The organism is Belliella aquatica, from assembly GCF_014637795.1.
Lineage (GTDB): Bacteria > Bacteroidota > Bacteroidia > Cytophagales > Cyclobacteriaceae > Belliella > Belliella aquatica.
The window spans coordinates 57,672-115,342 of record NZ_BMFD01000010.1; the positions used below are offsets into that span (position 1 = coordinate 57,672).

At 37.7% G+C, this 57,671-nt stretch carries 49 protein-coding genes and 1 pseudogene (1 of these 50 only partly in view); 17 read left to right on the plus strand and 33 right to left on the minus strand.

Going from position 1 to position 57,671, the window contains the following annotated elements; all coding sequences use genetic code 11:
• Positions 1–203 precede the first annotated feature (203 nt).
• Positions 204–1,304: a trans-sulfuration enzyme family protein gene (locus IEV57_RS13610; RefSeq protein WP_188443592.1), complete on the plus strand. Its 1,101-nt coding sequence runs from the start codon at positions 204–206 to the stop codon at positions 1,302–1,304.
• 217 nt (positions 1,305–1,521) lie between these two features.
• Here the strand turns inward: IEV57_RS13610 and IEV57_RS13615 are convergent, their stop codons facing one another.
• The 12 genes from IEV57_RS13615 to IEV57_RS13670 form a co-directional block, all read right to left on the minus strand.
• Positions 1,522–1,941, minus strand: a complete 420-nt coding sequence (locus tag IEV57_RS13615) for a 6-pyruvoyl trahydropterin synthase family protein (RefSeq protein ID WP_188443593.1) — start codon at positions 1,939–1,941, stop codon at positions 1,522–1,524.
• An 88-nt stretch (positions 1,942–2,029) separates the two neighbouring features.
• Complete coding sequence (locus IEV57_RS13620; protein ID WP_188443594.1) at positions 2,030–2,716, minus strand: hypothetical protein; 687 nt, start codon at positions 2,714–2,716, stop codon at positions 2,030–2,032.
• 57 nt (positions 2,717–2,773) lie between these two features.
• Complete coding sequence (locus IEV57_RS13625) at positions 2,774–4,132, minus strand: RagB/SusD family nutrient uptake outer membrane protein (RefSeq protein WP_188443595.1); 1,359 nt, start codon at positions 4,130–4,132, stop codon at positions 2,774–2,776.
• 8 nt (positions 4,133–4,140) lie between these two features.
• Complete coding sequence (locus IEV57_RS13630; RefSeq protein ID WP_188443596.1) at positions 4,141–7,119, minus strand: SusC/RagA family TonB-linked outer membrane protein; 2,979 nt, start codon at positions 7,117–7,119, stop codon at positions 4,141–4,143.
• A 344-nt stretch (positions 7,120–7,463) separates the two neighbouring features.
• On the minus strand, positions 7,464–8,966 hold the full coding sequence (locus tag IEV57_RS13635) for a hypothetical protein (RefSeq protein ID WP_188443597.1): 1,503 nt from the start codon (positions 8,964–8,966) through the stop codon (positions 7,464–7,466).
• A gap of 15 nt (positions 8,967–8,981) precedes the next feature.
• Positions 8,982–12,035, minus strand: coding sequence for a SusC/RagA family TonB-linked outer membrane protein (locus tag IEV57_RS13640; RefSeq protein WP_188443598.1), 3,054 nt, complete (start codon positions 12,033–12,035; stop codon positions 8,982–8,984).
• 527 nt (positions 12,036–12,562) lie between these two features.
• Complete coding sequence (locus IEV57_RS13645; RefSeq protein WP_188443599.1) at positions 12,563–14,482, minus strand: OmpA family protein; 1,920 nt, start codon at positions 14,480–14,482, stop codon at positions 12,563–12,565.
• Positions 14,483–14,486: 4 nt separating this feature from the next.
• Positions 14,487–15,113 (minus strand): 7-carboxy-7-deazaguanine synthase QueE, encoded by a 627-nt coding sequence (locus IEV57_RS13650; RefSeq protein WP_188443652.1) that lies wholly within the window; start codon positions 15,111–15,113, stop codon positions 14,487–14,489.
• Positions 15,114–15,225: 112 nt separating this feature from the next.
• Positions 15,226–15,660, minus strand: a complete 435-nt coding sequence (locus IEV57_RS13655; RefSeq protein ID WP_229744474.1) for a GNAT family N-acetyltransferase — start codon at positions 15,658–15,660, stop codon at positions 15,226–15,228.
• Between the two features lie 5 nt (positions 15,661–15,665).
• Positions 15,666–16,127: a GNAT family N-acetyltransferase gene (locus tag IEV57_RS13660; RefSeq protein ID WP_188443601.1), complete on the minus strand. Its 462-nt coding sequence runs from the start codon at positions 16,125–16,127 to the stop codon at positions 15,666–15,668.
• A gap of 117 nt (positions 16,128–16,244) precedes the next feature.
• Positions 16,245–16,736 (minus strand): methylated-DNA--[protein]-cysteine S-methyltransferase, encoded by a 492-nt coding sequence (locus IEV57_RS13665; RefSeq protein ID WP_188443602.1) that lies wholly within the window; start codon positions 16,734–16,736, stop codon positions 16,245–16,247.
• Between the two features lie 165 nt (positions 16,737–16,901).
• The gene (locus IEV57_RS13670) at positions 16,902–17,600 is read right to left on the minus strand and encodes an XRE family transcriptional regulator (protein WP_188443603.1); all 699 of its coding nucleotides are present in this window, start codon (positions 17,598–17,600) and stop codon (positions 16,902–16,904) included.
• A 238-nt stretch (positions 17,601–17,838) separates the two neighbouring features.
• Here IEV57_RS13670 and dinB point away from each other — a divergent pair, with 238 nt between their 5' ends.
• Positions 17,839–19,071, plus strand: coding sequence for a DNA polymerase IV (gene dinB / locus IEV57_RS13675; protein ID WP_188443653.1), 1,233 nt, complete (start codon positions 17,839–17,841; stop codon positions 19,069–19,071).
• 162 nt (positions 19,072–19,233) lie between these two features.
• On the opposite strand, the gene IEV57_RS13680 is transcribed toward dinB, so the two are convergent.
• The 4 genes from IEV57_RS13680 to IEV57_RS13695 are packed head-to-tail and all read right to left on the minus strand — an operon-like array spanning position 19,234 to position 21,957.
• The gene (locus tag IEV57_RS13680; RefSeq protein ID WP_188443604.1) at positions 19,234–19,941 is read right to left on the minus strand and encodes a hypothetical protein; all 708 of its coding nucleotides are present in this window, start codon (positions 19,939–19,941) and stop codon (positions 19,234–19,236) included.
• Positions 19,928–20,305, minus strand: coding sequence for a GntR family transcriptional regulator (locus IEV57_RS13685; protein WP_188443605.1), 378 nt, complete (start codon positions 20,303–20,305; stop codon positions 19,928–19,930). Before IEV57_RS13685 ends, IEV57_RS13680 begins: the two co-directional genes overlap by 14 nt.
• Before the next feature lies 1 nt (position 20,306).
• Positions 20,307–21,104 carry a hypothetical protein gene (locus IEV57_RS13690; RefSeq protein WP_188443606.1) on the minus strand — a complete coding sequence of 266 codons (798 nt, stop codon included), beginning with the start codon at positions 21,102–21,104 and terminating at the stop codon, positions 20,307–20,309.
• The gene (locus IEV57_RS13695; protein WP_188443607.1) at positions 21,097–21,957 is read right to left on the minus strand and encodes an ABC transporter ATP-binding protein; all 861 of its coding nucleotides are present in this window, start codon (positions 21,955–21,957) and stop codon (positions 21,097–21,099) included. The genes IEV57_RS13690 and IEV57_RS13695 overlap by 8 nt, the downstream gene beginning before the upstream one ends.
• Positions 21,958–22,208: 251 nt before the next feature.
• On the opposite strand from IEV57_RS13695, the gene IEV57_RS13700 reads away from it, so the two are divergent.
• Entirely contained in the window at positions 22,209–22,985 is a 777-nt protein-coding gene (locus tag IEV57_RS13700) for a CDP-alcohol phosphatidyltransferase family protein (protein ID WP_188443608.1), read from the plus strand.
• Between the two features lie 6 nt (positions 22,986–22,991).
• Here the strand turns inward: IEV57_RS13700 and IEV57_RS13705 are convergent, their stop codons facing one another.
• Positions 22,992–23,897: a mechanosensitive ion channel family protein gene (locus IEV57_RS13705; protein ID WP_188443609.1), complete on the minus strand. Its 906-nt coding sequence runs from the start codon at positions 23,895–23,897 to the stop codon at positions 22,992–22,994.
• A 289-nt stretch (positions 23,898–24,186) separates the two neighbouring features.
• Here IEV57_RS13705 and IEV57_RS13710 point away from each other — a divergent pair, with 289 nt between their 5' ends.
• The 3 genes from IEV57_RS13710 (at position 24,187) to IEV57_RS19395 (ending at position 27,983) form a co-directional block, all read left to right on the plus strand.
• A complete protein-coding gene (locus IEV57_RS13710; RefSeq protein ID WP_188443610.1) occupies positions 24,187–27,138 on the plus strand; it encodes a DNA polymerase III subunit alpha in 2,952 nt (983 codons plus the stop codon).
• 291 nt (positions 27,139–27,429) lie between these two features.
• Positions 27,430–27,828 carry a transposase gene (locus IEV57_RS13715; RefSeq protein WP_229744480.1) on the plus strand — a complete coding sequence of 133 codons (399 nt, stop codon included), beginning with the start codon at positions 27,430–27,432 and terminating at the stop codon, positions 27,826–27,828.
• Positions 27,798–27,983: a hypothetical protein gene (locus IEV57_RS19395; RefSeq protein WP_229744481.1), complete on the plus strand. Its 186-nt coding sequence runs from the start codon at positions 27,798–27,800 to the stop codon at positions 27,981–27,983. The genes IEV57_RS13715 and IEV57_RS19395 overlap by 31 nt, the downstream gene beginning before the upstream one ends.
• A gap of 157 nt (positions 27,984–28,140) precedes the next feature.
• On the opposite strand, the gene IEV57_RS13720 is transcribed toward IEV57_RS19395, so the two are convergent.
• Complete coding sequence (locus IEV57_RS13720; RefSeq protein WP_188443611.1) at positions 28,141–28,995, minus strand: alpha/beta hydrolase; 855 nt, start codon at positions 28,993–28,995, stop codon at positions 28,141–28,143.
• A 363-nt stretch (positions 28,996–29,358) separates the two neighbouring features.
• On the opposite strand from IEV57_RS13720, the gene IEV57_RS13725 reads away from it, so the two are divergent.
• Positions 29,359–29,976, plus strand: coding sequence for an NADPH-dependent F420 reductase (locus IEV57_RS13725; RefSeq protein ID WP_188443612.1), 618 nt, complete (start codon positions 29,359–29,361; stop codon positions 29,974–29,976).
• 90 nt (positions 29,977–30,066) lie between these two features.
• Here the strand turns inward: IEV57_RS13725 and IEV57_RS13730 are convergent, their stop codons facing one another.
• Together IEV57_RS13730 and IEV57_RS13735 are read right to left on the minus strand one after the other, a co-directional pair.
• Positions 30,067–30,471: a group III truncated hemoglobin gene (locus IEV57_RS13730; protein WP_188443613.1), complete on the minus strand. Its 405-nt coding sequence runs from the start codon at positions 30,469–30,471 to the stop codon at positions 30,067–30,069.
• A complete protein-coding gene (locus IEV57_RS13735; protein ID WP_188443614.1) occupies positions 30,461–31,717 on the minus strand; it encodes an alkaline phosphatase family protein in 1,257 nt (418 codons plus the stop codon). The genes IEV57_RS13730 and IEV57_RS13735 overlap by 11 nt, the downstream gene beginning before the upstream one ends.
• A gap of 154 nt (positions 31,718–31,871) precedes the next feature.
• Here IEV57_RS13735 and IEV57_RS13740 point away from each other — a divergent pair, with 154 nt between their 5' ends.
• A complete protein-coding gene (locus IEV57_RS13740; protein ID WP_188443615.1) occupies positions 31,872–34,007 on the plus strand; it encodes a M3 family metallopeptidase in 2,136 nt (711 codons plus the stop codon).
• A 177-nt stretch (positions 34,008–34,184) separates the two neighbouring features.
• Positions 34,185–34,580 carry a response regulator gene (locus IEV57_RS13745; protein WP_188443616.1) on the plus strand — a complete coding sequence of 132 codons (396 nt, stop codon included), beginning with the start codon at positions 34,185–34,187 and terminating at the stop codon, positions 34,578–34,580.
• An 11-nt stretch (positions 34,581–34,591) separates the two neighbouring features.
• Here the strand turns inward: IEV57_RS13745 and IEV57_RS13750 are convergent, their stop codons facing one another.
• Together IEV57_RS13750 and IEV57_RS13755 are read right to left on the minus strand one after the other, a co-directional pair.
• Positions 34,592–35,635, minus strand: coding sequence for a hybrid sensor histidine kinase/response regulator (locus IEV57_RS13750; RefSeq protein ID WP_188443617.1), 1,044 nt, complete (start codon positions 35,633–35,635; stop codon positions 34,592–34,594).
• The gene (locus IEV57_RS13755; RefSeq protein WP_188443618.1) at positions 35,625–38,201 is read right to left on the minus strand and encodes a PAS domain S-box protein; all 2,577 of its coding nucleotides are present in this window, start codon (positions 38,199–38,201) and stop codon (positions 35,625–35,627) included. The genes IEV57_RS13750 and IEV57_RS13755 overlap by 11 nt, the downstream gene beginning before the upstream one ends.
• A 131-nt stretch (positions 38,202–38,332) precedes the next feature.
• On the opposite strand from IEV57_RS13755, the gene IEV57_RS13760 reads away from it, so the two are divergent.
• On the plus strand, positions 38,333–39,043 hold the full coding sequence (locus IEV57_RS13760; RefSeq protein ID WP_188443619.1) for a LytR/AlgR family response regulator transcription factor: 711 nt from the start codon (positions 38,333–38,335) through the stop codon (positions 39,041–39,043).
• Between the two features lie 2 nt (positions 39,044–39,045).
• Here the strand turns inward: IEV57_RS13760 and IEV57_RS13765 are convergent, their stop codons facing one another.
• The 9 genes from IEV57_RS13765 to trxA form a co-directional block, all read right to left on the minus strand.
• Positions 39,046–39,378: a thioredoxin family protein gene (locus IEV57_RS13765; protein WP_188443620.1), complete on the minus strand. Its 333-nt coding sequence runs from the start codon at positions 39,376–39,378 to the stop codon at positions 39,046–39,048.
• Entirely contained in the window at positions 39,369–40,739 is a 1,371-nt protein-coding gene (locus IEV57_RS13770) for a hypothetical protein (RefSeq protein WP_188443621.1), read from the minus strand. The genes IEV57_RS13765 and IEV57_RS13770 overlap by 10 nt, the downstream gene beginning before the upstream one ends.
• A complete protein-coding gene (locus IEV57_RS13775; protein WP_188443622.1) occupies positions 40,736–41,806 on the minus strand; it encodes a c-type cytochrome in 1,071 nt (356 codons plus the stop codon). The genes IEV57_RS13770 and IEV57_RS13775 overlap by 4 nt, the downstream gene beginning before the upstream one ends.
• Positions 41,807–41,984: 178 nt before the next feature.
• On the minus strand, positions 41,985–43,130 hold the full coding sequence (locus IEV57_RS13780; RefSeq protein WP_188443623.1) for an MFS transporter: 1,146 nt from the start codon (positions 43,128–43,130) through the stop codon (positions 41,985–41,987).
• Positions 43,131–43,425: 295 nt separating this feature from the next.
• Entirely contained in the window at positions 43,426–43,908 is a 483-nt protein-coding gene (locus IEV57_RS13785) for a DUF6691 family protein (protein ID WP_188443624.1), read from the minus strand.
• Positions 43,909–43,920: 12 nt separating this feature from the next.
• Positions 43,921–44,502, minus strand: coding sequence for a YeeE/YedE family protein (locus tag IEV57_RS13790; protein ID WP_188443625.1), 582 nt, complete (start codon positions 44,500–44,502; stop codon positions 43,921–43,923).
• Positions 44,503–44,600: 98 nt separating this feature from the next.
• Positions 44,601–46,013, minus strand: coding sequence for an OprD family outer membrane porin (locus IEV57_RS13795; protein WP_229744483.1), 1,413 nt, complete (start codon positions 46,011–46,013; stop codon positions 44,601–44,603).
• A 107-nt stretch (positions 46,014–46,120) separates the two neighbouring features.
• Positions 46,121–47,542, minus strand: a complete 1,422-nt coding sequence (locus IEV57_RS13800) for an MBL fold metallo-hydrolase (RefSeq protein ID WP_188443626.1) — start codon at positions 47,540–47,542, stop codon at positions 46,121–46,123.
• A gap of 83 nt (positions 47,543–47,625) precedes the next feature.
• Complete coding sequence (trxA, locus tag IEV57_RS13805) at positions 47,626–47,946, minus strand: thioredoxin (RefSeq protein ID WP_188443627.1); 321 nt, start codon at positions 47,944–47,946, stop codon at positions 47,626–47,628.
• 147 nt (positions 47,947–48,093) lie between these two features.
• On the opposite strand from trxA, the gene IEV57_RS13810 reads away from it, so the two are divergent.
• Both IEV57_RS13810 and IEV57_RS13815 read left to right on the plus strand, forming a co-directional pair.
• Entirely contained in the window at positions 48,094–51,072 is a 2,979-nt protein-coding gene (locus IEV57_RS13810) for a glycosyltransferase family 117 protein (RefSeq protein ID WP_188443628.1), read from the plus strand.
• Between the two features lie 126 nt (positions 51,073–51,198).
• Positions 51,199–51,930, plus strand: a complete 732-nt coding sequence (locus IEV57_RS13815) for a putative outer membrane beta-barrel protein (protein WP_194383027.1) — start codon at positions 51,199–51,201, stop codon at positions 51,928–51,930.
• A gap of 25 nt (positions 51,931–51,955) precedes the next feature.
• On the opposite strand, the gene IEV57_RS13820 is transcribed toward IEV57_RS13815, so the two are convergent.
• On the minus strand, positions 51,956–52,735 hold the full coding sequence (locus tag IEV57_RS13820; protein ID WP_188443630.1) for a class I SAM-dependent methyltransferase: 780 nt from the start codon (positions 52,733–52,735) through the stop codon (positions 51,956–51,958).
• 48 nt (positions 52,736–52,783) lie between these two features.
• Between IEV57_RS13820 and IEV57_RS13825 the strand changes: the two genes are divergently transcribed.
• The 5 genes and pseudogenes from IEV57_RS13825 to IEV57_RS13845 all read left to right on the plus strand — a co-directional run.
• Entirely contained in the window at positions 52,784–54,034 is a 1,251-nt protein-coding gene (locus tag IEV57_RS13825; RefSeq protein ID WP_188443631.1) for a GWxTD domain-containing protein, read from the plus strand.
• Positions 54,007–54,780, plus strand: a complete 774-nt coding sequence (gene rlmB, locus IEV57_RS13830; protein ID WP_188443632.1) for a 23S rRNA (guanosine(2251)-2'-O)-methyltransferase RlmB — start codon at positions 54,007–54,009, stop codon at positions 54,778–54,780. The genes IEV57_RS13825 and rlmB overlap by 28 nt, the downstream gene beginning before the upstream one ends.
• Before the next feature lie 102 nt (positions 54,781–54,882).
• Positions 54,883–55,137, plus strand: coding sequence for a hypothetical protein (locus IEV57_RS13835; RefSeq protein ID WP_188443633.1), 255 nt, complete (start codon positions 54,883–54,885; stop codon positions 55,135–55,137).
• A 66-nt stretch (positions 55,138–55,203) separates the two neighbouring features.
• Complete coding sequence (locus tag IEV57_RS13840) at positions 55,204–56,247, plus strand: BF3164 family lipoprotein (protein WP_188443634.1); 1,044 nt, start codon at positions 55,204–55,206, stop codon at positions 56,245–56,247.
• Positions 56,248–56,256: 9 nt separating this feature from the next.
• Positions 56,257–56,433: pseudogene (locus IEV57_RS13845) on the plus strand (TrmH family RNA methyltransferase); the annotation flags it as partial.
• 45 nt (positions 56,434–56,478) lie between these two features.
• On the opposite strand, the gene IEV57_RS13850 reads toward IEV57_RS13845, so the two are convergent.
• Positions 56,479–57,671, minus strand: the 3' portion of a protein-coding gene (locus tag IEV57_RS13850; RefSeq protein WP_188443635.1) for a YifB family Mg chelatase-like AAA ATPase. Its footprint extends 346 nt past the window's final position; the window shows 1,193 of its 1,539 coding nt (coding positions 347–1,539); its start codon lies beyond the right edge, outside the window — the gene reads right to left on this strand; the stop codon is at positions 56,479–56,481.

Genomic DNA, 57,671 nt, shown 5'->3' on the forward strand with positions numbered 1-57,671 from the left:
TTGAATGTTAGAAAGTTTAAAAGTTGGCTGAGCTACAATTCAATAAGTAGAAAGGCCTTCAATTTATTGTCAAATCTGCTATTTCTAAATTTTAGCGGTCTTACATCTTGCGTCTTGCGTCTCTTACCCGACCTTGTCACTTCACACTTTTTATTTACCTTTAAAGATTAATAAAAGCATTAGAACGCATTGACTTTCCTGATATGAAATTAGAAACAATTGCAATACACGCAGGTACAAAAATTACGGATTCACACAAACCAGCTGTCCAGCCGATTACATTAGCGACTACTTTTGAACATCATGAAGAATCTCTAATCTATGCAAGAGCAGCTAATCCAAACCGAAATGCTTTAGAAAATGTATTGGCAAAGTTGGAGCATGGGGAAGTTGCAGCTGCTTTTTCATCAGGAAATGCCGCAGGAATGTCTGTTTTTCAAGCGTTAAGTCCAGGCGATCACATCATTGCTCCTGATGACATGTATCATGGTCTCAGGAATCAATTAACGGGAATATTTCAAGGAATACTTACAGTGGACTTTGTGGACATGACCCAGTCTGAAAACGTAAGCAAGGCCATCAAGAAGGAAACCGCTTTGATTTGGATAGAAACGCCTTCGAATCCACTACTGAAAATATCGAATATCAAAGAAATCTGCGAAATAGCACAAAGAAACAGTATCAAGGTAGTCTGTGACAATACTTTTGCGACGCCTGTTTTTCAAAACCCACTCTTGCTAGGAGCAGATATAGTCATGCACAGTACAACCAAATACCTTGGTGGGCATAGTGATATCATGGGTGGGGCATTAATCGGAAAGTCAGACGATATGTTCTGGGAAAAGATAAGAAATGTACAAATCTCAGGAGGGGCCATTCCTTCACCATTTGATTGCTATATGCTGACAAGAAGCATTAAAACGCTTCCTTACAGAATGAAAGGTCATGCTGAACATGCAGGAATTATTGCCACATTTCTGCAGAATCATGCTGATGTGGAGAAGGTCTACTATCCCGGACTAAAAGACCACCAAGGGCACGCGACTGCTACAAGTCAAATGTCAGGATTTGGTGGCATGCTTTCATTTTTGGTAAAAGGAGGGGCTGAAAAAGCAGATCTTGTTATCTCTAAGTTAAAATACTTTACAAATGCTACCAGTCTTGGAGGAGTCGAAAGTTTAATTGAAAGAAGAGCAGCATCAGAGGGACCTGACACCAAAACACCCCAAAATCTAATAAGAGTATCTGTAGGTTTAGAACATCTAGATGATCTTTTAGAAGACTTGGACCAAGCACTGAAATAATTATGAATTATCCGCAATGATCTCGTTAAGCTATTAAGAAATCTAAAATACCACAAATCGGCCTCAGTCAACAGTCATCTGACCACAGCTGATTGAAATGAACATCATACATCATTATATATGGCCACTAGTAAGAAAGTGGATATTTAAAATTAAACAGAAAAACCCTTTCAAATTCTAGATTTGAAAGGGTTTTTCTGTTTATAATTTCTGAGATTTACTCTCCATAATATTCAACAAAATTTCGGGGTGTTTCATAAAGTGTAAGCTTGTACAAACTTCCATGAGGAGTAATTTCGCTTACTGCAGGCTCGAGAATTTTCCAAAATTCCATAATTAAGATTTCACAACTTGCCATTTTCCCCAACATAAAATCTACATCAAGGTTAAGATTTTTATGATCTACCTTATCAATAACTAGCTCACGGATCACATTGCTGAGTTGTTTAAGATCTACAACAAATCCAGTATCTGCGTCAGGCATTCCTTTTACAGTCACGATCAACTCAAAGTTGTGTCCATGCCAGTTGGCATTCGCACAAGGTCCAAAGACCTCTAGATTTTTTTCCTCTGACCATTTGGGGTTCCACAGCTTATGCGCTGCATTGAAATGCTCTTTTCTGCAAACGTGTATCATTACTAATCTGATTTGGGTTGCAAATCTAAGGAAAAGATTGTGAAATAAGAATTAAGAAGATTTACAAAAAAATATCCTAATTTACAACCTATAGTTTTTCTATAAAAACAAATACTTTCTGCATGTCACTGACATTATTGAAATCAATGTTTTGTTTATTTACAAATTCTCTAGCTTCCTTCCATTTTTCCCCAGCAAGGAATTTTATACCAGAATTATTCTTTTTAATTTCAGTTATTTCACTGTTTTCCAATAGGTAATAAGAAATCACTTCTTTATACTCGTCAAACTTCGGACCTGAATTATAAGCACCTCCCACATTCGCCTTAACAAACTTTTTTTCAACTAAAGCAAAAAACTGCTTATCGTTTGTCTCAAATACTGATTGAGCATACATCAACCTATCATTTAATCGTATTGGTTTGAAAAGTATGCTATCTTCAATGAAAAGAATAGATTCAATATATGAAGCTTCTGGAACTACTATGTTATTAGGCTTGATTTGTACATAAAGTTCAGATTGACTTGGTAGAATATTAGCTAGCACATTATCATGAGTCTTACCTGTGATCATCGTAACTTTAGCTTTTTTCAAGTCTTCAAAAAGAAATGGTGAACCAATCACCCCTTCACTTTTAGGCTGAAGACCAATATAAGTAGCAAAATTATCCTTGAGATCTATAAAGGTTTGACTTCCATCAGAATTTCCTACAGCTGTTTGCGAAAATGATGGAATACTTAATGCTATAAAAAACAAAGAAATTAGGATGCGCATAGTCTTTAAAATAAAAGAGCCAAAGGATATACCTTTGGCTCTAGATTAATTACTTAATTAATAATTTGGATTCTGAGTAAGGTTAGGATTGACATCTCTTGCATTTAGAGGAATTGGCATCAATGTTCTCCAAACAGGGATTTCAAAAGCATCTACTGCTCTACCTGTTCTTACCATGTCATGCCATCTATGACCTTCAAAAGCAAATTCTAATCTCCTTTCAGCTAAAATCACATCAATTGCTTGTTCTATGTTAGCTGGTAAAGTAACTACAAGAGACTGATCATTGAATGCTCTCCTTCTGATTACTTGTAAATCAGCAGCAGCACCAACAAAATCGCTATTTCTAACTCTAGCTTCAGCTCTTATAAGATACATCTCTGCAAGCCTTAGTACGTGAACTCCATCAGTACCAGTAGTATTGTCTCTGTATTTGAAATTCACAAATACTCCAGGAGCTTCTTCTCTGATAGATGCAGCTCTTCTTAAATCACCTGTTGAATAAGAATTCCAAAGACTCTCTGTTGCTCCAAATTCAAATCTACCTCCATTGTCTCTTCCATACCAGAAAGTAACTGGATTTTGATTGTTTGCATCAAAGAAAATTTCAAATATAGCTTCAGTTGTTCCTTTACCAGCTACCTGATTTTCAAAAGGAACTAAGGCATACGTACTGTTACTAATTACAGTAGTAGCAGCAGTTTCTGCATTAGGATAATCTCCTGTATAAAGATATAATCTAGCTAATAAAGCTTGAGCAGCACCTCTAGTGGCTCTGTGTCTAGTGTTATTATTAGATGTGTAAGAAACAGGCAGCAAAGGAATTGCATCAGTCAAATCTTTCAAAACACCTGCATAAACTGTGGCTCTAGGATCTCTAGCAACGAAATAACTTTCGTCGATAGGAGCTGCTGTAGCTCTCAAAACCAAAGGAACATCACCAAAATAATTCGCAAGATTAAAGTGATTTAATGCTCTCACGAACAATGCCTCGCCTTTGTATTGATCTTTTAACGATTGAGCCATATCAATACCATCAACTTGAGTAATAATATTATTAGCTCTATTGATATTATTGTAGGCAGAAGCCCAAATAGCACCAATCTCACCATTTACGGCATCCCAATTTTTTAGATCTAAATCTCTCCAGGTATTAAACGAACCTGTGTGTGATACATCATTAGAAGCAATATCACCTACCACATTCATTCTGAACCCAAGATTATTACCACCAGCAAGGCCGCCGTATAATCCTAAAACAGCTGCATTAGCACCTTGTTGATTAACAAACACAAGGTTTGAAGACAATGAATCTACTGGTTCTAGCTCTAATAACTCGTCCGAACAAGATGACAGAAGCATCGCAGCACCCAGTAAAGAGCCTATAATTTTTGTATTAAATATATTTTTCATCATTCTTAACTTTAAAATCCTAGATTAAGACCAAGTGTAAACGTTTTCGCCTGTGGGAAAGTCAAGAAATCATAATTTCTCGCAATATTAGCCCCTGGCTGAGAGTTCAATTCAGGATCCCAACCTGTGTATTTGGTCCAAGTGATTAAGTTTTGAGCCATTGCATAGATTCTGAATTGTCTTACTCCAATACTTTGCAATACATTACCCGGTAAAGTGTAACCTAATGATAAGTTCTTCAATCTTAAGAAAGAAGCATCTTCTAACCATCTGTCAGAATCTACTCTATTGTTTCTATTTGGGTCTAGAGAAGTTGCTCTAGGGATATCAGTGATATCACCTGGCTGCTGCCATCTCTGTAACGCTAATTCAGACATCCCCCATGCAGAAAATCCTAAGTGTTGATTGAATTGTGCAGATCTATTGATTACATCAAATCCATAAGTAAACTGTAAAAAGACATTCAAATCAAAACCTTTGTAAGTAAATGTGTTATTCAAACCACCAAAGAAATCAGGATTTGGCTTACCTACGTATTGTCTGTCATCTGGTGTAATTGCTCCATCTTCATTTAAATCTACAAACATCAAATCGCCTGTTTCTGGATCTACACCATTGGATTTGATCATAAAGAATGCTCCTAAAGGCTGACCAACTGCTGCTCTACTTTGTAGTGAGTTGATTGGTGTATTTTCATCAACAATCGCAGTTACTTCATTCTTAATAAATGAAATGTTGAACTGTGAATTCCAATTGAATCCTCCCTTGTTGATGATATTTCCTGATAGGGAAAGTTCAACACCATTGTTTCTCATTGAACCAATATTCTCTGTAATGGATCCAAAACCTGAAGTATTTGGTATTGGCTTATTCAAAAGAAGGTTTGTTGTATTTTGAACGAAATATTCAGCAGACACTTGGAATCTATCATTCAAGAAACCCATATCTAAACCAAAGTTCAATGTACTACTTTCTTCCCAACTCAATCTACCATTTGGTAATTGCGATGGTGCAAAACCTGGAGAAGCAAGATAATTAGCTCCAGCTGAATACAAATTCAATGCTTGGAAATTACCTATACCGTCTTGGTTTCCAGTCACACCGTAACTCACTCTACCTTTTAATAAACTGATAACAGCTGAATTCTTTAAGAAACTTTCTTCTGACAAGATATAACCTACAGAACCTGCTGGGAATATACCGTATCTGTTTTCTTCACCGAATCTTGATGAACCATCAGATCTTAAACTTGCAGATACCAATAATTTGTCTTTCCAACGGTAATTTGCTCTACCAAAATATGATAAAAGCGCATATTCAGTTCTAAAAGAACTACCTGCATTCACTTCAGCTGCTGAAGTGATATATTTAAAATCCGCTCCTGGGAAATTAATACCTGTAACAGATCCAGTTTCAGAGACATATCTCTGATAAGATTGACCTAAAATAGCATCAAAATAGTGATCATCCCCAAAAGTCTTAGAGTATGACACTATATTTTCATTCAAATAAGTTGTAAATAAGTTGTTGGCTTGGGTACCTGTACCGTTTGTTGCAAAACCACTTCTTACTGTATTAGGATTATACACATCCTGTCTACCGTAGATGATATCTGCTCTAAAAGATGTTTCAAATCTCAAACCAGGTATGATTTTATATCCAACTGAAATATTTGGTTGAAGTCTATATTCATTCAGTTCATTCTTAACTTCCCGAATCAATGCTTGAGGATGCGCAATCAATGTACTGAAAGCATGGTTGTAACTTCCGTCTTCCAAGAAAGGCTCAAAATCTGGTCTTGCCAAGGTTGCTGCACTAAATACACCGAAGATGTTGTTATCATTACCTCTTAGATTCTGTCTAGTATTTACCAATCTTAGATTTGATTTCAAATCAACTCTCTCACTGAACTTGTGATCTACAGATATACTTGTAGAATATCTAGTGAAATCAAACCCTCCCATGAATCCTTCATTTTTGAACATTCCTCCAGAAACGAAAAATTGTGTGTTATCAGATCCACCTCTAACCGAAACGTTATAATCTTCGATAGATCCCTGCTGAAAGATTAAACCATACCAGTCTGCATCAGGTGCTTCCGCAACCTGAGCATCTGTGAATAAAGCTGGTCTACCATCATTCGTTCTTGATTCGTTCATCAATTCTCTCCATTGAGAACCTGTAACATTCTCCACTCGATTAGTTGGTTCTTGTATACCTCTGTAAATTGAAAGATCAACTTGAGCTTTTCCTGCCTTACCTCTTTTAGTTGTGATAAGTACAACACCATTTGCTCCTCTTGACCCGTAGATCGCAGCTGATGCAGCATCCTTCAATACCTCAATTGATTCAATATCATTTGGGTTAATTTGAGAAAGCACGTTTGTAGTCTGACCTCCACGGCCGACACTTGAAGTGTTACCACTGTAAACAGGCATACCATCGACAACGTATAAAGGTTCATTACTTGCAGAAATTGAAGCTGTACCTCTTACATTAATGCTGATTGCACCTCCTGGTGTTCCTGATGCAGAACTTACCAAAACACCCGCTGCTCTACCTTGAATAGCTTGGTCAATACCCGCAACAGGTAAGTTTTTGATATCCTCAGAACTAACAGAAGAAATAGCGCCTGTTACTTCTCTTTTAGTCATTTCACCATAACCAACTACAATCACCTCTTGAAGTGATTTCATATCTGGTCTTAATGTAACTGAAATGATGGACTGATTCCCAATAGTTAATTCCTGAGTCTCTAATCCAACGAAACTAACTACTAATACATTTTTATCAGATGGAACATTGATTGAAAATTTTCCATCAAGATCAGTTGCTACACCGACTGTAGTACCTTTTACCAACACCGATGCTCCCGGTATAGGTAAATTATCTTCTCCCGAAATAACGGTTCCAGTAATAACACGACTTTGTCCAAATGCCATAGCACTTATGAAAAGGAGCGTGAATCCTAAGAGTAAAACTTTCCTCATATTTGTATTTATTTGATGTAAATAATATGCAATTGTAATTATTAACTAAATACAATCCAAAAGTGTTAGATAAAACGACACTAGAACCATTGATGTAAAAAATTAACAATTATTTATTTTTAGGATAACACCAATCTTAATTCTTGTTATTAAAAATTTCCTATCGAATGAACACTTACTTCTTTGGTTTTAAAAACATTAACCAAACAAAATTTTTTTTCAAGAAATTTTAAAAAATGACCGTAAATGAAACAAAAATATGGACTAAATTTCTTTGAAGCATTAAAAAAAAGCCTTAAGAAAAATCTTAAGGCTTTTTTTTAATTAGTGAATATTGAAAGATATTAATTATCTCCTCCAAATGTATAGACAGGTAAACCTCTCAAATCCAACTCTGACGCAGGAACTGGTAGCTGTCTTACAGTTCCTGGAATCAAACCATGTCTCTCAACAGTAGTTCTTCTTCTATTCATCCAAGGCTTAGCAACACCATCTAAGTAATGCTCAACAAAATGCTCATAATAAATCGCGTCCAAGATCTGATCATTGGAAGCACTCGCAGCTACGGCAGCAAGTTCTCCTACAGATACTCTTCTGTCATTGATAAACCCAACAGCAGCTGATTTATCTCCGCCAGTTCTTACCAAAGCCTCAGCTCTAATCAGACCCATTTCATTTTTGGTCAAGTGTGCAATAGGACCAGTATATTGTAACAAGTAGTCTACATATCTAATAGACCTTCTATTACTGAAGAAATGATACCCTCTCGCCGGCTGGAATGTGTTACCAGCAACGTGTACAGTATAAATATTCAACCTTTTGTCCACAGGATTAGTGATCGCAGGAAGCGTATTTGTATTTTCTGGCCATGGGTAAGGAGCCGTTGTAGTTTGTGTATCAACAGTTGTTGGTCCACCTGTACCACCTTCCATCATATTCACAATTCTTTGACTCATTCTTGACCAAAGAGATAGCTGACCTTGAATCAACAATCTTGACCACCAAGAGAAACCACCATCACCATTTGGAGAGAAATCCTTAACCATTGGAGTATTAGTCAAAGAAACTATCTTTGCCCAATCCAAAGCCTCAGTCTCTGCCGAAGTTCTAGCAGAATATGCCAAGATCATCGCAGCATAGTTTCTACAAAAAGCAGCTGCTTCAGCACCTGACATAACCTGACCAGGTATTTGAGAAATCTCTGCAGATGGATTTGATTCGAAAATCGCTGCTGCTTCTTCAAATTTCTGTACAGCTGCTGCAGCTACCTCAGGATAGGGGACAAACTCAATATTTGCAAGCTCATCTTCAGAAAGAGTTTCATCAGCTACATAAGATTGGTCAAACAAAAGTGCATTCCAACCCAATGCAAGGCCTTGCAATACTTTAGAATTAGCAAGCACATTCGCTGTCAAGTCTGTATTCGTCTCAGGATCGATCAACTGACCACCGAATTCGGATTCTAAAACAAATAACGCTTCTCTTATTGCTCCAAGAACCTGATTATTTCTAATCCAAGGCTGCGTCAAAATAAAACGGTTACCATAAGCTAAGGTGTTATTGAATGGCAATCTAGGCTTAGCGCCAAGATCAAACATCCCCCAGTTACCCCAAGAGGCAGAGATCCCCTCACCTGTAACTGACAAGGCCATATTAGGTTCATTTTTTTGTATCCCATCCCACCAAAGAGTGTACTGCCCTTCTACGACGGAAAGAATGTCAGATGGGTTAGCATAAACATCCGCTAAGGATGCCGCATTCAAATCTTCTACCTCAAGGTCCTCACAACTAGAGAAAACCATGATTAAACTTAAAAGAAATGAAAAGATTAATTTATTATTTTTCATATTATTTTCTATTTATTAGAATGTCAAAGTTACAGACGCACCATAGTTTCTTACTAGTGGCAAATTGAAATCATCGACAGGAAGAACAAAACTTCCAGTTGAAGGATCAAAACCAGAGTACTTAGAAATCAACAATAAGTTTCTAGCAACAAAACTTAGCTTTGCTGATTTGAATACTGAACCTACTCCTAATTTTGTCATATCTGCATTGTTTAAATCATAGTTGAAAGCTAATTCTCTCAATCTAACATGCGAAGCATCTTCTACCCAAGCATCTGTGTATCTATTCTGATTGTAAATACTCAAGAAATAACTTGTATGCTTTCTTTCGTCTGGAGCAAAACCTGCTTGATCAAACATTGGGTGCAACTGATCTCTTGCCAACCACTGAGCACCTTGATTATAAACATTTCCACCGTTTTGATATTCCCAAAGCATGAAAATATTTAATTTTTTGTATCTAAAGTTAGTGATCAATGAAGTAAAGAAATCAGGCTGACCATTACCAATAATGTTGGTCTGTGTAAACACACCATTTTCGTCTGTAACCATGATAGCACTCTCAGCAGAAGTAAATTCAGTGCCTCTTCTAATCACATATCCTTCTCTATTAATTTCAAAATCTTCTAGAGTAAGGCCTCCTGCTACGTTAGCTACAGTTCCATCAGGTCTGATAGTCAAATCATCCAAAGACCTAACAAGTTTAACACCATAAAGTTGCGTATAAATACCACCACCTCTCGAGAATAAACCTAAACCACCATTCACAGGCAAATCAGGTCTATTGAAAGATGTGATCTCTTGTCTAGTTCTATCGAAGTTCAATATGAAATCTAATCCAAAGGTAGATGTCTGTACTGCCTTATATCCTAAGCTAATTTCTAAAGTACTTGTTTCCAAGGTACCCGCATTTTGTACCTGACTTGTACGGCCTGTTACAGCTGAAATCGGAACAGACATGATTTGATCTGCATTATCTTGGAAAGAGTAAGAAGCGTTGAACGACCACTTTTTCAAGAATTCCATGCTCAATATCCCTTCAAATTCTGTAGTGATATTTGGTTTCAAGAATGGGTTTGCAAGAACAGTTGGTCTGCTGATCACACCATTATTAATGTTTGCTCTTTCAAATCGATCTGTAAATCCAGGTCTACCTCCGGCAGTACCTAAAGAAGCACCAATTTTCAATTCGTCAATACCATTAATTTTCACAGCCTCTGAAATTCTGTAACCTAAAGAACCTCTAAAGAACGTTTGCCATCTTTCCTCAGCACCAAATAGAGATACACCATCTCTTCTTACCACAAAGTCAAACAAATATCTTTCTTGATAATCACCACCTACAGAGAATGAGAAGTTATCCGCTCTTACTTGTTGGGTATTTGAAGCTCCTGCAGATAAGAATGGAAGTCCATCTTCCGGAGACAAAGTAACATTACCAAAGAAATCAAATCCTCCTTGTACACCTAAGTTTCTACCAGACACAGAGAAACTTTCTCCGTTAGCATCTTCATATTGGTAGAAGAGATTTGACCTTAAGTTCAAATCACCTATTCTTTTTACATAAGCAAGTCTCGCAGAAGTAGTAATCGCTAATGTATTAGAATAACCTCTTGCTAATGAACCACGACCTGGCTCACCTTGATTGGCTAAGTAACCTATATCTTGGAAAGATCTTGAGTTTGTATCCCAAGTATCAACACCAAAAGCTGTTTCAAAGAATAAACTTTCAGTCAATTCAACTTTCAAAGTAGAGTTTGCAATAATTCTTTGTCTAACTTGAGAAGCTTGGTTATTAGAGATCTGATAGAAAGGATTAAATTCAGATGTTGGTGAGAATTTATTCACATTGAATTTGTATGGTGTTCCATTTTCATTCAATTCATTCAAATCGGCACTAGGATCCATCATGATCAAAGTACGGATATATCTACTTCTGTTATCATTTTGAGTTCTGATAAAGATCGCACTGTTAGATAATGTAAAACGTGTGCCTAATTTTTGATCATTATTGAATCTCAAGTTATATCTTCTGTTACCATCATGCAGGGGAATACCACCTGATGCATTCTGATGCTCAAAAGATACCATCGTATTGCTATTTGCTCCTCTACTCTGAATTCTAGCATAGTTTGTCAAAACTGTAGTACCAGTGAAGAAATCTTCTACGTGATTCGTGTAAGAAGGGAAAGGTTGGTCAGAAATATTTGGAATTCTTGGAACCCCTTGTCCAGTACCATCTACTCTAATAGAACCGTCAGCATTCAATTCAAAAGAATGGTGCAAGGTTTTGTTTGGAGATCTTGAAATATAAGCATTCTCAAAAGCAACTTCATTACGAACCATTACTTGAGTTGTACCTACTTTAAGGTCTTTCCCTCTTTTGGTCGTGATCGCGATTACACCATTAGCAGCACGAGATCCGTAAAGTGTAGCCGCAGAAGCACCTTTCAATACTTCAAAACGCTCAACGTCTTGCATGTTTATATCCGCTAATGTTCCTTCAATCAAAACACCATCTAATACAATAAGTGGAGCTGAGCTACCAAAGATTGATGTAGAACCTCTCAATTGAATTGCTGGACCACCTCCCGGAGCATTACTTGGTCTAACTCTTACACCAGGAAGTTTCCCAGCCAAAGCAGAACCAGCATTTGCTGCAGGTACTTGTTGGATGATATCTTCACCTACAGATGCTACTGTAAATGGAAGCTTTTTGATAGGAGTAGCAGCTGCAACCCCAGTCACAACAACCTCTCCGAGTGTTGTTAAATCTGTTCCCAAAGTAACGTCCACGATTGAACGATTCCCAACACTAATTTCTTGTGTTTCTAATCCAATAAATCTAAAGATCAAAACCACTGCATCGTTATCTGGAACAATGATGGAATAGTTACCATCAAAGTCTGTAACGACTCCTTTCGTAGTACCTTTAATCTGGATATTAACACCAGGAATTGGTAGGTCATCTTCTCCTGAAATGACAGTACCTTTCACTTCCCTAGATTGTGCATTGGCATAAAAACCAAATAACATAAACAAGGAAAGAAGTAGTAAACTTTTTCTCATAATATTTAATTAAGGTGAAACTTATCACCGAGTTTAATCGATAAAAATATTAAAACAAAAAAAATATTTTAGTTAAAATTCTGATAAAAATACCTTAAACAGAATAAAATTTTACTAATTAAGGTAATATTGAGTATTTAACATATTTTAACTGGTTAGAGGAAACATTAATTTATTTTTTCAGGGAAAACTTTTTCAAAAAAAAATGAAACTTTTTTAAACCTAAAGCGTTAAGAAATTTATTTTTTGGTGAAGAAGATAAAAATGTAAAAAACCGGACAATTGAAGCTGACAAAATTTCCATTACTAATCTCAGTTGTATCAGTCTAACAGATTCGCTTTTACATTCTTAAAACTTAATAATAAGTTTATTTGCTTTTTCTGATGGGAAAGAAACCTAATTGATAAAATTTATTTATAATTTTTAAAAATCAAAGTTAATTTTAGTGGTAAAAAGTTTTTAAAAAAATTTATTTGAAAAGCGCAAAAATTCTTTAAAAACCCCATACCGTATTTAATAAAACCAGTTAAATAATTTTTACTGTAATTCTCCTATTAATAGCTCTGTTTTCTGGACTGTCATTTCCAACTACTGGCTTAGTCGACCCAAAACCCATCGTCCTCAACCTTTCCTGATGGATACCATTCAAAATCAGAAAGGACTTTACGCTTTCAGCTCTTCTTAGACTTAAGTCTTTGTTGTAAGCCTCTGAACCCACATTATCCGTATGACCTGCGATCAAAATGTTAATGGATGGATTGTCATTCATGAATGAAATCAAACGCCTTAGAGAACTTCTGGATTCCGACCTCAGGTCATCCTTATCAAAATCAAAAAATATATTCTCGAAAATAAACTCCTCTCCTGCTGCCACAGGCGTAAGTTCTACATCTAAATTCTTTTTGTTCTGAAGACTATCTCTATCCACGTTATAAATCTTTGGCAGATAGCCTTGCTTCTCCACATACAAGCCTGAAGCAGGCTTGTCTGGATAAAGCATGGTAAACTCACCCGTCCTGCCATCGGACTCAAACTGATACAAAGTACTATCTGTAACCAAATCAACCAAAGATAGCTTCGCTTGAATTGGCTCTCCGGTGTTTTTATTCAAAACCTTACCTTCAGTCACCATCAAGCGCTCTCCTAAATCAATTTGATCCGGAAACTCAAACTTGTAAAGAAAAGACCGCTCTTGAACTCCATTATTAAAGACTGTCTCCGTATAATATGCGTAGTCTCGCTGCGCCGTGATAAATAAAGCCAACTGATCTTGATGGTCATTGATGGGGAAACCAAGATTGACAGGATCCTCAAATTCACCAGCCTTTACTCTTGAAATAAACAAATCAAGACCTCCAAAACCTGTATGTCCTTCAGAAGCGAAAAATAAAATTTCATTATTAAAATAAATAAATGGAGAAACCTCATCTTTAGATGTATTCACTTTGTCTCCTAGGTTTTGAGCTTCTGCCCAACTTCCATCTGGCATTCTCAAGGAAAACCAAATGTCTTTACCTCCAAATCCTCCTCTTCTATTTGAAGAAAAGAAAAGAATCCTTCCATCTGCCGACAAAGACGGTTGCGAATCCCATACACGCGAATTCACATTCTTTCCCATATTAACAGGACGTTGCCATTCGTCATTAACCTTATATGAAATGTACAAATCACAATCCCCAAAGGAATCAGGCATTTGGCAGGAAGTGAAAATCAAGATTTTCCCGTCAGCAGAAATCGTGCAGGTACCTTCATTGTAAGCAGAATTGATACTTGATGCAATACTGCGAGGTGATCCCCACACAAGTGAATCTTCATTGTAATAGGATACAAAAATATCTTCATGCTCATAATTGGCAAGTCCATCTCGCTTGGTAAAAAGCATTTTCTTACTATCAGCCGTCAACACTGGAAAATACTGTAAAGCAAATTGATTCAATGGTTCTGCGAGTTTTTCCTTCTTTATATCATAAGATTGCTCAAGCTCCGACTTAATAAAATGAATTTGCTCTTCCATTTCCTTAAAGGGACGCGTAAGTTTAAAATTTGCATTAATTAAACCTCGAGCTTGCTCAAATTCCAGAATCGCAGCTTCAAAATCTCCTAACTTCAGATATGAATGCATTTTTAGCCAAGCAATCTCACCTAGTAAATTCGCTGGAGCCTTGACTTTTCTGCCTAAGCCTCGGTCGGCAACTTCTACCGCTTGATCAGGAAATCCCTGTGTCAATAGGATTCTGCCCCACTTCAGATAAGATTCCAAAAAATTAGCTTCTCTGTTGATAGAAGCTTTGAATTTCTCTATTGCCTCATTATACATCCTCTTTTGGATCAATTCATCTCCTTCCTGATGCAGTTTGATAGCCCTACTATCTATAATCGTATAGGTTTGGCTAAAGCCTGTAAAGGAAATTAAAAATAAGAATATAAAGAGGAGCCCTTGCTTCATAGATTTATGGTATGTTCATAAATTTATGTGTTTGTAGGGATATATTCCAATTTGGATGTAATTTTGCGTAAGTTATTATCTCATTAGTGAAAATTTTTGCTTTGCTCCACTCAGGCTGTAAAAGTAAATTACAGGCCTCATTGACCTGAGAAGCATGTTTTTCAGCGAATTCAAAATCGGATTGATGAAAAATGACAACTTTCAGTTCATTTGCTACCTCATAAATACTTGGATGTGGCGCCTTGAATTTCTTCGGAGAAAAACAAACCCAATCGAAATCCCCTGAAAAAGGATGTGCTCCAGATGTTTCTATATGTGTGGTAAATCCTTCTTGCTTCAATAAAGCCGTAAGTGGATTCATATCATACATCAATGGCTCTCCACCTGTGATGACCACTTTTCGACATGGATATTGCTTTGCCTCAGCGACAATGTCTTGGATAGTCAAAACAGGCCATTTCTCAGCTTCCCAAGAATCTTTGACATCACACCACACGCAACCTACGTCACATCCACCTAATCTGATAAAATATGCGGGATGACCTGAAAAAGTGCCTTCTCCCTGAATCGTATAAAAAGCTTCCATGACTGGAAGCATTGTCCCTGCTGCTACTGCTGTTTTCTTATCCATCATAATTTTTGGTAAAGCGGGTAATCGAACCGCTATGTAAAACTCACTCCGATTTTCGGACTGCAAAGGTAGAACTTATTTCATGATAAGTAAAATTAGATTTGATCTTTACCTAAAGCACTTTTTCCATGACAATTCTATAATCTTCAATTTTACCTTTTTTAATTAAATCTACAATCATAAAACCTCTATTCAATCCAAAATGAATCATCTTAGAAAGCTTGTTTCTAGTCTTGAAATAGATTTTGAGATAACCTTGGTTTTTGGCCCAAAGCTCTTGCGCATCGGCCAGCTTCGTAGCAACGCCCTTTCTCCTGTGAGAATCCAATACTCCTCCCATCCATGAATAGAAAGTATGTGCCGAATCACGTTGATAACCCACTTTGAAGCCTACCTGCACACCATCAACCTCTGCAATCAATATTAAATGGGTAACCTGTTTGAGACGGTCTTCATATATTTTTTCTGAATATGGTTGATAGAATTCGCTGACTCTCTGACTTAATGCAACTACCTCTTCAATGCTACCTTGCCTAATTTTGATCATGTCTTTCATAAGTTAAGTTCCATTTTGATATCACATCGGAGGTATTTGCCACACTCAGGCAGCAATTCTGCAAAACCTAAACTCCGATAAAGCCCAAGGGCAGGAATCAGCTTGGTATTGCTATAAAGTTGAAGTTTCTTTCCTCCTATTTTCCTTGCTTCAAGGATGATCGCTTCTGCAAGCAACCTCCCAATTCCCCTTCCCTGATATTCTGGAATTACGGCCATCTTGATCATTTCAAAAAGCCCATGATCCACAAACTTCAAACCCACAGTTCCTACAATCCTGTCTCCTTCTTTTACTAACAGAATTGCTCCACCTGAATTTAGGATGGAAGTTTCAGGATTTTGCAATTGCTCCAAATCAAAAGGCTCAACAGAAAAATGCTCCTCTACCCAGGACAAGTTGATTTCTTGGAAATGAATTTGATATTGCTCGGAATATGGAATGATCTGAACTGCCTGCATTAGGATCTGAATTAGATCAAAAATAAAGGTTTTCTAGCAATTATACATAAAAAAAGCTTCGTAAAAAGAGAAGAAATAATCACCCTTTACGAAGCTTTTTGGAAGTGGTATTTTTGCCTAGTTTGAGAAACCCAACACAGACTGTATTCCCACTTTATCTTTATTTTCTAATTCAAGAAGTTCTGACTTGCGCCATACACCTCCCGCATAACCGGTCAATTGTCCCTGTTTGCCCACGACCCTGTGACAGGGTAGCATCATCAAAATAGGATTGGAACCAATCGCTGAACCTACTGCTCTCACAGCATTTGGACTCCCAAGATTCAGGGCTATTTGCTCGTAGGTTTTTGTGTTCCCAAAGGGAATCTTGTTGATCTCCAACCAGACTTTCCTTTGAAAATCAGTACCTCCAAGCGCCACAGGGATATCAAATGTTTTTTGCTTCCCCTGAAAGTATAAGCCTAACTGAATCCTGACATCCATCAATACCCCATCTAGGAAGGTATCTGTCTCAGGTTCTTCGGTAAATTGTAAAGAAATCAAATAACCGTCAAAGACTTCTGCTTTGACATTGCCCAAAGGCGTCTCCATCACTGCATACTCTCTCATATCTACTGTCTTTTTTAAGGTTAAAACTCAATGATCAATAAATACTTTCACGCCAATATTGTAGTAACGAAATATAAGCTGTTTTGTCTTAGAATCTCCCATGTTATTTGCAGATTTTGACAAAATTTAAGAATTAACTACTCCAAAACCCTCACATCGGACATCTCAATAAATCACCAACCTATACTTCCACAGTTCCCTTACTTCTGAAATATTCACATAGAACGGCTTATAAATCGGATTGCTTGAGCAAAGCAATAACCTCTCCTTTTCCTTAATCTGATTGTAAGCGATTTTGAAAGTCACCCCATCTTGCTCTGTGACGACTACGTATTTCTCCCCATCCTTTAGCGCAGTCCAATCATCCATGTATTCACACACTATCCAAGCGCCTTCCGGAATCGGCAGCATGGAATCCCCATCAAGCTGAAAAACTCTGTGCTTCTTATCTGTAGGTAAAAATGGCAAAGAAAATCTAGGCAACTCCTCAATAAAATCAGGATCAGAAAATCCTGCTAAATAGGAGGCTTTTGCTTTTTGGGAAACCACTTCTATCAGTTCCCTACCATCTACATCAACTGTGGTGGTGAGAATTCGCAGATTTTTCCCTTTGAGAAACTGATCTGTCTCCAAGACCTGTCGCAACTTGTACTCAGAAAGCGAGCTCAGATCTTTTCTGATCAATAAATCTACCGACACCCCAAAATAATCCGAAAACGCCAATAAAGTATCTAAGGGTGGATTGATGTTTAGCTCATAACCTGCCAACTTGGACCTGCTGATCCCTATGGCATTTGCTAAGGTTTCCTGAGTGAGCGATTTTGCTCTTCGGAGAAATTTGATGTTTGAATTTAAAGAAGGCATGGTAGTGATATAGGATTAATGGATGTTATAAATGTTGATAAGGAATTACTTGAATCAGAAGCTTTTGAGAATCACATTTTTTCCCTCTTTGTTTCTGAAGAAAAACCGTTCATTTTTCAAATCGTGACATTCCTTGTCAAAGGTATTTTTTAATGATTCAAATTTAAAAAATTCAGTTTATATTATAGACACAAAATTGTTAAAATATTTAACAATTGCTCAAAAAGAATCGGTGAAAATGATTTTCACGGCGCTCTTAACCTATATCCCAAAGAAAATGACTCCAGAAAATAGAAAAATCGTACACATGGACCTCGACTCTTTCTTTGTGTCCGTGGAGCGGCTGTATGACAGCAAACTCAATGGCAAACCGATCCTCATCGGGGGATCAGGAGACCGAGGCGTAGTCGCTTCCTGTAGCTATGAAGCGAGAAAATTCGGCGTACACTCGGCTATGCCCATGCGTACCGCGAGGCAACTCTGTCCAGAAGCCATGATTATTAGGGGAGATTTTGAGAAATACAGTCAAAAATCACATGATGTAACAGAGATCATCCGAGAAGATGTACCCTTTTTCGAAAAATCCTCGATCGATGAATTTTATATAGATTATACAGGTATGGATAGATTTTTTGGCTGCTTCAAGATGGCAAAAGAACTTCGTGAACGAATACTCAAAGAGACAGGCCTTCCTATCTCCCTAGGACTATCGGAAAATAAAACTGTCTCTAAAGTAGCCACAGGAGAAGCCAAACCAAACAATGCCAAAGAGATTCCTTTTGGATTTGAGAAGCCATTTTTGGCACCGCTGTCTGTGCGGAAAATCCCGATGATCGGAGAGAAAACCTCCCATACGCTCTACAATATGGGTGTCAGAAAGGTACAGACCTTACAAAACATGCCTTCTGAACTTCTAGAAGCTACCTTCGGTAAAAACGGACGCATAATCTGGGAAAAAGCCAATGGCATAGACCGCTCTCTAGTGACTCCTTACTCAGAAGCGAAGTCTATTTCTTCCGAAAACACTTTCGAACAAGACACCATTGATGTCAATATGCTCGAAGCCAACATGATCGCCATGACCGAGCAGCTAGCATCCAAGCTCCGCCAAAAGCAGCAACTCACCGCTTGTGTGAGTGTAAAGATTCGTTATTCGGATTTTGATACGCATACCATACAGCAGCGAGTTCCTTATACCTCCACAGACCATACGCTGATCACTGTGGTAAAAGGTCTTTTCAAAAAACTCTATAACCGCCGCATGCTAATCCGTCTGATCGGCGTACGATTCAGCAGCTTGGTGCATGGCAACTATCAGATCAATCTATTCGAAGATTCCGAAGAACAAATCAGGCTTTACCAAGCTTTGGACCGATTGAATATCAAATACGGAGACAAAACCGTCTGCCGTGCCATTGGCATGCAGGTTGGCAGACGGAGATTCAATCCTTTTAATGGAGTGGGGATTTGATGTAATTCTTCGATCATAACCGAAAATAAACATGTGATTTTTCGATTACGATCGAAAATAAGCATGTATTTCTTCGATTAGAGAAATTGAAAAATAAAATCAAGGGTCTTAAGTACCCTTGATCTCTATATAACGATGGAATTTGATTTATTAAATAAAAATCTATCGAGTAGCCACTCTAATTTTAGAATAATCATCCTTTTTTAGATTCATTCCTCCCGTTTTGAGCGGAAGAGAGAGCTCAGCTCCAATCAACTCTCCAGAAATCTCACCAAGGTCACCTTGAATATCCGCATTACTATTTTGCAGATAAATGGAAAGAAAAGACATCCCTTCTACTGACAAGCGAGAATCTGAAATACCAGAGTAACTCAGAGCACTTAGTCCATGACCTTTTTGTAACTTCAAGGTTGAGTTCATAGCTTGAACAATTAAATTATCAAATTTAAGATCCTTTCGTACAATTACCTCCCTGACATTTTCCAAAACCAAAGACTTAATACTATCTCCGATGTAAAGAGAATATCCTCCATTTGGTTTTTGCTGCATTCCTTGAATAAACAAGGTATCTTGTCTTACTTCTAAAAAGTAAGGGGCTGGATCACCATATTCCTTCGTTCCTCTTTTATCACTTTTTAATCTAACATAGTCAACCCTTTTATCCCCATCATTTCCGAGTATTATAACCCCAGAATTCTGAATAAAAACTACGGAGAAGTCTCCAGATATTGGACTTTCATCTACAAATGTCTGGTTGGTTATAACAACTCCAGTAGGATTTGAGTATCTGTAAGAAACCATCAAAGAGACCATGATACTCAGCCACGCAAAACCCAAAAAAGAGAATAAAATTTTATTACTTGTTTTCATTTTGATTTTCATTAAGTTGATCTAAAAGCATTTTAAAGTCAGCGGGAACCATTTTCAAGACTTTTGCTTGATGCACCAGCTTGGGGAGTTCCTCTTTGAGGAAAAGTTCTTTTTCATCCTTGATCAAGCGTTCCCTAGCCTGTTCCGACACAAAAAAGCCTATTCCCCGTTTGTTATCCACTATTCCTTCATTTTCCATTAAAGCATAGCTTCGCATGACCGTGTTTCTATTGACTTCCAAGTCCACTGCCAATTCTCTGACAGAAGGGATCTTGTCTCCTGGAAGTAATTTCCCTGTGAGAATCTGATCGACCAGTCTGTCCCTAATTTGGATGAATATGGTTTTACCATCGCTAAATTCCATATTAAACCTCCCTTTCTTTTAGCTTGTAATATGAAATCACGTAGCTCAAAAAACTTCCCGAGAAAAGTAAAAGAATAAGTACAAAAACAAATAAAGGAACTCCATCAAAAACCTCCAGATCATCTACATTGATATTATTATTTCTATGCCAACTGAATAAAGCCATAGATGAAAGAAGAGTAATTAATACAAAAAGGACTTTTGCCAATGGTGTGAAGACCACGCTCAATTTTCCAAAATACACTCCTCCCATAAACATAGAAGAAAATACAATAAAGATTATACCTATGAATAATGCGTAAGCAGACCATAGCTGCCCTTCTGGCAATATCCATAAAGATTCAAAACTCAAAAACTCAATTTTTTCGGAAAAATTTATTTTTAATAACCTTCGCATCAAGCTAAGCCCAATTCCCCTAGCTAAAAGTGACCCTAACCAAAACACAATAGGCATTACAATTACTGTTAAACTAACTATCGTGAATACTTGAGCCAATAACTTTTCCATGTGTGAAGCTGGCAGTAAAAGATAGCGTTCGGAAGAGGCTTTGGTTCTTAGATCTTTGAAACTTTGCCCCACAATAAATATTGCCACAGCCAAAAGATACCATACATACATATATTGATAATTTTCTTGCCTCCAAACTTTAGAAGAAAAACTTATCTGTTCCCATACAATGAGAAAAATCAAGGAGATCAACATCAAAGCCCCCACCAACATCGTCAAATAAAACTTCCTATGAAGCAAAAATTCAAACTTAATTAGCTTGAGAATTCTGGATAAGGATAAACTATTCATGTGTTACTTGATTTTGAGTTGATAAAAATTCACTGGTCAATTTGCCTGCGATCACTGCATTAAATAATAATTCTAAGTCAGGGCTGCCACCAGAAATACCTTCTCCTTCAGGCTGTCTTGTTATATATTGAGCTCCAAGAAGGTGTGATTCTACAAAAACAGCTTGCTCAGGAGCTTGCGGTCCTTGGGAGAAGACAAATTGATTTTCTAAGGCTTCCAGATCTGCATGAAGCTTCACTTTCCCTTCATCTAAGACAATGATCTGATCTACCAAGTTCTCAATATCCTTGACCTGATGCGTGGAGATAACCATGGTCTGATCTTCTTGCAGGCTACCGGAAAGCACTCTCCTGAATGTACTTTTTGAAGGAATATCCAAGCCATTTGTCGGTTCATCGAATAGCAGCAACTTCGCCCCAGTGCTCAATCCAATTGCTATTTGCAGCTTCTTTTGCTGACCAAATGATAGGTTAGAAATTCTTTGATTCCCGATAATCTGAAACTCTGAGAGTAACTTTTCAAATCGATCAGAATCAAATCCTGTATAAAAATCTTTATAGATACTTACATATTCATTCACTTTCAAAAACTCCGGTACAGAAACTTTCTCAGGAACAAAAATCATTTGATTCAAAAATGAGACTGCTCTGTCAAATGTAGAAACCTCGTGAAACTTCACTTCACCTGAAACTGGCTTGAGCAATCCTGCCATCAGGCGCATCAAGGTGGATTTGCCTGCTCCATTCATCCCTAAGAGTCCTATAATTTTACCCTCTCCCAATTCCAGATCCATTTCCTCACAAAGCCTGGGCTTTTTTGGATAAGAAAAACTCAACTTTTTTATTGAAATCATATCTTATTGTTTTACTGTCATAGTATATTATGACACTAACATAGGTATCTGTTTTTATAAGTCAAAATTATTTTTGAAAAAAAAATCTTAAGCATTGAAAACCAGCTTATCGAATCAACTTATCAGCACTGATTAAAAGCACTATTGAACAATAAGTGAAATTTGTGGGTTCTGATTGCTATACACATTATTTAATCAACAGGCAGGGCTTAAAATATGCAAGATTTTAAGTGGAGTGCAGCAAATAAATCATGTCCAAATTATCTTCTGATGAAAAGTTTGTCGATGTCTCCGACTATGGGAGACCTTTCGCAAGAGCATTTGTCAACCGAGTTCAGCATACCAGCATTACTCCTGTTCAAGTAACTTATCTGTTTGGAATTAGTGGATTGATTGCTATCTATTGCATTTTGAATAGCCATTACTTCACCGCAGGGCTTTTTTTAATCATCAAATCTATTCTTGATGCAGCCGATGGTGAATTAGCCCGTACAAAAAATCGTCCCTCTTACACTGGTCGCTATTTGGATTCTATTTTTGATATTTTCCTCAACTTTCTCTTTCTCGCGGCGATTTGGTACGTCACTGATTCTTCTATTTGGATTACTTTATTGGCGTTTATCAGCATCCAAATCCAAGGTACTTTATACAATTATTACTATGTCATTTTGAGACATAATACAGAAGGCGGAGAGCGAACCAGTAAAATTATTGAAAATGAACGTCCTAAGGCCTTTCCAATAGAAAACCAGAGCACAGTGGATTTCCTTTATGACACTTACAACATTCTTTATGGAGCGTTTGACAAACTGATTTTCAAACTCGATAAAAACGCAAGTGACGCCCCAGCTTTTCCAAAATGGTTTATGTCGATGATTTCCATCTACGGACTTGGTTTCCAGCTTCTCCTTATTTCAGTCCTTCTTTCAATTGGGCTAATTAAATTTATTATCCCATTTTTTATTGGCTACAATGTATTTCTTCTTGTATTTATAGGAATTAGAAAAGTATTTCTCAACTCAAAATAAGAAGCTTCAATCTTCTCTCTTCTTTGCGTGCTCCAAAATCACTGACGTGGTAGGATATACAATTTTGACTGCTTTTTCTTCTTGGAATCGGTCGATAATCGTTTCGGTTATTAAATGTTCAAAAAATCTACGCTTCCGCGGATTACACAGGTAACGTAGTGAAAGCTGTATTCCTCGTTCATGAATTTTGGCATATACAGCCGGAGTATATTGAGTAAAAGAAATGAAATGCTCCCTTTGTGCTCTTTTTAGTGCAATTTGAATTCCGCGATATTCTTTCTTGAAGATTTCATCAAGCATCTCAGTCAAAATCAACTTTGCCCTTTTGTAATCAGAATCCAAACTGATATTGATTTGCTGCTCGTTCCAGATATAATCGAAGCCTTGACTGTAATTGGCCTGAGGAGATGAAAAAACCATCCCATTGGGAACATGTACTATCCTACCGGTAGCTTGCTCCGCATCTACCCAATTTCCTACTTCCAAAATACTAAATTGAAAAACTCGCGTATCAACTACATCTCCCTTAAAATCACCAATCTGAATTCTATCTCCTATGTCAAAGGGCCTGCGCCAAAGAATAAACATCCATCCAGCGATGTTGATGAAAATATCCTTCAATGCAATAGCGATCCCCGCCGAAAGTAAACCCAAGAATGTGGTGATCGATTGAAAGTTGCTGATCCAAATATTCCCAATCAATAAAAAGCCCAAGAATACGATTGTATATTGAACGGTTTTTCTCCAGTGATAGAATTTTTTGAGTTCTGTCTCTTCTCTTTTTGACCCTATGATTCTAAAAGCCGCTTTTTTTATCCCCCATAAGACAATGATAATTAAGATTGTCTTATAAATATCCCATCGCAATTGCTGCTCTACAATGCTGTCTAAGTAATTGATCCACTCTTCCATAGTCCTAAAAACACGATTTTCTATACAGGCTAACTATCTGTTTTACAATTTCACTCATTTTATTGGCAGTCCAAAAACTTTCATCGACAATTTCCTTCACAGACTTGCTTCAATGAAATTAATATGACTAAATTATAAACATACAAATGTTTAAATAATTAACATCTTACATTATGACACCTGCGCCAGTATATATATCGCCGAAGGTATATATCCATTGATTTCGTCAACCAAAGGAAGGCTTATGTCACAGAGGTATCTTTCAAGAAGAAAAATTCAATTAACCCTAATGTTCATCAACTGCCATTCATATTATAGCTTCAAATACGGCACCTTATCTGTTGAGGGACTTGTCAGCGAAGCCAAAAGTAAAAAACTAGATGCGCTAGCGCTGACTGATATCAATTCAGTCTCAGGTGTATTTCCCTTTATCAAGGAAGCACAAAAAAATGGAATTCATCCTGTAATCGGCATAGATTTTCGAAATGGAGTGAGGCAGCAGTACATTGGTTTGGCCAAAAACCAAGAGGGCTTTTACGAGCTCAACCTCCACCTTTCCCAACACCAACCCAAAGGAATACCTTTCAAAGAAAAAGCCCCTTCATTTCAAAACAGCTTTATCGTTTACCCTTTTTCTGAGAAGGTTTTTACCCTGCGGGAAAATGAATTCATCGGCGTTCACCCTTATCAACTCAATAAAATCGGCAAATCAGGCTGGTTTCGTCAGAAAGAAAAATTAGTCTTACTCCAACCTGCCACTTTTAGCTCCAAGATCGAATTCAATGCCCACCGCCTCCTCCGAGCGATCGATGGCAATACGCTATTGAGTAAGCTAGATGTAGAAGAACAAGGAAATGTCTGCGACATGCTCTACAGCTACGCCGATATGGTTAGACGCTGCGAAAATCACAGCTACCTACTCTACAATGCCCAAAAGCTGCTGGAACAATGTCAGTTTTCCTTCTATTTCCAAGCGGTCAAAAACAAAAGAGACATCCTCGGTTCCGACTGGGAAGACTACGATTACCTCAGGAGAGAGACATTCAAAGGTGCGCTGAGTAGATACAAAGACCTGAATCCTACTATCAATTCGAGGATAGAAAAAGAGCTGGAACTGATTCAGCAAAAAGGCTTCGTCTCTTACTTCCTGATCAATTATGATATCATCAAATTTGCTTATAGCAAAAACTTCTACCATGTCGGCAGAGGTAGTGGAGCCAATAGCATCGTGGCTTATTGCCTCTACATCACCGACGTGGATCCAATTGAACTGGATTTGTACTTTGAGCGATTTATCAATCTTTATAGGGAAAATCCTCCTGATTTTGATTTGGACTTCAGCTGGACAGACCGGGATGAGGTGACGCAGTATATTTTTGACAAATACAATAAAGGAACGCAGGAACATGTCGCACTCTTGGGCTCTTATAGCACTTTCCAAGCCAACTCCATGCTTCGGGAACTTGGAAAAGTCTTTGGGCTTCCAAAAACAGAAATCGAATCACTGATCTATCATGCCGCTAAGTCCGATTACATTCCAGATCAGTATGGAAAGCTGATTATCAAATACAGTCAAGTTCTCCACGGCATGCCTTCACACCTGACCATCCATGCCTGTGGCGTCTTGATTTCCCATAAACCTATTCATTATTACACCGCAACAGAGATGCCACCTAAGGGATTCCCGCTTGCACACATCGACATGCATATTGCAGAGGATATTGGTTTGCACAAGTTTGACATCCTCTCTCAGCGAGGCTTGGGACATATCAAAAGTGCAATAGAAATCATCTATCAAAATCAGGGTGTAGAAGTGGATATCAGACAAGTAGAGCAATTCAAAAAAGACCCGAAAATCAAACACCTCCTCCGAACAGCGCATACCATCGGTGCCTTTTATGTAGAATCTCCCGCCATGCGGATGCTGTTGGCTAAGATGAAAGCCGATGAATACTTGGAGCTCGTCGCTGCCAGTTCCATCATCCGTCCTGGCGTGGCGCGATCGGGGATGATGCGGGAATATATCCTCCGTCACGTCAATCCAGAGCGAAGAGAAATGGCTCATCCAGTCATGAAGGAAATTATGCCTGAAACTTATGGAATCATGGTCTATCAGGAAGATGTGATCAAAGTGGCTCACTACTTTGCAGCGCTTAGTCTGTCCGAAGCGGATGTCCTCCGTCGTGGTATGAGTGGGAAATCACGATCAAAAGATGAATTTGAGAGAGTGAAAGATCAGTTTTTTAGCAACTGTCAAAGATTAGAAAGAGATCCAAAAATCACCAAAGAAGTCTGGCATCAGATAGAGAGTTTTGCGGGATATTCATTTGCTAAGGGGCACTCAGCCTCCTTTGCTGTGGAGAGTTATCAAAGCTTATACCTGAAAGCTTACTTCCCCTTAGAATTTATGGTCGGAGTGATCAATAATTTCGGAGGATTCTATCACACAGAATTCTACATCCACGAACTCCGCATGAACGGTGCCGAAATCCTAGCTCCCGACATCAATGAAAGTAACTACCTGACCAAAATTAAGGGCAAGACGGTGTATTTGGGCTTTGTACATCTGAAGTTTATAGAGAAAAATAGCATCGAAAAAGTACTCACCGAAAGGCATGAAAATGGTTTCTTTTTAGGTTTAGCAGATTTTGTAGCTCGGGTGGGCATCAGCTTGGAGCAGGTGCTGATCTTGATTCGGATTGGGTGTTTTCGGTTTACTGGAAAAAGCAAACAGGCTTTGCTCTGGGAAGCGCATTTTATTCTCAATAAGCGTAAAACTGTAAATACAGCCAATGAACTCTTTAAGCAAACAGGCTTTCGGGAATTAGAAGTACCTGATTTGGAGGATTCTGATGTAAGGCAAGAAATTGTAGATCAAATCGAAATCTTAGAATTCCCCCTAGACTCTCCATTCCATCTTGTCAAAGATCAAACTGTCTCCAGCATCAAGGCTCGAGACATGAAACAGTATTTGGGTAAATCTGTGCAGATTATCGGCTATCTCGTCACGATCAAATACACCAGAACTGTAAAGGGAGACGTGATGAACTTCGGGACTTTTGTAGATCGAGAAGGAGATTGGATTGACACGGTACACTTCCCTCCTGTGGTCAAAAGGCACCCTTTCAAAGGCCGTGGCATCTACCTGATCAAAGGCAAAGTCACGCAGGAATTTGATTTCTATAGTATCGAAGTAACGAGCTGCGAACGAATGGCATATTGGAATGCGGGGGAGGACTGAGCGTTAAAAAAAGCTCCGGTGGAGCTTTTTAGCGAAGAGCCAGGGTGCAGAAGAGGAAGGGACGGGAGATGGAGTGGTTCAAGTCTTCAGACTTGGACCATAAAATCCACAGTCTTCAGACTGTGGCGAAAGCAGTCTGAAGACTGCTACCAAAATTGGTCCAAGACTAAGTCTTGAACCATTCGTCTTATAAATTGAACCATTCCCACCGAATTTAACCAACCCCCTGTTGACAATAACAACCCAAAAGCCTAAATTTAAATAGACTTTTAAACCAAAACTTTTTACCCTATGAGTAGAAAATATAAAATCCGAGATCAGGACAAGCTTTATTTTGTCACCTTTACCATCATTGAATGGATTGACTTGTTTACCAGAAGGATTTATCGGGATATATTGTTAGACTCCATCAGATATTGTCAAAAAAACAAAGGATTGGATTTGGGTGCATATTGTATCATGTCTAGCCATGTACATCTTATCTTAGGTAGAAACGCAGATCAACCAATAGAAGGAATTATCCGAGACATCAAGAAATTCACTTCTGTCAAGATAATTGAAGAGGTACAGATTAATCCTCAAGAAAGTAGAAAAAACTTTTTGCTATGGCACTTTGAGAAAGCTGGAAAATTCAATCCCAACAACCGAAATTTTCAGGTTTGGCAGAGCATAGCCATCCTATTGAGCTGAATACAAACGATAAATTGACAAGATGTTTAAATTACATCCATCAAAATCCTGTAGAAGCGGGAATCGTACTGTCACCCGAAGAATATCTATACAGCAGTGCTGCAAATTATGCCGGGTTGCCAGATAGTTTGATAGAAGTGATATTGGTGGAATAGTAGTTCAAGACTTTGTCTTGGACTACTATTATCACAGTCTTCAGACTGCATTTTCCACAGTCTGAAGACTGTAATGTATTTGGTCCAAGCCCGCCTACATCGGGCAGGTCTGAAGACTTGAACAATTACTACATGTAACCATACTACTCTCAGCCAATCATTTCCCCTCCATAAAATCTTCAATCCATTTATAAGCCTTGTTGGGAGTATAAATAAATTGGATAATCATCGGGGCGTGTTTCTTGTTTTTTTGAAGGTGGAAGTTGGGCTCAGGGTTTATCTTTTTGTATTCCTTCAAAAACCTTTCTGTGGTCTTTTCAATACTCGTAAGTGTCTTCCCTCCCATCATGATCAGCATGGGCGGATCTTTATCGTCCAAAAAGTAAACCGGAGAAGTATCTTTCCACACCTGAGGATCATCAGTGAAAGTTTTAAGGTATTTTGTCCCTGGTGCGTAATCCATCTCTTTCAAAAACCAATACATATCCAATCCGGCAGCGTCAATTAAGACTGTTCCTTTGATAGGATTTTCCACACCCAAAGTATCAAAATATTCATCTCTCACGGAAATCAAACTCGCCAAATGTCCACCAGCAGAATGTCCTGAGACGAATATCCTATCAGGATCACCTCCGTAGGCTTGGATATTTTCACTTGTCCAGTTCACCGCTTGGGCAGATGCTTTGGCCATTTCATGTACTTGATAGTCTGGACTGAGAGGATAATCGATGATCACAGCGACTATTCCTTTCCTTGCCAACCTTGAACCAAAGAAATTATAGATATCCTTGCTGCCAGAATTCCAACTTCCTCCATGTATAAAAATTAAAACCGGATTCGTTCCATCTGCCTTTTTAGGCGAGAATACATTCAAATGCTTCTCTGGCAAGTTTTCCAAAAATCCTTTTTCCATGTATGTGATTTCCTTACTTCTGTTAATCCCTTTGAAAGAGCAGGAAAAAGTAGCAATGGAAAGAATTGTGAAAAGTAAATAGTGCTTGTAAAATTTCATGATTAATATTTAAGAAGGATATACGAAAGTCCTTCTCGCAAACGCCTAAAATTGTAAATATTTTTTCAATAAATAACGATATGTTTAATCTCAAAATACTTAAAAACAATGATTTACACATTTACCAATAATAAATAATCAAAATTTTAAGTATGTTTTTATGAATTTCAAATAGTCACAATCGTATTTCATGTATTTTATTTATTTTTTTCAGTATTTTATTTTGTAATCGAGCATTTAATTTCTAATTTTCAACACTTTCAAGCAAGATCTGCCAATTTTAAACAATTAAAAGTAATGCAAAACTTGTTTGAAATTCAGCTAAAATTGAACCTTCGTCAATTGACGAAAAAACTACTGTGTATGAATCTAGGGATAATAGGAGGAACGAAACTGGCGAGTACTTTGGGCAATAAATATTTGTCTACCGGTGCCAAAGTAGTCTTTGGAGTCCGTCAGGGCTTCGAGGCCAAAGATGTAGAATGGAAAATCCTAAACATGTATATGGACAAGGTTTTTGGATATCAAGAAGCTATAGAGCAATCTGACATTATCATGATTTGTTGTGACAATGATAATCTTGTCAATGTCTGTGAAGCATTAAAAAAAGTGGATTTAAAAGGGAAATTACTGATCGATTGCACCAATAGTGCTTACAATAAATATTTCTATTGCAACACGACTTTTATACAAGAAAGTATCGGCGGAGAACCTTTGATCTACAAAGCATTCAATAACCTTGGACTTGATTACCCAAAATCAGACATGTTAGGGATGATCAAAGAAACCTACTATTGCGGAGAAGAAGGCACAGACAAGTTGAGGGTAAAAAAACTAATTGAACTTATTGGTTTTAAAGCTATCGATGCTGGTAAAATTGAAAGTGCATTACTTCTAGAAGCTTTTTATCACCTAAGAAGAGAAATTTCATTTACGAAAAGAGAACAAACTGATTTTCACTTTAAGTTGATTTCAGTATAAACATTAACCGACTCAAACTACTACTTACCTGCGATCAAGTGTCTTTAATAGGGCATTTGATCGCTTTTTTTTTGCTCAATATTTTAAAAACTATTGATGCCCTCTACCCTCCAATATTTTGAAAAATAAGATGTGAGCCATTTTACGCGCATGATTTTTTGCGTAATCGGCAACTACTCCTTCGAATTTTGAATCTATCGTCTCAAACCAAAGCTCCAGCCAATTCCCAAAATGACGCTGTTCGATTTCATTGTTCACACGGTTGTCCACTTCCTTGTGAACGGGGACGGGATTAAACTTACCTGCTCCCGGACCAGTTTGTAACAATACCATCTCCCAAAAATCAGTCAATCGCTCTAGATGCTGCTCCCAATCCTCCACGATTCCATTGAAAATCGGACCCAATTCAGCATGTACCCTGATTTTGGCATAAAAACCCCTAACCAAAAGAGACACCTCTTCCCTACTCTCTATTTCTTTTTTCTCACTTGTCATCTTTCAATATCTCTTTTAAAACTTCAAAATCCCCATCGATTTCATGCGGAATAGGTAAACCCAAAATCTGTGCGATCAATGGGTAAATATGGATATTTTGAAATGGCTTTATCGTTTTTCCTTCTTTGATTTTTGAACCTTTGGCGTAAAATATAGCCCCCATTTCTTTGTACTCGGGACTAAATCCATGCTCTCCAAAAACGTCTGTTTTCAAGAGTCCAGATCGATTTTGATATTTCACTATATCAGGAGTAGTTCCGAGATAAAATCCTAAATCAGGCATAATCAAAATGTGACCAAGGCGATCTGCGTAAGTTTCAGTATTTTTATAATATTGCTTATCCTTCACCTTTACAACATTAAATGGCCCCTCTTTTTGCGAAAGTTTGATATAGACTTCTTCTATCTCTAGTGGGTTATCCAAGTACAAATGTGCCATCGCACCATTATTTACAACTTTAGCTGCTATTTCTTCAGTAATATGATCCAAATTGAGCAGATTTTGCTTGGGCACATTGACCATTCCGTGATCAGAAACGATGAAGATTTGGATATCCAAATCAAAACTTTCTAAGCCTTCAAACAAAGCTCCAAGCTCGTGATCCAATTTCTTTAATCTCTTGGATATTTGTTCATCATTATTCGGGCCGTAAGCATGTCCGGCATCATCCATATCAGAGAAATATAAGGTAATCATCCTAGGACGTTCTTCTTCTGGCAAATCCAGCCATTCAAAAACCTTAGAAATTCTCGTCAAATTAGAAATCCCCGCATCGTAATTATGATAAAAACTTGGTCGAACACCTTGCACATCTGCCTCTGACCCTACAAAAAAATAACTCGCGGCTTTTAGTCCATTTTGCTCAGCAAGCACCCAAAGTGGGATGCCTCCATACCAATAACCGTCCTCCACAATACTTCTATCTCTGATACTATAAACCTTATCTTTTCTAGAGTCATAAAAAGCATTGTTGACCAATCCATGATTTTCAGGCTTCATTCCTGTCGCAATGCTGTAATGGTTTGGAAATGTCTTTGTAGGAAAAGAAGGAATCATAAATTCGGCTGCTGCACCCTTTTCGATAAATCGCACAAGATTTTCAGGTTGAAATCGCTCTGTATAATCATACCTATACCCATCTAAAGAGATGAGAATCACATAAGGCTGCTTTTCTTGCGCCAAAGCTTGAAAACAGAAGAAAAAGACTCCTGCTATCATTCTAATGACAACGCTAATTCTTATCATTCTTAGAACATAATTTGAATTACAAAGGTAGGGTTTGCTATCACCGAAGACAATCTATTTGTATAAAATACATTTGGACCACTACTTCGGGCTCTAAATTCATCGGAGGCTAAATTTTCATATATTTGTGCAGGTAACCCAAATATCATCACCTATGAAAAAAACAATTCTTGCGCTAGCCGCAACTGCCACCATGCTTTATGCTTGTGGTTCAGCAGACGAAAAAACAGAATCTATGAATCCATTCTTTGAGGCTTATAATACGCCTTTCGAAGTCCCTCCTTTTGACAAAATCAAAAACGAGCACTTCGCTCCTGCTTTGAGAGAAGGCATCACGCAGCAGCAGGCTGAAATTGATGCAATTGTCAATAATTCAGAAGAACCAACATTCCAAAACACCATCGAGGCGATGGAATATTCTGGAGAGCTCCTTGGGAAAGCTTCTCGCGTGTTTGGAAATCTTAATTCTGCCAACACCAACGAAGAAATTCAGGCAATTGCCAAAGAAATGGCTCCTGAACTTTCAGCCCACAGTGACAATATTTCTTTGAACGAAAAGTTATTTGCGCGTGTGAAAGCAGTTTGGGATAAAAAAGATGAACTTGGACTAAATGCAGAACAGCAAATGCTTCTTGAGAAGACTTACAAATCTTTTGTAAGAAATGGAGCAAATTTGAATGAAGCTGATAAAGAAAAACTAAGAGAAATCAACAGCAGATTGTCATCTCTTACTTTACAATTTGGACAAAATCTATTGGCAGAAACCAATGCCTACAAATTGGTAATTGACAATGAAGCAGACCTAGCGGGTCTCCCACAAGGACAGATAGATGCTGCCGCTGAAGATGCGAAAGCAGCTGGAGAAGAAGGAAAATGGGTTTTCACCTTACAAAATCCAAGCATCATGCCTTTCCTTCAGTATGCTGAAAACAGAGAACTGAGAAAAGAAATCTGGGAAGCGTACAAAAACAGAGCTGACCAAGGCAATGAATATGACAACAAAGCTGGATTGATCGAAACAGCAAATTTAAGAAGAGAAAAAGCACAATTACTGGGCTACAACACCCATGCGGATTATGTCTTGGAAGAATCCATGGCAAAAACTGCAGACAATGTATACAACCTCTTGAATCAACTTTGGGCACCCGCATTGGCTAAAGCTAAAGTAGAAAGAGATGAAATGCAGATGCTCGTAAAATCTGAAGGCAAAGATTTTCAAATCGAGCCTTACGATTGGAGATATTATGAAGAAAAACTGCGTAAGCAAAAATTCGATCTTGACGAGCAAGAAATCAAACCATATTTCTCTCTTCCTAAAGTTCAGGAAGGCGTATTCATGGTCGTGAAAAATCTTTGGGGCTTGACCTTTGAAGAAATTCAAGATATCCCTGTTTACCATCCTGACGCAAAAGCTTACGAAGTCAAAGAAGCTGACGGGACGCACGTGGGTGTAATTTATATGGATTTCCATCCTAGAGCTTCCAAAAGAGGTGGCGCATGGATGACTTCATATAGATCTCAGAAAACTGAAAATGGTGTAAGAAAAGCACCCGTTATCTCTATCGTTTGTAATTTCTCAAGACCTTCAGGAGATACTCCTGCACTATTGACATTTGACGAAGTGACTACCTTCTTCCACGAATTTGGACACGCACTTCACGGCTTACTCTCCAATGTTCAATACCAAAGTTTAGCTGGCACATCGGTTCCAAGAGACTTTGTAGAACTCCCTTCTCAGGTGATGGAAAACTGGGCCACTGAGCCAACTGTAATGAAGCAATATGCTTTTCATTATGAAACTGGCGAAGTAATTCCTGACGAGTTGATCGCCAAATTGACCAACAGTGGTACATTCGGACAGGGCTTTGGTACAACCGAATACTTGGCTGCTTCCTTGATGGATTTGGATTACCACACACAAGCTGAAAACATCACGATAGACGCTGATTCATTTGAAAAAGCTTCAATGGAAAAAATCGGACTGATAGATGAGATTATTCCTAGATATAGAAGTCCTTACTTCCAGCATATTTTCGCAGGTGGGTATTCTTCTGGGTACTACAGTTACATTTGGTCAGGCGTATTGGATATGGATGCATTCCAAGCTTTCAAAGAAACAGACCTATTCAATCAAGAAAAAGCCCAAGCTTTCAGAAAAGAAATCTTGGAAAAAGGCGGAACTGACGAACCAATGAAAATGTACGTTAACTTCCGCGGTGCAGAACCGAAAATCGATGCACTTTTGAAGAAACGTGGCTTAGATCAAGTTACAGTGGAGAGAACAAAATAATACCAAAAACATATTTTAAAAGCCCGTAAAGTTAACTTTACGGGCTTTTTCAATTCATTTTTCAGAGCGTTTTTCCATTTTCAAAAATTTCACTTCCTTTAATTTACAAATCAATCCATTTTAAAACTACTTAAGGTTTTTTCATCTTTTTTTGTTTAGTAAAAGAAAAATATAAGAGTGAAAGTTCTAATAGTTGAAGATGATGCTGTAATAAGATGTGTTTTGTCTCATAATTTCATATCTGCAGGTTTTGAAATAATTTTAGCAGAAAACGGGCAAGATGGACTTACTAAATTTCAGTCCAATAATCATGACATTGATTTGGTAATAACAGATTTAATGATGCCTAAATTAGACGGATACGCAATGGCGGAAAAAATCAGACTTGCTTCAAATAAGTCACTTACTCCAATCATAGCTATCACCGCAGGTTTCATTGATATATCAAATAACAATATTTCAGTTTTCGACTCGATACTTCAAAAACCGGTAGATATCCAAAGTTTACTCGATCTTTCCGAAAAATTAATTGTAGAAAGTAAAAAGTTGAAAAATCAGCTATTCCCTTCTTAATCATTTTGACCCTACTCTTGAGGTAGAATCAGCTCTACACAAAACCTCAAATCTGTATCTGCTTTCGCTTTCAAAATCCCTTGATTTTTTTTAGCATATTCAGATGCTAAATACAAGCCTAAGCCGAGACCTTGTTGCTCGAAGTATTTTCGCCTTATTTGAGAAAATGCTTTCGGGACTATTTGTTGAGGGGTATCAAGAATCATTTGGTTATTTGAAACTTTAATTTTTGAAGGAGATAATTCAATATTTATCAAATCTCCATCTTTAAATTTATTGGCGTTGCTTACCAGTTCTTCAACTATGAAGTCAAAATGCTTGATATCAAACCAACATCCAAAGTCTAGTCCAATCAAACTGTGTTGAATCTTTTTATCGTTAGAAACTAGCCTTTTTGTAATCATTGATTTGACAGATGGTATCCAAACCCTTTCAGGTTCTGCTTTTTCGATATTTTGATATCTTGATAAATTCAACAAGCTGAAATTTAGCCTATCAGCAGAAATAATTGCTTTATCCAGCAACTCTTTCAAATCTTCTTCACTTAAAATCCCAAGTGAATCCTTCAATATTTGTAATAATGACATCAAGCCAAATAGTGGTGTTCTCAACTCGTGATATTTGATATTTCTTTCTTCCAAAAGAACTTCTTGCACTTTTTGCTGAAGCCAAGAGTCTCGATTCCATTTTTTATTAAGAGCTATATTAATTGCACTTAGAAGATCTTTAGCTTGAATAGGTTTTGTGAGGTAATCTTCTGCTCCAGTTTCCATTCCTCTTCTTAAATCACATTTTTCTACTTTTGCTGTTAAGAAAATAAATGGCAGATTCGCATATTGATCTATACTCCTCACCTTCTCTAAGAATTCATATCCGTCCATCACGGGCATCATGACATCTGAGATAATCAGGTCAGGTGATAAGGCCAAGAGTTTTTCTAGTCCCTCTTGACCATGCTCAGCTTCTATCACTTCAAATTCATTTATTTCAAGGATATCTCTCAGGTTTTCCCTTAAATCTAACTCATCTTCAACAAGCAATATTTTAATTTTCATAAGGTAGTTTTAAGATGAATGTAGCGCCTTTTCCCTCTTGGCTAGTGAAGCTAACTTCACCACCAAGTTTATTTATAAACTCCTTTACAATATTTAGCCCTAGCCCTGTACCTTTTATATTGGTTACATTTTTCGCTCTGAAAAAAGAACCGAAAATATATTTGTGATCATTTTTCGGTATTCCAATCCCATAGTCTTTGACTTTGATCAAAACATCTTTTCCAGATCTTTCTACCGTCACTTTGGGATGCTGACCTGCATGCAGGGAGTATTTAACTGCATTATCGATCAGATTATTGATGATATGAGACAACCAAGTAGGGTCGGTATAGATGATAATGTCTTCGTCCGAGATATCTGCATCAATTTTACTTCCCATATCATTGACATGATTATCAACTACATTTCGTACAAATTTATTAATCGCTACTTCCTGGTGGGTTATTACTATTTTATCCTGTGCACTTTTTTCTAAAACCAAAAGATCAGATATGATAGCAGTTAATCGCTTTATTTGAGCATTGATCCTGCTAATATGTGTTTGAGACCTTTCCTTTAGCATACTATCATCTCCTCCTCGATCTAGTATCATCCCTAAGAGCTCCGTACTGCTCATGATAGTGGCTAAGGGTGTCCTAAATTCGTGAGATGTCATAGAAATAAATCTTGATTTAAGCTGATTGAGCTCTTTTTCTCTGACGAGAGACTCTTTTAGCTCTTCCAACATTTTTTCTCTTTCAGTGACATCTCTGGATGTAGCAAGTATAGAATATACATTGCCAGTTTCATCCTTTAGTGGAGTCATCAATATTTCTAAAAAAACAATGTTGTTAGTAGTCTTATTCTTGTGAGGCACAACTACAGTAAACTGTTCTTCTATTTTCCTAGAGATCAAATCATCCTGTAATCCAAAAACTTGATTCGGAATTTTACCAATCAATTCCTCAGGCTTATAGCCTAAGACTTTTTCTACAGAAGGAGAAATAAACTTAAAACTCAAATCTAAATTATGAAGTGCTATTATATCTCCTGTATTTTCGGATACTAGCTTATAATTCTCATCAGCTTTTTGACGTAGCAGATCAGATTCTTTCTTAAGCCTATTGATTCGGATTGCCTTGATAAGATTAGCATAACCAGATATTAGGGGCTGAAGGAAATTTGCATCTTCAATAGAATAATCCGAATCCTTATTGGCAAATCCCATCAAGCCTAGAAATTCATCTCCTTTATGAACAGGAATCCCAATATAGCGCAGTAAGGGTGGATGACCTGCTGGCGTACCACCAGACCTTGGATCATTTGGTACATCATTGGATATTACTAATTCACCTGTTTTCAGAGATTCTCCAAACAACGTTTCCAAGTTCCTAAACTCAATGCCAACTCTGAAATTTTGCTGATAAAATTGACTTATTTCTTCTGACCACGAAATGTTTGAGATAGTATGGCTTTTGAGATATGGTAGGCCATTTTCATCATGTAAAACCTCACCTATAAACCCAAAACTACTTCCTGTAATATTCAAAATCTTGTATAGAAGGGTATCGAGAGGGCTTTGAAAATCTTCCTCAAGGAAAAAACTAAGCTGAGTTTCATTTACTGCTTGCAGAAGTTCATTTAGCCTTTGTAGATCCTCTTCACTTTTTTGGAGGTCAACTTGAATTGATTTTTCATGATTGATATTAACTAAAGTCCCCGAAATACCAGTTACCATACCTTGAGAATCTTTAAGCGTATTAACTTGGAGTTTCACCCATACAAGATTATTGTCTTTGGTAAGCAACCTAAGCTCTCCTTCTGCCTCTGTTTTGCTACCAGAAAGTAAAGAATCAAAATCTTTACATATCTCAGCTTGCAAAGAGGGGTCAAAAAATTCAAAGGCTTTTCTGCCTATTGATTCATCTACCTGATAGCCTGAAATAGACTCCCATGATTTGTTTAAAAAAGACCAATTCCCTGATAAATCTATTTTAAAGATGATATCTTTTACACTATTGACTAAGTTGAGATAACTTTTTCTGCTTTTCAAGAGCTTCTTTTTTTGCTTTTTGGCAAGGATGGTCGTCCCTAATGTGGAAGCAAAGGCATGCAAGGCTAATGCTTGCTGATCTGAATACAGCTTTTCAGACCTACAATTATCAAACCCTATGTAACCCCAAAAGTCCCCTCCAGAAAATATGGGGACAAATAAATAAGACAATATCCCTTGCTCAACCATGGCATCATAAAAATCTCCATTTTGAGTATTGCGAACTAATTCATTAATCACTCGATTATTCCTAAGTTCTTTTTCCATTTCAGAAAAAACCGACCAAGGTAGATTTTGCAAATACTCGAATTCAATTTGTGGACTTACCCCAGGCGCACTCCATTCATAGGTGTAGGTCATGCAAAAGTCTCCATTTACATCATAATGGTTCTTAAAAATATACACTCTATCTACATCTGTGGCGATTCCAAGATGTTCTAAAATCTGTGGAATGGAGTCCTTTAACTTTTTGTGGCTTTGTAAAGTAAAGTATGCTTTGCCTATTGCCTCGAGTATAATTGAACTTCTTTCCATACATTTTTTTTGAGAATGTAAAGTAAATGCATAATAATTTGCTGTGTGTTCATTTAATTTACTTTTCAATACCGATTATTTTAATCTTTCATTTTTAAGACTTTATTGCAGTGAATTTATAATGAAATGATATGAAAAAAATATTGATAGTAGAAGATGAACACGAATTAGCATTGAATATCCAAGAGATCCTTATCAATCTTGAATATGATGTTGTAGGCATTTTTAATAATGCTATTGACGTTCTAGATTATTTCATTGATGGATCTGCCGATCTAATTTTGATGGATGTCTTGATACAAGGCGACCTGGATGGCATTGACCTTTGCTATAAGCTGAAAGACAAACTCAATATTCCAATTGTATTTTTAACGGCTTATTCAGACAAATCAATTCTGGAGCGGATTTCAAAAATAATGTATGATGGATACCTCCTCAAACCGTTTACAATCGAAAGCCTTAGATCAGCAATTTTTCTAGGACTTGAAAAATTGAAGGAAAACGAAAACACAAAGCAGATTTCATCTACTAAAAACACCTTAAAAATCAGAGATAAAGGTTTCTTAGTACCAGTCCCTATCTATGATATTCTATTTTTAAAGGCAGATGGACTATATACAAAAGTTTTTGCCCGATCAAAAACCTATTTGATTCGAGATATCCTTAAAGATGTTTTGGGAGATCTACCTCATACCACATTCGTGAGAGTTCATAAGTCATATATGGTAAATGTGCAGCATATTTCATCTTTCAATTCCAAAGAACTTCAAATAGATGAATATACAATCCCAATCAGAAGAGGATTCTATAAAGAACTTCACAAGCTAACCGACGCAAAATAAGCTTAGAAAAACATCTCATACAGTCTTCCAATTTTCGCCCTCAACTCCCCAGTCGTAACAAGCCCGTTTGATCGGAAGAACTCTTTGCCCTCAAAAAATATCATGATTCCTGGTACAGAAAGCATCCTCAACTGAGCAGCCAACTCTTTATTTTGAATCGCTTCAAATACGAGCATTTCCATTTTAGGAAAATCCTGCTCGATTAATTCCTTTACTTTCGGGAAAAGTATCTTACATACACCACAAGATTCCTGATAAAAATAAATCAAGACTGCAGGGTTTTCCTCAAGTAGTTTTTCAAATTCAGCTGACGTAATCTTTTTCGTTATTTCCATTGTATCGTATAATTCGCAATCAAATTGACATGGACAAGATTGACTTTATTGTAAATCCATCCCGGCATCAATTCTTCTTTTTCTAAGGCCAATTTAGTCAAAATCAATCCATGAAAATCTAAACCTCGCCCCCAAGCTTCAGGAGTGTATTTAACTCCCAGATTCCCTTGAGCATAGGAAGGAAAAGCATATTTATTGATCTTGAAGGTATTCGCTTTAGGTAGAAAATGTAAACCAGCATGCCCATAAAATACTAGCCCTTTTTCGCTAAACCTACTCTCGTAATACGCAGTCACGGCTGTCACCTCACTGAAACCTTCGTTTCTTTCTCTTGGGATAAAGGTGAAAAATGGATCTCTGCCCCACTCTCTAGGACTAAGGTATCTTCCCTTTCCTCCGATATGGGTAAAATTAAGATGCCAAGTAGATTTTGGAGACTTCATCCCAATCCGTACACCTAAAATCCAGTTTTCGTCGTACGGGTCTTTGTAGCGTAATAACGCGTTTTCATTTCCTCCGTCTTTGATTCCATGCTGGAACATAATCTGAAGCCCTGAAACCAATCTTTTTGAATTTGCCAATTTCCAGTCTCTTTGGAATTGAGTGAGAAACGTACTAGAAATATTTTGTACATAGGTATGATTAAATTCAAAGGAAAAAGCATCTTCCTCCACTACATGCTTCCAATCAAAAACAGATATGAAATCGCTATTCACATTTCCAATATACGCCGATGGGTTCCCCTCTGTATCTAAACCAATCGGGTACAAACCCATTGATTCTCCTATTCCAAACCAGGAGGAAGTTGATCTAGGGGAAATACTTGAAATGTAATTTAGCGTAGCTGTATTGAATCTGTCAGGAGTGAAATTCACAAATAATCCCTCTACAAATGTAGGGGACAATCGCCCATCTTGTGGGTTGATCAAAGCGGTATTAATCGGCATCCTCCCAGCAGCAAATGACAATAGCTCTGTTTTGAATTTGAGCTGAAATTCCTCCACTCGACCAAAATAATTATTACCCAAATCTGTCACATCGAGTAATCCCGCTTCATACCTATTTCGCCCTCCAGTGATCGGATCTCGAGCAACTAAATCAGAACTTAGGATTTTACCAAAAATGGCATATCTTCCAGAAATAGAAAAACCTTTATATGCTGGTGTTTCGAGTTTTACAAAGGCTGATTGGGCCCAAGAAAAATCATTTTTAAAGTCATCATAATAGGTTGTTGACATGAAAAAACTCCTTGTGCCTAAAGTCCAATTGAGCTTAGTCTTAACATTAACAGAATCTAAATCTACATGACCAAAAGCAGTCGAGCTCCAAGTTAAACCCAAGAAAAATATGATCTTTTTCATTTCAAACCAGCCAGTGCTTTAGCTTCTTTGATAGGCTGAAATGGTCCAAACTTATGCTGTTCTTCTGAGAATCCATCCGAAAATGGGCCAAATGGATGATCAACAGGCTTTTTACTGATATCCGGCCAATCATTTGTAATATCTTTCTTTGGTCTAGCCATAGAGTTTACATAAGCAGCTACATCCCAAGCTTGCTCATCAGTCAACATCGGACGCTCATAGGTTGCTCCCAAAGGCATATTCGCCTTGACGTATCCTGCAAATCTTGACATTCGGTAAAGTCCCGCTCCATCATTATAACTATGCTCACCCCAAAGTGGTGGATAGGTATATCCTAAGCCATCAAACCTTGGCATTCCTTGACCATCTTCCATATGACAGGATGTACATTGATTATCGTAAACTCTTTTTCCAGCGACTGGATTTGCTGGTCTGTCTAGGAATGCCATTTCATAAATCCCCACTCCTTTGGGAGATTCTCCTTTAGCAACATCCTTTCCCAACCATTCCATATATGCTACCATCGCCTGCATTTCTTTACTGTCAACAGGGAGCCCTTCCCCATTCAAACTTCGCTCAAAACAATCATTGATTCGCTTAGGAATATCTTCGGATTGGCCTGATCTAGCTCTGACTTTTGGATAATTTGCAGCCACTCCTGAATAGTTGTTGCCTAATGGTGCTGTTCCCGCGTTAAGATGGCAGTTTTGACAATTCATCCCATTAGAAATTTTCATCACTTTACCATTTGGCCCTAGATACTCGGACGTGTTAGCAACCAACTCTTTTCCATATTTGATCAGGTCAGCATTAGACTGCTCTTCCACGAGATCCCAATTTGGGGCGGCCCACATTCCTTCACTACTCATCAATGCCAAAGAAATAGAAGTATCCTCTGTAACTAGTTCTGCGGTATTCTCAGTCGCAAGATTGAGCTTTGGAAGTGATCCTCCTTGGTATATAAAGAGAATCCCGGTGATCGTAAGAGCCGTAAATGACGCTACAATGACCAATAAAGCGACCATCAATGATACGAGCTTGATAAAGGGTTCGAATGGGTTTTTCATTATTTTGGGTTAATTACACCTACAAAATTGCATTTTTCAATATTCGAAAAATGTGATATTTCTCACATGACAGCCATGAATATAAAAAATATTCACTTGCTAAGAACACAAACCCCAAATCTAATTGCGTCAATGAATCACCATACCTCCAAAAGATAATATCAATAAGCAGCAAGCCTTATATATTCTCAAAAACTCGGAAACGAATACTTGCCAACAAGGTAATACCCAATCCTGCTAGTGCGATTAAGATAAATGAAGCTTTCAAACTTGATAAATCTGCAATAAACCCAATCAAAGGAGGTCCGATCAAAAATCCGAAAAAAGAAATGGTAGAGACTATAGCCAAAGCTACCCCTGGAGAATATAATTTTGACCTCCCCGCGACGCTATAAGCTACGGGAATGATCGAGGCTACACCAAAACCAACTAAAAGAAAACCAAAAATCGCTGGATAAGCAGTTGGCAAAGCTACAGCAATAATCAACCCCGAAAAAATCAAAATCCCGCTTCCTCGAAGGATGACCAATCGACCAAATCGATTGTTTAAACGATCAGAAATAAATCTTCCCGACGCCATCGCTGCCATAAAAGTCACATAACCAATCGCGACAAAACTCGGATTGATATCGACCACTTTTTTGAAATAAACACCACTCCAGTCAAACATACACCCTTCTGCCAACATCCCTAAAAAAGCAATTCCCCCAATTCTCAAAAGGAGATCATCAGGCCTTTTTAGTACCATTCCTCCACCAGCTTTAGGCTTTTCTTCTTTGACCAGTAATCCTTGAGAAATAATGATAATCAGCAACACCAAAACTGAAATCAGCAGGTAATGAAATTTTGGTAAAACATCAAAATAGATCATCCCTGCTCCAATTCCAGCTCCTGTAAATCCTGCAAGACTCCAAAGTCCATGAAAAGAAGCCAAAATACTCCTCCCATACATATCTTCTAAAGCCAATGCTTGGGTATTGAGAGAGATATTCATCAAGTTACCTACCATCCCAAAAAATACAACTGAAGGAATTAAAGTCCAGATGGTACTACTAAATCCGATCAGCGGAAGAAAAATCATATAACCCACACTACCAAATACAATCACCATTTTACTCCCGTAGCGATGCACGAGCCACCCTGCCAAGGGTAATGCTACCAAAGAACCAATTGGCAGGCCTAGTAAAAGAGTACCCAATTGGGATTCTGAAAGTTCGAATTTGGCCTGTACATCAGGAATGCGCGAAGCCCAAGAAGCAAAGCACAAGCCTGCCAAAAAAAATAAACTGCCCAACGCTGCTCTTCTCTTTTGCAATATGGTCATAGGTATCAATAGGTGAATAAGCTCGAAATTTACTACTTTATCCTAACAGATTATAGATAAGGCTAATGCAAATTTTCTCTTGGCAGTTCAATCGATTAAAATTCATAGAAGGTAGATTAGAAGGTTTTTGTAACAAAAATTAAACTCCAAGGTTAATAAAAAATGGAATTTATAATCGCAGGAAGCATCGTTTTAGCAGCCATATTACTAATTAGAGTAGTGATCAAAAGAGTTTTTGGCTAAAAAAAGCCACTCCGAATATCAGAGTGGCTTTTTGCATACAGTCAAAATAAAATTAGTTTGGTAGTTTGTCAGAGAACCTACCGTATACCCATGTACCTGCTATTGCACTCAGGAGGGTTACTAGGATAACACTGAATCCACTTCCGATTTGAGCGAATAATGGTCCTGGGCATGCTCCAGTCAAAGCCCAACCCAAACCGAAGATAAATCCTCCGATAATCTGACCTTTTCTAAATTCTTTTTTAGGGATATTAACTGTCTCCCCTTTCATAGTTTTGATGTTGAACTTTTTGATCAATTGAATAGAAACCAATCCAACCACTATCGCAGAACCGATTACACCGTACATAAAGAAGGATTGTAACCTGAACATTTCCTGAATTCTAAACCAAGAAATGATTTCTGCCTTGACGAAGACTGCTCCGAATAAAATACCTATGATCAAGTACTTCAATAATCCATCACTATTTGCCTGCATATTTGGTGCTTCACACTCTACAGGATCTATGTTTTTTACTTTTTCTTCTACTTTCATCTTATTTCAAAATTAAAATCCTACCATTTTCATCAAAGGCTCTAATAAAACGTGAGTCATCAAGAAACCACCAATCATAAAGAAGATTGTCGCTACCAGAGAAGGCCACTGTAATGAAGAAATTCCCATAATTGCGTGACCTGAAGTACAGCCTCCCGCATACCTCGTCCCAAAACCTACCAAAAAACCTCCAATCACAAAGAAAAGGAGACCTTTTCCAGTCAATAAATTCTCCCAAGAGAAAATCTCGACAGGTAATAATTTTGAGTAATCTGTGATTCCCAATGCCGCTAAGTCTCTCTGTGTTGATTCTGCGACCACAATGATATCAGGATTTGAGAAGAAGGTAGTGGCTACAAAACCACCCAATAAAACACCCACCACAAACACGATATTCCACATTTCCTTTTTCCAATCGTATTTGAAAAAAGGGATATTGGCAGGTACACACATGGCACACACATGTCTCAATGATGAAGATATACCAAAAGATTTATTACCTACTAGCAGCAATATCGGTACAGTAAGCCCTATCAGAGGCCCCGCTACATACCATGGCCAAGGCTGACTGATCCATTCAATAAATTGTTCCATTTTTCTTTATTAATTTTAGTTATTTACTTTTCTTTTTTTATCACTTGGATTTAGATTTTAATCCTTCATCCTTCATCCTTCATCCTTCATCCTTCATATCAAAACTTATAATCTACAATGAAGTTCAAGTTCCACATATCTACTCTATTAATCTTATTGCTATCCAAAAGACCACTTCTCTGTTTAGCAGATTTATTGACTGCTAAAAATTGAAGATTAAATCCTTCAAAATAATTTTTGAATCTATATTCTAACATTCCTGTGAAATGATAGTAAGATGGGATTCCGTATTTATTGGTCGTAAACGAAGTCATCGATGAATGATTGACCAGCCCAGCGCCCGTTTGTGCAAATAGCCCTTCTACAGGCGTAACCAAATCATATTTGATTACATACGCGCTCATCCCTCCTGCACCTTCATAGCGCTCTCTTGGCATACTGGCGTAAAGCTGTTCTCTTCCCCATTCTCTAGGAAACAGAAACCTCCCTTTGTCGTTGATGCCCAAGTAATTGAATGAAAGACTATGACTCCCTCTGAAGAGGCCAATTTTCGCTCCAATACCTGAGGCACTCTCATCAGGAAGGATATAGGTCAATTGATTATTTGCATTCCCGCCATCATTGATCGCAAATTGATGAAATCCTTGAACTCCCAGGTGCAATCGTGTACTTTGAGGAAAGTTGATCGTGTAATCTACCTGTCCGAAGCTCATGTTAAACACATTTTCGGCAGTATAATTCCAAGTTTGTACCGTTAACCCTTGATCATGATATTGCAAACCCAACAAACCAATTCCTTTTGAACTGATATTTCCTTTATAATTTGATGGCTCCCCAAATGGATTCCTACCAAAGCTATACACTCCAAACGAGTCGTCAATGCTATACCAATCCACTGTACCCCTGATTGTAACCTGATTGATCCACATGGCAGTGGTTTTGAGCTTGAGCCCAGAATACGTCACCGACAAACCCTGAAAGACATTTGGCCTCATCCGATTATCCTGATCATTGAGCAGTGGAGTCATGACCTTTTGCCTACCCAAAACCAACTTGACCCGATTTTTCCGATATGCCAAGTACAGCTCCTCGAGTCTATCCAGCTTATTGCTATTTCCGACATCATTCATGTCATACAGCAATATTTCATATCTATTCCCTCCTCCGGTGATTGGATCAGCTATTCGAATATTATTTTCAAAGACCTGATAAGTAAAGAAGCCATTGAATCTAAACTGAAGACCATTCCACTCTGGACTGGTATAACCTATCCCCGCACCAGCTGCAAGTGTGGCGTAATTGATCACCTCACCCGAATTGATCGTAGACATCAAGTATGATCTAAAATGAAAGTCAAAATTCCCACTTTTCAAATCTTCTTTTAATGAAGTCTTTTTGACCTTCAGACTATCCAAATCATCGTTAACTGAACCTGCCAAGGAATTCCATGACTGAGTAAATAGAAGGATGATAATGAAAACTCGAATCATATTCAAAATTGCTCTTTTCAATTTTGGAAAAAAGTGACAAAAATCACTTATCCCTCATTAAAGTAAAAATGGCAAAGCCGAAGCTTTGCCAAATGGTGATTTTAATCTATTCTAATAAAGCTAATTTCTTACAGCAATGTAGAAGGACATACGTAGTCACTCACTTTGAATTTTTCTGATTCCTTCAAGGCTTTAAATCCACCATTGATGTCGATCAAGTTGTCATAGCCTCTCGCCTTAAGAATTGATGTAAAAATCATCGATCTATAACCACCAGCACAATGAACATAGTATGTTTTATTTTTATTCACTTGTAGCATGCTGTCATTGATATAATCAAGGGGTGCATTTTCAGCACCAATCACATGTTCACTTTGGAACTCACTGTTTTTTCTAACATCAAGAATATTTACTTCTCCTTGACTTTTTTGAATCGCAGCAAATTCTTCCACTGATATCGATGTAATCGTATCTATTTCTCTTCCATCAGCTTTCCAAGAGTCAAATCCTCCATCTAAATAACCGATCGAATAATCATATCCTACTCGAGCAAGTCTCGTGATCACTTCCTCTTCCATTCCCTTCTCGGCAACTATGAGAATCTCTTGCTTCAAGTCAGGAATCATAGCTCCCACCCAGACTGCAAAACTTCCATCGATGCCGATGTTGATTGCATTTGGGATAAACCCTTTGGTAAATACCTGAGCATCTCTTGTATCTAATACCACAGCACCAGTTTCGTTTGCTGCTGCTTCAAAAGCTGCTGGAGAAAGTGGATTCACTCCTCTTTTCAAAACTTCGTCAATGCTGTCATATCCTTGGATATTCATCATGACATTTTGAGGAAAATATGCCGGTGGAGGTGTAAGTCCTGTAATCACTTCTTTGATAAACTCTTCTTTGGTCATCTCCTGAAGCGCATAGTTTGTCTTCTTTTGATTCCCTAGGGTATCTGATGTCTCCTTACTCATGTTCTTACCACAAGCAGAACCTGCTCCGTGAGCTGGATAGACGATCAAATCATCTGAAAGAGGCATGATTTTATTTCTCAATGAATCATAAAGGTGAGCCGCAAGCTTGTCTTGTGTCAAGTCAGCAATTACCTTTTGAGCCAAATCTGGACGTCCTACATCACCTATAAACAAGGTGTCTCCTGTGAATATGGCCTCTTCTTTACCTTCCTCATTATAAAGAAGATAGCAAGAACTTTCCATGGTATGTCCAGGAGTATGAATCAATTTGATTGTCAAATCCCCTACTTTAAACTCCTGCCCATCTTCTGCAACAATGGCATCAAAACCCAATTTCATCCCTGTAGGACCAAATACGATATCTGCTCCTGTTTTAGCTGCCAAATCTTGGTGACCTGAGACAAAATCCGCATGGAAGTGCGTTTCAAAAACATACTTGATCTTCACATTATTTTTTTCTGCTTGATCGATATAAGGCTGCACCTCTCTCAAAGGATCGATGATAGCAGCTTCACCATTTGATTCAATATAGTACGCTCCTTGAGCAAGACATCCTGTATAGATTTGTTCGATTTTCATATTCGCTTTCTAATTATTTTTGGTTTTATAACTGATGCAAAATTAAAGATGCAAGATTACTTACTGAATGACTTTTGTCACATTTAGACAGTTTCGGGCACATTTTGATTAATCACATTGACCAATTGATGTGCAGGCACTACACCAGATTGTCTCCAAAGTACTTCTCCTTTATGGAAAAGGATCAAAGTCGGAACACCCCTAACTTGGAAATTGCTTGCTGCCAACTGATTTTTGTCCACATCTACTTTGATGATTTTCACCTTGTCACCAACTTGCTTCGCTGTATCTTGTAGAATGGGTTGCATCATCTGACAAGGGCCACACCAAGTGGCAAAAAAATCAACCAAGACAGGCTGATCTCCTGATATCAATTCATTGAATGTTTTTGGTTGCGTGCTCATAATTATTGTGTTTGAATCATGTTTCAAAATTAGAATTTCGCTGAGGACGAAACAGTAATTTTTATCACAGAAGCTTAAAACGTGTTAAAATTCCTGACATTAGTGATTATTTGTTTATTTTCGCCCGACACTATTATTTCAAAAACAATGCTTGATTACAAAAAGGTCAATAATCTGACAGGATGGCTGGTTGCACTAGTCGCCACTTTAGTTTACGTTTTGACTGTAGAACAGACTGCCAGCTTTTGGGATCCAGGAGAATTTATCGCAGTAGCTTACAAGCTGCAAGTTCCACACCCTCCGGGAGCGCCCTTTTTCTTGTTGATTTACAAGATGTTCGGGTTTCTCGCTTTAGGAGATGGACTACAAGTTGCCTATTGGATGAATGTGGGAAGTGCCCTGTTTTCAGGCTTCACCATTTTGTTTTTATTCTGGTCTATCACCTTGCTTGGAAGGAAACTTTTCAAGATGAAGAAAGGACAAGAAAGCAAAGGCGAAACCATTAGCTTAATGGGTGCAGGTATTGTAGGCGCCTTGGTTTATACCTTCACTGATAGTTTCTGGTTTTCAGCTGTCGAAGCTGAAGTGTACGCCATGTCTTCCTTCTTTACCGCCATCGTCATTTGGGCGTTTCTGAAATGGGATGTCATCGAAGATCCAAGGGAAGAAAACAAGTGGTTGATTTTTATCGCTTATTTGGTTGGCCTTTCGATCGGTGTCCATTTGCTCAATTTGGTTACGCTGCCTGCATTGGCTTTGATTTATTATTTCAAAAAGTACAAAAACCCAAATATCAAAGGGGGTGCCATTGCTTTACTTTGCGGTGGAGTTGCCTTGATTATCATCAATAATTTTATCATCCCAGGACTACCAAGTCTCGCTGGATCGATTGAGATTTTCTTTGTGAACAGCATTGGATTGCCGTTTGGATCAGGGATTGTATTTTTCTCTGCGGTTTTCTTAGGCTCCTTGATTTATGCAATTTTATACAGTATCAAAAAAGAGAAAGTCATCCTCAATACCATTTTGCTTTCATTGACTTTTGTATTGATTGGATACAGTTCTTATGCGCTGATTGTCATCAGAGCAAATCAAGATCCAGTGATTAATGAAAATAATCCAAGCGATATTATCAGTTACGTTTCTTATCTGAAAAGAGAACAATATGGCTACAGACCACTCCTTCATGGACAGTATTTCACTGCTAAAGTAGAATCTCAAGAAGATGGAGCTCCAATCTATCTGAAAGGAAAAGACAAATACGAGATTGTAGATTACAATACTGTCAACAAATACGAAAAGAGTAAAACCACAATTTTACCAAGAATTTACTCCACCCAAGAGAGACACAAGCAAATCTATCGAGCAAAGCTTGGACTGAGTCCAGGGCAAGAACCGACATTTAGTGACAATATCTATTTTATGATGACCCATCAGTTGGGACACATGTATTGGAGGTATTTTATGTGGAATTTCTCTGGCCGAGAAAGTGATTACTCCGATGCTCCATGGCTGGGAATCACCGATGCATTCAGCGACAAATTCCCTGACTACATCAAAGAAAATAAAGCGCATAATAACTATCTGATGCTTCCTTTAATACTGGGATTGATCGGTATGTTTTTCCAAGCGAAAAAAGACCCAAATTCCTTCTACGTCACCTTGGGTTTGTTCCTGATGATGGGTGTAGTGCTGGTTCTTTACTTGAATTCTCCGCCTGTTGAACCTAGAGAGCGAGATTATATTTATGTAGGATCCTTTTATGCTTTTGCCATTTGGGTGGGGTTTGGAGTCTTGGCCTTGTCCCATTGGATTGGCAAACTCAATAAAAACCTCCCAATTGCTGGTATTATTGCCACGTTGATTGCTTTCCCAATTCCTGTACTGATGGCAGTACAAAATTGGGATGATCACAATAGACAAGGAAGATATTTCTCTGTAGATTCTGCAAGGAATTTCTTGGCTTCCTGCGAACCCAATGCCATTCTCTTCACAGGAGGTGACAATGATACTTTCCCACTTTGGTACGTACAAGCCGTAGAGAATTTCAGAACAGATGTAAGAGTCGTTGTTTTGAGTTATTTTGATACCGATTGGTATGTAGATCAGATGACTCGTCAAGCATATGAATCTGAAGCTTTGCCTTTCTCTTTGACTTATGAAAACTATAGAAAAGGAACTAATGATGTTCTTTATTTATATGAAAGAGAAGGCCTTGAGGCTATCTCAGCTAAGGAATATTTGAGATTACTCAAAAACCAAAGTGATTTACTCAAACTTCAGGGTTCAAATAAGATAACCATCAACATGGTTCCTGCTAGAAATATTATTTTAGATGTTGATGTAGAAAAAGTCTATAATCAAGGATTGATTCCTGAAGGTATGGAAGCTTTGGTAACTGATCAGATGAACCTCAGAGTAAAAGGTGAGTATTTGACAAAAGGGAATATGATGTTGCTTGACTTGATCACTTCCAACAATTGGGAGAGACCGATTTACTTCAATAACACTTCGCTTGCCACAATCGGATTAGATTTAGAAGAGTACGTGGTGATGGAAGGATTGACTTATAGACTCCTTCCAGTGAGAAAGCCTCAGAATTTCAGAGCAGAATTAGTCAATGCTGAAAAATCATACAAGCATGTCATGGAAGATTTTGCATTCCGAGGAATGGATAATCCGGACAATTATTTTGATGATGAATTCAGAAGATTTACTTCAAATCATAGAAGCGCGTTGAATAGCATCGCTATTGCTCTTCTAGATGAAGATGAAATTGAAAAAGCTGCAGAAATCTTAAATTTTGGTATCGCCAAGATGCCAAATGAAGCAATTGCCTACGATCTAGCAAGTGGACAATCTGTTCCTCTGCTCTTCGAAGTTGGTGAAGATGAAAAAGCGCTAGATATCGTTGAGAAAATGACTGTAAAGTCAATTCAACTTCTAGAGTTCTATGCCAAAACAAATCGTGAGTATGATCGTGAAGCAATGATATCTCTTGAAATGCTTCGCTACTTTGTCCCTCTTCTTGAAGAAAAAGGGTATACTGATTTGGCTGCTGAACTGAAACGAGACCTAGAAAGATTCGTGGGAACTTCGGGAGGCAATAGCCTCGACAGAAGGTAATCAGCTAATAAAGAGCTTCATAGCCGAAGCGAATGCTACAATTCAAACGAAGAGCTCCGTGTATAAACATGGAGCTCTTTACTTTTGATTCGATTAACAAAACGTTGTGACTTAAGTGGACCCCTCGTGGCAAGAATTAACAAATCCCAGAAACTAAAAAAACATTTCAATCGGCAAGTGAAAAAACTCGGATATTTGAAAAAACTTTTTAATTTTATTTTTATGAAAAAACTATTTTTAGTGATCGCATTTTTGAGCCTTGGATTTATTTCAAATGCTCAAACAGAAAAAGGGAAGTTCTTATTAGGTGCTGGCACGAGCTTCTCGGTTGGAGAGTCTAATGGCTATATGTCACTTGGATCTTCTTCCTCCACTATAGTGTTAAGTGATGGCACTACCATAAGAACAAAGAACTCAAGCGTAAATTTTGCTCCAAAAGTTGGTTATTTCTTTATTGACAACTTCGCTGCAGGGCTTGATTTTGCTGCTTTTTTTTCGAAAGGAGAGAATGATCAAATAGGAAATACTTCAAAAAACAAAACGAATCAATTCGCAATTGGACCATTTGCTAGATACTACTTTTCTGGCAAAAAAATCAAACCATTTTTAGAAGTGAATTCTTTATTTGGAGTAAGAAATCAAGAAAGTGAGGTAGGTGCAACAACAATCGGGTATAAGTATTCAATTACAAATGTTGGTGGCGGTTTGGGCATGGCAATCTTAATTGGAGAAAGAAGCGCACTAGATATATTAGCTTCTTATAATTCATTCACCATTAATGAAAATGAAGATAACCCTTTCTCTAGTAAACTTAATAATATAGGTATCAAGGTAGGTTTTACAATATTTTTGAAATAGAGAAAAAGCTGATTAAATGATGATTTTACCTCTTTTTCTCCAACACATAAAACAAATCTAGTCCTTGATCTGGATGATCTACCAAAAGATAATCTTCATGACTGATATCCGTCACGGCATTTCCTTGCTGCTTGTGAAGTTTATTCCTATTCATTCTATTCAGTACTTCATAAGGCCATCTCAAAACTGCAGCAGGCAGTTTGTGCTGTAAATTGATCACATCAAATCGCATGATTTTATTGACAGATTTACGATTTTCTTCATGATAGCTCCATACTTTATCGTTTCCACCTATTCCCATCGCATTCACTTTATCAAAAATCCCCTCACCAAGCTTGATTAATTCCTTTGCTGTATATTCTCTGATATGCCATGGGTTTCGAGATAAAGTATGTCGGATATTCGGTGTAGAGATGATTGCTTTTCCTCCAGGTTTAAGCACTCTATAGATTTCTTCTAAAAATAATTTATCATCCTCAATATGCTCGATCACTTGAAAACTCACCACCGTATCATAAGTATCAGAAGCAATATTATGAAAAGGTGGAATGACAGCTTGCTGAAATGCTACATTAGGGAATTTTGCTTTCAAAGAAGTAATAACTTCTTCGATTTTATCTAATCCGAGGTAAGATTCTACTTTCTCCAACAAAACCTCTACCCCTCGCCCTTCGCCACAACCCACTTCCAATAGATTGCCACTCACCATGGGTTTAGCAGCAATATACGCTTTGAGGAGTCGTTGATGAATAGGATTATCACTTACCAACTTATCTGATGCAATTTCCGTTGTATAGGTAGCCATTTAAAATTTTATTAATTTGAGCAAAAATAAGGTTAATTTTTGAACCAAATGATAACAAAAGCAATCACCAAAAAATTTCCGTTCCTTCTGAGTATCTTTTTGCTCAGTGTATTTTCTTCGATAGAAGTAGTAGGACAGCAGACGTTAGAATCTACCAATCAGGCACTTCGGTACTCGAGATATTCAAGACTTTCCTTGAAAATCATCCCTATTCAAGAAAGCCCAAGGAATTTTATTCTGCAAATACCGATTGAGAAATTAGAAGAAAATGCAGTTTTTTCTGATTACACCTTTTCATTCACGATTTTATCTTCCTACAATCAACCTTTTACAGATGAAAATCTGACTACTTTAAGTGAGATGGATTTGAAGTTGAATACTCAAAATCATTTCTATTTTGAGCAAAGAATCAGGGTTCCTGATGAGCAGCAAGTTGCCATTGCTTTCTTAAAAGTAGTAGATACAAGACAAGGTGATGAATACTATTACCACATGGATTTGATCAGTCCTTTTGTACTTGGTCATCCAAATTTTGGCGCATATTTCGGTAACAACATTCCTTTCGATCAGTCATTTTTGATTCAAGAAGAAGCTTTGCTCTTCAAAACAAAAGGGCCTGTCAGTTTGCATAGTTATTTTTATCCAGCAAGTTTTGAGGCACCATATCCTCCTATGGAGATCAAGCCTTCACCTGTGCCTCGCGAGATTGAAGTAATCAATGAAGGTGATTTCTTGGCTAATATCCCAAAAGATTTTGAAAAAAAAGGGTATTATTTCATCCAATCAGATACCAACTCTACTGAAGGATTGATGATCAAAACAGTCCCGCAAGCATTTCCAAGAGTAGAATCTTGGGAAGAAATGGTAGATATGGTCGTGTATATTTCTACCCGAAGAGAGCACGAGGCACTTTTGGCGGCTGAAGATAAAAAAATCGCCTTAGATCAATATTGGATAGGTTTGACTAAAAATGAAGAAACTGCCAAGACATTGATTCGAGAATATTTCAGACAAATCGAGTTCGCTAATATCCTTTTTACTGACTTCAAAGAAGGCTGGAAAACAGACAAAGGAATGGTCTACACGGTCATGGGTCCTCCAAATGGTGTCACTTTCAGACAGAATGCAGAAATATGGACTTATGGCGATCTTAACTCAAATTCCAAAATAAACTTTACCTTTGCACGCGTCAAAAATATTTTGACTCCTAATTATTATACACTCAACCGTTCTAGAGCTTTGCAGCCTGAATGGTTCAAAAGCATTACACTATGGAGAAGCGGAAAGATGGATTTCTAATTGAGCGTGGCGAACAGGATAAAGATTTTATTTTTGGTACACGAGCGGTAATGGAAGCCATAAATGCTCAAAAAGATATAGATAAAATCCTTGTCAATAAGGATCTCAACAACGAGATTATCAAAGAATTGCTCTCACTCGCCAAGGAAGAAAAAATTCCTGTGGTCCGTGTACCAGAAGCAAAGCTTAACAGAACAACAAGAAAAAATCACCAAGGTGTACTTGCCCATATTTCGGCGATTCAGTATGCTTCTTTAGACAATGTAATTGACGAATGCTTTAGCAAAGGCATTGCTCCACTTATCTTGGTCTTAGATAGAATCACAGATGTGAGAAACTTTGGTGCCATGGCAAGAACTGCTGACTGTGCTGGCGTTCATGCGATCGTCATTCCTGAAAAAGGAAGTGCTCAGATCAATTCTGATGCCGTAAAAACTTCAGCAGGAGCCTTGAATTTTCTTCCAGTTTGTAGAGTGAAAAATCTTTACTATACAGTGAAAGATTTGAAAAAAATGGGTTTGAGCGTAGTAAGTGTAACGGAAAAAACAGAAAGAGCCATGTACGAGGCCGATTTCACCGTTCCTACGGCTTTGGTATTAGGATCAGAAGAAGATGGAATCTCTCCAGAGATCATGGGAATCAGTGACGAGTTTGTCAAAATCCCACTTTCAGGAAATATCGAAAGTTTAAACGTATCTGTTGCCGCGGGAGTAGTCATCTACGAAGCGATCAGACAGAGGAAATAATAGATTGAAAACATTTTTTTGAAAAACTAAAAAACAATTCTATAACTATTTGCGATTTAATATATATATATGTTTACGGAATAACTTTAAACATATAAAATCATGAAAAAATTAAAGAATTATTGCACCGCATTTTCACTAATGTCAGTTTTCTTTGCTGCATTGGCCTTCTCCATTATTGAAGCTAATGCTTTTGATGATACAAAACCTCAAACCTGTAGAAGTGAATGTCAAAGAGATCTAGATGGAGTATGTTCTATTTGGACAGTAGATCCCGAAGGTGAGCCTATTTGGGGTAGTTGCGTTCATTGGAGGAAAAAAGATGGTGGTTCAATTGAGCCTGTGGAAATTAATTAATTTAGTTATAGGCTAGAACAAGTTTTTTGTTCTAGCTTTTTTTCAGCCCAAAAGAATATTTATAATATGAAAAACTGCATTTTATTCCAATTTTTGATTTTAATTATTATTACCATTGGATGTGCAAAAAAAGATGAATTCTATCTAGTTGGTCCTATTGAAAAAGTAAATCTTGATAACGTAATATTAAGCGACACTTTATTTAGCACTGAAATCAATGAATTGTCAGACACCCTTTTTTTACCTACAAGAATTTTTACCGTAGGAGATTATCTCATAATTGTTGAGAGCGTCTCTGATAATACTATGCATATTTATAATCTCGTTGAAGAGAAATACATTGGCTTATTTGGTAAGAGAGGCGCTGGCCCAGGCGAAACATTTTCTTTATGGCGATTCCATGTAAAAAATGAAAAAGAGTTTTTAGCTTTAGACACTGAGCTTGCCAAAGTTGTATCTTACAATATAGATACCCTAATTTATAAAAACACACACTCAGATGAATTTTTAAATAAAGGTTTGTCATACACGAATGGCATAATATTAAATGGCAATGAATTGACTTATCTTAGTACAACAAGTTCACCGATTGAGGATCAAGCAAGGTTTTATACTCTTGATTTAGAAAATCAAAGCCTACCTTCACAATTTGGCAGTCTACCTAGATTAAATAAAGACTATCCAAATGTCAATCCTTACGACCAAAAACCCACTTTGGAATTTGCTCATCTTGCTCAAGAGAAAAATCGTGTTCTTTTAACTTATGCTTATATTCCATTAATTGAGATTTATGATTTAAACAACAAAACAAATCAAGCAATTAGAATTTCAGATAAATTACCTTCTGAAGAATTTTTTATAGCAGCAAAATATTTTACCTCACCAAGCATTGAAGGTGATAAGATGTACGCTTTGTACTGGGAAGGAGATACTACTTACAAACAAACAACTAATATTATTATGGTTTTTGATATAAATGGAAAGCCTATAAAAAAATTAATTCTTGACGAAGCTATCTCAATGATGAGTATAAAAGATGACTTATGTTATGGTCTTATAGTTGATAGTGAAAAATCAGAAAATAAAGTGATAAAATTTAAAATTAACTAAACTCTGTAAAATTTCACCGTTCCAACAGCTTTGGTATTAGGATCAGAAGAAGATGGAATCTCTCCAGAGATCATGGGAATCAGTGACGAGTTTGTCAAAATCCCACTTTCAGGAAATATCGAAAGTTTAAACGTATCTGTTGCCGCAGGAGTAGTCATCTACGAAGCGATCAGACAGAGGAAATAATCAAAAAAGGCGGTTTAAAAACCGTCTTTTTTGATTCACCTATTTTTATCCAGCCCAACCCTCTCGATCCAAACTTCGATATTGAATGGCTTCAGCCAGGTGTTCTACTTTGATATTCTCACTCAATGCAAGATCAGCTATCGTTCGCGCTACTTTCAAAATCCTATCATAAGCTCTCGCAGACAATCCCAATCTTTCCATCGCTGTTTTTAGGAGTGCTTTTCCTGCTTCATTGATTTCACAAATTTCTTTAACCATATGGGACGGCATCATAGCATTACAAAACACTTCTGGAGAGTTCTTGAATCTTTCTACTTGTAGTTCTCTACCTTTGATTACCCTGTCTCTAATAGCTTTACTCGTCTCTGTTTTTCTGGTAGAAGTCATTTCATCAAATTTTACAGGTGTCACCTCCACATGCAAGTCAATCCTATCCAAAAGTGGTCCGCTGACTTTATTCAAATAACGCTGCACGATTCCCGGACCACAAACACACTCTTTTTCGGGGTGGTTGTAGTAGCCACAAGGGCATGGGTTCATACTTGCTATCAGCATGAAATTCGCCGGATAATCAACTGAGATTTTCGCTCTTGAAATCGTCACTTTCCGTTCCTCTAAAGGCTGACGCATCACTTCAAGAACTGTTCTTTTGAACTCAGGCAATTCATCTAAAAACAATACCCCATTATGCGAAAGTGAGATTTCTCCTGGCTGTGGATTCCCCCCACCACCAACCAAGGCAACATCAGAAATCGTATGATGTGGAGATCGGAATGGCCGCTGAGCAATCAGCGATGCATTTCTTCCTAATCTTCCAGCGACAGAATGGATCTTTGTGGTTTCCAATGCTTCCTGCAGAGAAAGTGGAGGCAAGATTGATGGAAGTCTTTTGGCCAACATGGTCTTTCCTGCACCGGGAGGGCCTATCATGATCACATTATGTCCACCTGTAGCAGCGATTTCCATGGCTCTTTTGATGTTTTCCTGACCTTGCACATCCGTAAAATCAAATTCATAATGCTCAAGCGAACTATAAAAAATATCCCTCGTGTCGGTCACTAAGGGTTCAATGTCTAAATTTCCATCCAAGAAATTGATTGCCTCTTCCAAGGAATCTACTCCTATGATATCCAAACTGTTGACAATAGATGCTTCTGCTGCATTTTCTCTCGGTAAGATAAACCCTTTGAAACCTTGTTTTCTTGCTTCAATGGCAATCGGCAACACACCCTTGACTG

What these genes read in the sequence shown, in the direction of transcription:
- dinB (WP_188443653.1), top strand. Translation starts at nt 17,839, where the DNA reads ATGATTTTCACGGCGCTCTTAACCTATATCCCAAAGAAAATGACTCCA.
- IEV57_RS13770 (WP_188443621.1), bottom strand. Translation starts at nt 40,739, where the DNA reads ATGAAAAAGATCATATTTTTCTTGGGTTTAACTTGGAGCTCGACTGCT.
- IEV57_RS13665 (WP_188443602.1), bottom strand. Translation starts at nt 16,736, where the DNA reads ATGAGAGAGTATGCAGTGATGGAGACGCCTTTGGGCAATGTCAAAGCA.
- IEV57_RS13720 (WP_188443611.1), bottom strand. Translation starts at nt 28,995, where the DNA reads ATGAAATTTTACAAGCACTATTTACTTTTCACAATTCTTTCCATTGCT.
- IEV57_RS13705 (WP_188443609.1), bottom strand. Translation starts at nt 23,897, where the DNA reads ATGGAAGAGTGGATCAATTACTTAGACAGCATTGTAGAGCAGCAATTG.
- trxA (WP_188443627.1), bottom strand. Translation starts at nt 47,946, where the DNA reads ATGAGCACGCAACCAAAAACATTCAATGAATTGATATCAGGAGATCAG.
- IEV57_RS13670 (WP_188443603.1), bottom strand. Translation starts at nt 17,600, where the DNA reads ATGCCTTCTTTAAATTCAAACATCAAATTTCTCCGAAGAGCAAAATCG.
- IEV57_RS13715 (WP_229744480.1), top strand. Translation starts at nt 27,430, where the DNA reads ATGAGTAGAAAATATAAAATCCGAGATCAGGACAAGCTTTATTTTGTC.
- IEV57_RS13635 (WP_188443597.1), bottom strand. Translation starts at nt 8,966, where the DNA reads ATGAAAAATAATAAATTAATCTTTTCATTTCTTTTAAGTTTAATCATG.
- IEV57_RS13615 (WP_188443593.1), bottom strand. Translation starts at nt 1,941, where the DNA reads ATGATACACGTTTGCAGAAAAGAGCATTTCAATGCAGCGCATAAGCTG.
- IEV57_RS13765 (WP_188443620.1), bottom strand. Translation starts at nt 39,378, where the DNA reads ATGGAAATAACGAAAAAGATTACGTCAGCTGAATTTGAAAAACTACTT.
- IEV57_RS13740 (WP_188443615.1), top strand. Translation starts at nt 31,872, where the DNA reads ATGAAAAAAACAATTCTTGCGCTAGCCGCAACTGCCACCATGCTTTAT.
- IEV57_RS13685 (WP_188443605.1), bottom strand. Translation starts at nt 20,305, where the DNA reads ATGGAATTTAGCGATGGTAAAACCATATTCATCCAAATTAGGGACAGA.
- IEV57_RS13630 (WP_188443596.1), bottom strand. Translation starts at nt 7,119, where the DNA reads ATGAGGAAAGTTTTACTCTTAGGATTCACGCTCCTTTTCATAAGTGCT.
- IEV57_RS13695 (WP_188443607.1), bottom strand. Translation starts at nt 21,957, where the DNA reads ATGATTTCAATAAAAAAGTTGAGTTTTTCTTATCCAAAAAAGCCCAGG.
- rlmB (WP_188443632.1), top strand. Translation starts at nt 54,007, where the DNA reads ATGGAGAAGCGGAAAGATGGATTTCTAATTGAGCGTGGCGAACAGGAT.
- IEV57_RS13755 (WP_188443618.1), bottom strand. Translation starts at nt 38,201, where the DNA reads ATGGAAAGAAGTTCAATTATACTCGAGGCAATAGGCAAAGCATACTTT.
- IEV57_RS13625 (WP_188443595.1), bottom strand. Translation starts at nt 4,132, where the DNA reads ATGATGAAAAATATATTTAATACAAAAATTATAGGCTCTTTACTGGGT.
- IEV57_RS13640 (WP_188443598.1), bottom strand. Translation starts at nt 12,035, where the DNA reads ATGAGAAAAAGTTTACTACTTCTTTCCTTGTTTATGTTATTTGGTTTT.
- IEV57_RS13700 (WP_188443608.1), top strand. Translation starts at nt 22,209, where the DNA reads ATGTCCAAATTATCTTCTGATGAAAAGTTTGTCGATGTCTCCGACTAT.
- IEV57_RS13655 (WP_229744474.1), bottom strand. Translation starts at nt 15,660, where the DNA reads ATGATCAAAATTAGGCAAGGTAGCATTGAAGAGGTAGTTGCATTAAGT.
- IEV57_RS13725 (WP_188443612.1), top strand. Translation starts at nt 29,359, where the DNA reads ATGAATCTAGGGATAATAGGAGGAACGAAACTGGCGAGTACTTTGGGC.
- IEV57_RS13735 (WP_188443614.1), bottom strand. Translation starts at nt 31,717, where the DNA reads ATGATAAGAATTAGCGTTGTCATTAGAATGATAGCAGGAGTCTTTTTC.
- IEV57_RS13840 (WP_188443634.1), top strand. Translation starts at nt 55,204, where the DNA reads ATGAAAAACTGCATTTTATTCCAATTTTTGATTTTAATTATTATTACC.
- IEV57_RS13660 (WP_188443601.1), bottom strand. Translation starts at nt 16,127, where the DNA reads ATGCAGGCAGTTCAGATCATTCCATATTCCGAGCAATATCAAATTCAT.
- IEV57_RS13730 (WP_188443613.1), bottom strand. Translation starts at nt 30,471, where the DNA reads ATGACAAGTGAGAAAAAAGAAATAGAGAGTAGGGAAGAGGTGTCTCTT.
- IEV57_RS13780 (WP_188443623.1), bottom strand. Translation starts at nt 43,130, where the DNA reads ATGACCATATTGCAAAAGAGAAGAGCAGCGTTGGGCAGTTTATTTTTT.
- IEV57_RS13760 (WP_188443619.1), top strand. Translation starts at nt 38,333, where the DNA reads ATGAAAAAAATATTGATAGTAGAAGATGAACACGAATTAGCATTGAAT.
- IEV57_RS13775 (WP_188443622.1), bottom strand. Translation starts at nt 41,806, where the DNA reads ATGAAAAACCCATTCGAACCCTTTATCAAGCTCGTATCATTGATGGTC.
- IEV57_RS13620 (WP_188443594.1), bottom strand. Translation starts at nt 2,716, where the DNA reads ATGCGCATCCTAATTTCTTTGTTTTTTATAGCATTAAGTATTCCATCA.
- IEV57_RS13810 (WP_188443628.1), top strand. Translation starts at nt 48,094, where the DNA reads ATGCTTGATTACAAAAAGGTCAATAATCTGACAGGATGGCTGGTTGCA.
- IEV57_RS13820 (WP_188443630.1), bottom strand. Translation starts at nt 52,735, where the DNA reads ATGGCTACCTATACAACGGAAATTGCATCAGATAAGTTGGTAAGTGAT.
- IEV57_RS13645 (WP_188443599.1), bottom strand. Translation starts at nt 14,482, where the DNA reads ATGAAGCAAGGGCTCCTCTTTATATTCTTATTTTTAATTTCCTTTACA.
- IEV57_RS13650 (WP_188443652.1), bottom strand. Translation starts at nt 15,113, where the DNA reads ATGGATAAGAAAACAGCAGTAGCAGCAGGGACAATGCTTCCAGTCATG.
- IEV57_RS13610 (WP_188443592.1), top strand. Translation starts at nt 204, where the DNA reads ATGAAATTAGAAACAATTGCAATACACGCAGGTACAAAAATTACGGAT.
- IEV57_RS13710 (WP_188443610.1), top strand. Translation starts at nt 24,187, where the DNA reads ATGTTCATCAACTGCCATTCATATTATAGCTTCAAATACGGCACCTTA.
- IEV57_RS13690 (WP_188443606.1), bottom strand. Translation starts at nt 21,104, where the DNA reads ATGAATAGTTTATCCTTATCCAGAATTCTCAAGCTAATTAAGTTTGAA.
- IEV57_RS13800 (WP_188443626.1), bottom strand. Translation starts at nt 47,542, where the DNA reads ATGAAAATCGAACAAATCTATACAGGATGTCTTGCTCAAGGAGCGTAC.
- IEV57_RS13750 (WP_188443617.1), bottom strand. Translation starts at nt 35,635, where the DNA reads ATGAAAATTAAAATATTGCTTGTTGAAGATGAGTTAGATTTAAGGGAA.
- IEV57_RS13790 (WP_188443625.1), bottom strand. Translation starts at nt 44,502, where the DNA reads ATGGAACAATTTATTGAATGGATCAGTCAGCCTTGGCCATGGTATGTA.
- IEV57_RS13825 (WP_188443631.1), top strand. Translation starts at nt 52,784, where the DNA reads ATGATAACAAAAGCAATCACCAAAAAATTTCCGTTCCTTCTGAGTATC.
- IEV57_RS13680 (WP_188443604.1), bottom strand. Translation starts at nt 19,941, where the DNA reads ATGAAAACAAGTAATAAAATTTTATTCTCTTTTTTGGGTTTTGCGTGG.
- IEV57_RS13785 (WP_188443624.1), bottom strand. Translation starts at nt 43,908, where the DNA reads ATGAAAGTAGAAGAAAAAGTAAAAAACATAGATCCTGTAGAGTGTGAA.
- IEV57_RS13835 (WP_188443633.1), top strand. Translation starts at nt 54,883, where the DNA reads ATGAAAAAATTAAAGAATTATTGCACCGCATTTTCACTAATGTCAGTT.